General features: G+C 71.0%; 61 protein-coding genes and 3 tRNA genes (1 of these 64 only partly in view). 19 read left to right on the top strand and 45 right to left on the bottom strand.

The window, feature by feature from the left end:
- Positions 1-184: 184 nt before the first annotated feature.
- Entirely contained in the window at positions 185-2,047 is a 1,863-nt protein-coding gene (locus ACFY1P_RS29135; protein ID WP_361524272.1) for an APC family permease, read from the bottom strand.
- A gap of 223 nt (positions 2,048-2,270) precedes the next feature.
- Between ACFY1P_RS29135 and ACFY1P_RS29140 the strand changes: the two genes are divergently transcribed.
- Positions 2,271-2,879 (top strand): hypothetical protein, encoded by a 609-nt coding sequence (locus ACFY1P_RS29140; protein ID WP_361524275.1) that lies wholly within the window; start codon positions 2,271-2,273, stop codon positions 2,877-2,879.
- Between the two features lie 24 nt (positions 2,880-2,903).
- On the opposite strand, the gene ACFY1P_RS29145 is transcribed toward ACFY1P_RS29140, so the two are convergent.
- Positions 2,904-3,809 carry an oxidoreductase gene (locus ACFY1P_RS29145; protein ID WP_361524278.1) on the bottom strand — a complete coding sequence of 302 codons (906 nt, stop codon included), beginning with the start codon at positions 3,807-3,809 and terminating at the stop codon, positions 2,904-2,906.
- 194 nt (positions 3,810-4,003) lie between these two features.
- Between ACFY1P_RS29145 and ACFY1P_RS29150 the strand changes: the two genes are divergently transcribed.
- Positions 4,004-4,780: a TSUP family transporter gene (locus ACFY1P_RS29150; protein WP_361524361.1), complete on the top strand. Its 777-nt coding sequence runs from the start codon at positions 4,004-4,006 to the stop codon at positions 4,778-4,780.
- A gap of 180 nt (positions 4,781-4,960) precedes the next feature.
- Entirely contained in the window at positions 4,961-5,893 is a 933-nt protein-coding gene (locus ACFY1P_RS29155) for a trypsin-like serine peptidase (RefSeq protein WP_390752261.1), read from the top strand.
- Between the two features lie 6 nt (positions 5,894-5,899).
- On the opposite strand, the gene ACFY1P_RS29160 is transcribed toward ACFY1P_RS29155, so the two are convergent.
- Positions 5,900-6,583, bottom strand: a complete 684-nt coding sequence (locus tag ACFY1P_RS29160) for a vancomycin high temperature exclusion protein (RefSeq protein ID WP_390752262.1) — start codon at positions 6,581-6,583, stop codon at positions 5,900-5,902.
- A gap of 141 nt (positions 6,584-6,724) precedes the next feature.
- On the opposite strand from ACFY1P_RS29160, the gene ACFY1P_RS29165 reads away from it, so the two are divergent.
- The 4 genes from ACFY1P_RS29165 to ACFY1P_RS29180 all read left to right on the top strand — a co-directional run bounded on the left by ACFY1P_RS29165 (position 6,725) and on the right by ACFY1P_RS29180 (position 12,923).
- Positions 6,725-8,050 (top strand): deoxyguanosinetriphosphate triphosphohydrolase, encoded by a 1,326-nt coding sequence (locus tag ACFY1P_RS29165; RefSeq protein WP_361524287.1) that lies wholly within the window; start codon positions 6,725-6,727, stop codon positions 8,048-8,050.
- 163 nt (positions 8,051-8,213) lie between these two features.
- The gene (locus tag ACFY1P_RS29170) at positions 8,214-9,479 is read left to right on the top strand and encodes an FAD-dependent oxidoreductase (RefSeq protein WP_361524289.1); all 1,266 of its coding nucleotides are present in this window, start codon (positions 8,214-8,216) and stop codon (positions 9,477-9,479) included.
- A gap of 51 nt (positions 9,480-9,530) precedes the next feature.
- Complete coding sequence (gene dnaG, locus ACFY1P_RS29175) at positions 9,531-11,435, top strand: DNA primase (protein WP_390752263.1); 1,905 nt, start codon at positions 9,531-9,533, stop codon at positions 11,433-11,435.
- A gap of 294 nt (positions 11,436-11,729) precedes the next feature.
- Complete coding sequence (locus ACFY1P_RS29180) at positions 11,730-12,923, top strand: RNA polymerase sigma factor (protein ID WP_361524295.1); 1,194 nt, start codon at positions 11,730-11,732, stop codon at positions 12,921-12,923.
- Positions 12,924-12,955: 32 nt separating this feature from the next.
- Here the strand turns inward: ACFY1P_RS29180 and ACFY1P_RS29185 are convergent, their stop codons facing one another.
- Positions 12,956-14,383 carry an FGGY family carbohydrate kinase gene (locus tag ACFY1P_RS29185; RefSeq protein ID WP_361524298.1) on the bottom strand — a complete coding sequence of 476 codons (1,428 nt, stop codon included), beginning with the start codon at positions 14,381-14,383 and terminating at the stop codon, positions 12,956-12,958.
- Between the two features lie 42 nt (positions 14,384-14,425).
- The gene (locus ACFY1P_RS29190; RefSeq protein ID WP_361524301.1) at positions 14,426-14,725 is read right to left on the bottom strand and encodes a YtxH domain-containing protein; all 300 of its coding nucleotides are present in this window, start codon (positions 14,723-14,725) and stop codon (positions 14,426-14,428) included.
- Positions 14,726-14,934: 209 nt separating this feature from the next.
- Here ACFY1P_RS29190 and ACFY1P_RS29195 point away from each other — a divergent pair.
- The 3 genes from ACFY1P_RS29195 (at position 14,935) to ACFY1P_RS29205 (ending at position 15,338) form a co-directional block, all read left to right on the top strand.
- Positions 14,935-15,007: transfer RNA gene (locus tag ACFY1P_RS29195), tRNA-Asn, on the top strand.
- Between the two features lie 5 nt (positions 15,008-15,012).
- A tRNA-Asn gene (locus tag ACFY1P_RS29200) sits at positions 15,013-15,088 on the top strand.
- Positions 15,089-15,264: 176 nt separating this feature from the next.
- Positions 15,265-15,338 (top strand) — tRNA-Ile (locus tag ACFY1P_RS29205).
- Positions 15,339-15,466: 128 nt separating this feature from the next.
- Here the strand turns inward: ACFY1P_RS29205 and ACFY1P_RS29210 are convergent.
- Positions 15,467-17,050 (bottom strand): tyrosine-type recombinase/integrase, encoded by a 1,584-nt coding sequence (locus ACFY1P_RS29210; protein WP_390752264.1) that lies wholly within the window; start codon positions 17,048-17,050, stop codon positions 15,467-15,469.
- Positions 17,051-17,222: 172 nt separating this feature from the next.
- Between ACFY1P_RS29210 and ACFY1P_RS29215 the strand changes: the two genes are divergently transcribed.
- Positions 17,223-17,411 carry a helix-turn-helix transcriptional regulator gene (locus tag ACFY1P_RS29215; RefSeq protein WP_390752265.1) on the top strand — a complete coding sequence of 63 codons (189 nt, stop codon included), beginning with the start codon at positions 17,223-17,225 and terminating at the stop codon, positions 17,409-17,411.
- Positions 17,412-17,494: 83 nt separating this feature from the next.
- Here ACFY1P_RS29215 and ACFY1P_RS29220 read toward each other — a convergent pair whose 3' ends face one another.
- The 32 genes from ACFY1P_RS29220 to ACFY1P_RS29375 all read right to left on the bottom strand — a co-directional run bounded on the left by ACFY1P_RS29220 (position 17,495) and on the right by ACFY1P_RS29375 (position 43,196).
- Positions 17,495-18,523, bottom strand: coding sequence for a YgjP-like metallopeptidase domain-containing protein (locus ACFY1P_RS29220; RefSeq protein ID WP_390752266.1), 1,029 nt, complete (start codon positions 18,521-18,523; stop codon positions 17,495-17,497).
- Between the two features lie 67 nt (positions 18,524-18,590).
- Positions 18,591-18,938 carry a hypothetical protein gene (locus tag ACFY1P_RS29225; RefSeq protein WP_390752267.1) on the bottom strand — a complete coding sequence of 116 codons (348 nt, stop codon included), beginning with the start codon at positions 18,936-18,938 and terminating at the stop codon, positions 18,591-18,593.
- Positions 18,939-18,990: 52 nt separating this feature from the next.
- Complete coding sequence (locus ACFY1P_RS29230; protein WP_390752268.1) at positions 18,991-19,656, bottom strand: hypothetical protein; 666 nt, start codon at positions 19,654-19,656, stop codon at positions 18,991-18,993.
- 63 nt (positions 19,657-19,719) lie between these two features.
- Entirely contained in the window at positions 19,720-20,076 is a 357-nt protein-coding gene (locus ACFY1P_RS29235; protein ID WP_390752269.1) for a hypothetical protein, read from the bottom strand.
- Between the two features lie 58 nt (positions 20,077-20,134).
- On the bottom strand, positions 20,135-20,923 hold the full coding sequence (locus ACFY1P_RS29240) for a phosphoadenosine phosphosulfate reductase (protein WP_390752270.1): 789 nt from the start codon (positions 20,921-20,923) through the stop codon (positions 20,135-20,137).
- A complete protein-coding gene (locus ACFY1P_RS29245) occupies positions 20,920-21,996 on the bottom strand; it encodes an N-6 DNA methylase (RefSeq protein WP_390752271.1) in 1,077 nt (358 codons plus the stop codon). The genes ACFY1P_RS29240 and ACFY1P_RS29245 overlap by 4 nt, the downstream gene beginning before the upstream one ends.
- Positions 21,997-22,189: 193 nt before the next feature.
- Positions 22,190-22,552: a hypothetical protein gene (locus tag ACFY1P_RS29250; protein ID WP_390752272.1), complete on the bottom strand. Its 363-nt coding sequence runs from the start codon at positions 22,550-22,552 to the stop codon at positions 22,190-22,192.
- A 210-nt stretch (positions 22,553-22,762) separates the two neighbouring features.
- The gene (locus tag ACFY1P_RS29255; protein ID WP_390752273.1) at positions 22,763-23,719 is read right to left on the bottom strand and encodes a hypothetical protein; all 957 of its coding nucleotides are present in this window, start codon (positions 23,717-23,719) and stop codon (positions 22,763-22,765) included.
- Between the two features lie 46 nt (positions 23,720-23,765).
- Complete coding sequence (locus ACFY1P_RS29260; RefSeq protein ID WP_390752274.1) at positions 23,766-24,968, bottom strand: DNA cytosine methyltransferase; 1,203 nt, start codon at positions 24,966-24,968, stop codon at positions 23,766-23,768.
- Positions 24,965-25,309, bottom strand: a complete 345-nt coding sequence (locus tag ACFY1P_RS29265) for a hypothetical protein (protein WP_390752275.1) — start codon at positions 25,307-25,309, stop codon at positions 24,965-24,967. The genes ACFY1P_RS29260 and ACFY1P_RS29265 overlap by 4 nt, the downstream gene beginning before the upstream one ends.
- An 8-nt stretch (positions 25,310-25,317) precedes the next feature.
- Positions 25,318-25,866, bottom strand: coding sequence for a hypothetical protein (locus tag ACFY1P_RS29270; RefSeq protein ID WP_390752276.1), 549 nt, complete (start codon positions 25,864-25,866; stop codon positions 25,318-25,320).
- Between the two features lie 56 nt (positions 25,867-25,922).
- Entirely contained in the window at positions 25,923-26,375 is a 453-nt protein-coding gene (locus ACFY1P_RS29275; RefSeq protein WP_390752277.1) for a hypothetical protein, read from the bottom strand.
- A gap of 158 nt (positions 26,376-26,533) precedes the next feature.
- Positions 26,534-26,848: a hypothetical protein gene (locus ACFY1P_RS29280; protein WP_390752278.1), complete on the bottom strand. Its 315-nt coding sequence runs from the start codon at positions 26,846-26,848 to the stop codon at positions 26,534-26,536.
- Between the two features lie 198 nt (positions 26,849-27,046).
- Positions 27,047-27,667 carry a hypothetical protein gene (locus ACFY1P_RS29285; RefSeq protein WP_390752279.1) on the bottom strand — a complete coding sequence of 207 codons (621 nt, stop codon included), beginning with the start codon at positions 27,665-27,667 and terminating at the stop codon, positions 27,047-27,049.
- Between the two features lie 87 nt (positions 27,668-27,754).
- Positions 27,755-28,093: a hypothetical protein gene (locus ACFY1P_RS29290; RefSeq protein ID WP_390752280.1), complete on the bottom strand. Its 339-nt coding sequence runs from the start codon at positions 28,091-28,093 to the stop codon at positions 27,755-27,757.
- Between the two features lie 66 nt (positions 28,094-28,159).
- Positions 28,160-28,501, bottom strand: coding sequence for a hypothetical protein (locus ACFY1P_RS29295; protein WP_390752281.1), 342 nt, complete (start codon positions 28,499-28,501; stop codon positions 28,160-28,162).
- A 133-nt stretch (positions 28,502-28,634) separates the two neighbouring features.
- Positions 28,635-29,090 carry a hypothetical protein gene (locus ACFY1P_RS29300; protein ID WP_390752282.1) on the bottom strand — a complete coding sequence of 152 codons (456 nt, stop codon included), beginning with the start codon at positions 29,088-29,090 and terminating at the stop codon, positions 28,635-28,637.
- A 27-nt stretch (positions 29,091-29,117) separates the two neighbouring features.
- Positions 29,118-29,633, bottom strand: coding sequence for a hypothetical protein (locus tag ACFY1P_RS29305; RefSeq protein WP_390752283.1), 516 nt, complete (start codon positions 29,631-29,633; stop codon positions 29,118-29,120).
- Positions 29,630-30,229: a hypothetical protein gene (locus ACFY1P_RS29310; protein WP_390752284.1), complete on the bottom strand. Its 600-nt coding sequence runs from the start codon at positions 30,227-30,229 to the stop codon at positions 29,630-29,632. The genes ACFY1P_RS29305 and ACFY1P_RS29310 overlap by 4 nt, the downstream gene beginning before the upstream one ends.
- A gap of 203 nt (positions 30,230-30,432) precedes the next feature.
- Positions 30,433-31,311, bottom strand: coding sequence for a hypothetical protein (locus ACFY1P_RS29315; protein WP_390752285.1), 879 nt, complete (start codon positions 31,309-31,311; stop codon positions 30,433-30,435).
- A 79-nt stretch (positions 31,312-31,390) separates the two neighbouring features.
- A complete protein-coding gene (locus tag ACFY1P_RS29320) occupies positions 31,391-32,542 on the bottom strand; it encodes a hypothetical protein (protein ID WP_390752286.1) in 1,152 nt (383 codons plus the stop codon).
- 66 nt (positions 32,543-32,608) lie between these two features.
- Positions 32,609-33,730, bottom strand: coding sequence for an AAA family ATPase (locus ACFY1P_RS29325; RefSeq protein ID WP_390752287.1), 1,122 nt, complete (start codon positions 33,728-33,730; stop codon positions 32,609-32,611).
- A 39-nt stretch (positions 33,731-33,769) separates the two neighbouring features.
- Positions 33,770-34,120: a hypothetical protein gene (locus ACFY1P_RS29330; RefSeq protein WP_336411745.1), complete on the bottom strand. Its 351-nt coding sequence runs from the start codon at positions 34,118-34,120 to the stop codon at positions 33,770-33,772.
- A 124-nt stretch (positions 34,121-34,244) separates the two neighbouring features.
- Positions 34,245-34,817, bottom strand: coding sequence for a hypothetical protein (locus ACFY1P_RS29335; protein WP_390752288.1), 573 nt, complete (start codon positions 34,815-34,817; stop codon positions 34,245-34,247).
- 328 nt (positions 34,818-35,145) lie between these two features.
- Complete coding sequence (locus ACFY1P_RS29340) at positions 35,146-36,333, bottom strand: NUDIX domain-containing protein (protein ID WP_390752289.1); 1,188 nt, start codon at positions 36,331-36,333, stop codon at positions 35,146-35,148.
- Positions 36,333-36,923, bottom strand: coding sequence for a class I SAM-dependent methyltransferase (locus tag ACFY1P_RS29345; protein WP_390752290.1), 591 nt, complete (start codon positions 36,921-36,923; stop codon positions 36,333-36,335). Before ACFY1P_RS29345 ends, ACFY1P_RS29340 begins: the two co-directional genes overlap by 1 nt.
- Complete coding sequence (locus tag ACFY1P_RS29350) at positions 36,920-38,209, bottom strand: MFS transporter (protein ID WP_390752291.1); 1,290 nt, start codon at positions 38,207-38,209, stop codon at positions 36,920-36,922. The genes ACFY1P_RS29345 and ACFY1P_RS29350 overlap by 4 nt, the downstream gene beginning before the upstream one ends.
- Positions 38,206-40,263: an ABC transporter ATP-binding protein gene (locus tag ACFY1P_RS29355; RefSeq protein ID WP_390752292.1), complete on the bottom strand. Its 2,058-nt coding sequence runs from the start codon at positions 40,261-40,263 to the stop codon at positions 38,206-38,208. Before ACFY1P_RS29355 ends, ACFY1P_RS29350 begins: the two co-directional genes overlap by 4 nt.
- The gene (locus ACFY1P_RS29360) at positions 40,260-40,724 is read right to left on the bottom strand and encodes an NUDIX domain-containing protein (protein ID WP_390752293.1); all 465 of its coding nucleotides are present in this window, start codon (positions 40,722-40,724) and stop codon (positions 40,260-40,262) included. The genes ACFY1P_RS29355 and ACFY1P_RS29360 overlap by 4 nt, the downstream gene beginning before the upstream one ends.
- Before the next feature lie 398 nt (positions 40,725-41,122).
- The gene (locus ACFY1P_RS29365; protein ID WP_390752294.1) at positions 41,123-41,638 is read right to left on the bottom strand and encodes a hypothetical protein; all 516 of its coding nucleotides are present in this window, start codon (positions 41,636-41,638) and stop codon (positions 41,123-41,125) included.
- Complete coding sequence (locus ACFY1P_RS29370; protein WP_390752295.1) at positions 41,629-42,225, bottom strand: hypothetical protein; 597 nt, start codon at positions 42,223-42,225, stop codon at positions 41,629-41,631. Before ACFY1P_RS29370 ends, ACFY1P_RS29365 begins: the two co-directional genes overlap by 10 nt.
- 59 nt (positions 42,226-42,284) lie before the next feature.
- Positions 42,285-43,196: a hydroxymethylbilane synthase gene (locus tag ACFY1P_RS29375; protein WP_390752296.1), complete on the bottom strand. Its 912-nt coding sequence runs from the start codon at positions 43,194-43,196 to the stop codon at positions 42,285-42,287.
- Between the two features lie 105 nt (positions 43,197-43,301).
- On the opposite strand from ACFY1P_RS29375, the gene hemC reads away from it, so the two are divergent.
- Positions 43,302-44,234, top strand: a complete 933-nt coding sequence (gene hemC / locus ACFY1P_RS29380) for a hydroxymethylbilane synthase (RefSeq protein ID WP_390752297.1) — start codon at positions 43,302-43,304, stop codon at positions 44,232-44,234.
- On the opposite strand, the gene ACFY1P_RS29385 is transcribed toward hemC, so the two are convergent.
- From ACFY1P_RS29385 to ACFY1P_RS29410, 6 genes are all read right to left on the bottom strand, one after another.
- Positions 44,224-45,123, bottom strand: a complete 900-nt coding sequence (locus ACFY1P_RS29385) for an endonuclease/exonuclease/phosphatase family protein (protein ID WP_390752298.1) — start codon at positions 45,121-45,123, stop codon at positions 44,224-44,226. The two genes, hemC and ACFY1P_RS29385, sit on opposite strands and share 11 nt — an antisense overlap.
- Before the next feature lie 92 nt (positions 45,124-45,215).
- A complete protein-coding gene (locus ACFY1P_RS29390; protein ID WP_390752299.1) occupies positions 45,216-45,881 on the bottom strand; it encodes a DUF6624 domain-containing protein in 666 nt (221 codons plus the stop codon).
- On the bottom strand, positions 45,874-46,809 hold the full coding sequence (locus ACFY1P_RS29395) for a glycosyltransferase family 2 protein (RefSeq protein ID WP_390752300.1): 936 nt from the start codon (positions 46,807-46,809) through the stop codon (positions 45,874-45,876). Before ACFY1P_RS29395 ends, ACFY1P_RS29390 begins: the two co-directional genes overlap by 8 nt.
- Positions 46,806-47,684: an SAM-dependent methyltransferase gene (locus ACFY1P_RS29400; RefSeq protein ID WP_390752301.1), complete on the bottom strand. Its 879-nt coding sequence runs from the start codon at positions 47,682-47,684 to the stop codon at positions 46,806-46,808. Before ACFY1P_RS29400 ends, ACFY1P_RS29395 begins: the two co-directional genes overlap by 4 nt.
- A gap of 426 nt (positions 47,685-48,110) precedes the next feature.
- Positions 48,111-48,884: a TauD/TfdA family dioxygenase gene (locus ACFY1P_RS29405; RefSeq protein WP_390752302.1), complete on the bottom strand. Its 774-nt coding sequence runs from the start codon at positions 48,882-48,884 to the stop codon at positions 48,111-48,113.
- Positions 48,881-49,696 (bottom strand): ATP-binding protein, encoded by an 816-nt coding sequence (locus ACFY1P_RS29410; RefSeq protein ID WP_390752303.1) that lies wholly within the window; start codon positions 49,694-49,696, stop codon positions 48,881-48,883. Before ACFY1P_RS29410 ends, ACFY1P_RS29405 begins: the two co-directional genes overlap by 4 nt.
- On the opposite strand from ACFY1P_RS29410, the gene ACFY1P_RS29415 reads away from it, so the two are divergent.
- On the top strand, positions 49,655-50,995 hold the full coding sequence (locus tag ACFY1P_RS29415) for a hypothetical protein (protein ID WP_390752304.1): 1,341 nt from the start codon (positions 49,655-49,657) through the stop codon (positions 50,993-50,995). The genes ACFY1P_RS29410 and ACFY1P_RS29415 overlap by 42 nt on opposite strands.
- Positions 50,996-51,019: 24 nt before the next feature.
- Positions 51,020-51,586: a GNAT family N-acetyltransferase gene (locus tag ACFY1P_RS29420; RefSeq protein WP_390752305.1), complete on the top strand. Its 567-nt coding sequence runs from the start codon at positions 51,020-51,022 to the stop codon at positions 51,584-51,586.
- A gap of 98 nt (positions 51,587-51,684) precedes the next feature.
- On the opposite strand, the gene ACFY1P_RS29425 is transcribed toward ACFY1P_RS29420, so the two are convergent.
- The gene (locus ACFY1P_RS29425; RefSeq protein ID WP_390752306.1) at positions 51,685-52,119 is read right to left on the bottom strand and encodes a hypothetical protein; all 435 of its coding nucleotides are present in this window, start codon (positions 52,117-52,119) and stop codon (positions 51,685-51,687) included.
- A 190-nt stretch (positions 52,120-52,309) separates the two neighbouring features.
- Between ACFY1P_RS29425 and ACFY1P_RS29430 the strand changes: the two genes are divergently transcribed.
- The 5 genes from ACFY1P_RS29430 to ACFY1P_RS29450 all read left to right on the top strand — a co-directional run.
- On the top strand, positions 52,310-53,404 hold the full coding sequence (locus ACFY1P_RS29430) for a helix-turn-helix domain-containing protein (protein WP_390752307.1): 1,095 nt from the start codon (positions 52,310-52,312) through the stop codon (positions 53,402-53,404).
- 18 nt (positions 53,405-53,422) lie between these two features.
- Positions 53,423-54,094 (top strand): YdcF family protein, encoded by a 672-nt coding sequence (locus tag ACFY1P_RS29435; RefSeq protein WP_390752308.1) that lies wholly within the window; start codon positions 53,423-53,425, stop codon positions 54,092-54,094.
- Entirely contained in the window at positions 54,036-54,839 is an 804-nt protein-coding gene (locus ACFY1P_RS29440; protein ID WP_390752309.1) for a WbqC family protein, read from the top strand. Before ACFY1P_RS29435 ends, ACFY1P_RS29440 begins: the two co-directional genes overlap by 59 nt.
- A gap of 187 nt (positions 54,840-55,026) precedes the next feature.
- On the top strand, positions 55,027-55,155 hold the full coding sequence (locus tag ACFY1P_RS29445; protein ID WP_390752310.1) for a hypothetical protein: 129 nt from the start codon (positions 55,027-55,029) through the stop codon (positions 55,153-55,155).
- Positions 55,156-55,226: 71 nt separating this feature from the next.
- On the top strand, positions 55,227-55,926 hold the 5' portion of the coding sequence (locus tag ACFY1P_RS29450; RefSeq protein WP_390752311.1) for a methyltransferase domain-containing protein. Its footprint extends 404 nt past the window's final position; the window shows 700 of its 1,104 coding nt (coding positions 1-700); its start codon is at positions 55,227-55,229; its stop codon lies beyond the right edge, outside the window.

Raw genomic sequence — 55,926 nt, forward strand, 5'->3', positions numbered from 1 at the left:
AGGCCCCACCCCCGGCACCCACCACCACCCAAGCCCGGCCGGCGCTTGAGGCCGCCCGCCGCAGGCGCGAACCGACCCGCACAAGACATCGGACCCGCACCCAGAACCGCCCCCGCACCCAGCGGAAAGCGCACCCGCAAGCCGCCCACCGCAGGCGCACACAACCCGCGCCCACCCAGAAACATCACCCAATCCGAAACCGCACCCGACAAATCACCGCATCCGTCCCCCTCCGCACCGCATGCGCCACCACCGCCCCCCGCTGGTTCTGGAGCAGCCGCTGCCACACATGCGCCGGCTCGACCTCCGGGATCAGGACGGTGACGCGGTTGTCGGGATGGCGGTCGGAGAGGTCGCGGACGTACGAGACGATCGGGCCGCCCAGGGCCCGCGTGGGGGCGGGGAGTTCGATCAGGTCGACGCCGGGGTTCCACAGTTCCCAGTCGCGGCGCAGGGACTCCGCGGCCCGGCGGCCCTCCGCGTCGGGCTGGGCGACGGTGACGGCCACCACCTCGTCGCCGAGGGAGACGGCGGCGGTGAGGGCCTTGCTGGTCAGCCGGGAGAGGGAGGAGACGGGCACGACGACCAGGGAGTGGCAGCGGCGCGGCGGCTCCGGCACCCGCCCGAGGCCGAGCCGGTCGCCGATCCGCCCGTACGCGCGGTGGACGGCCTCGAAGACCGCCACCATCAGCGGCAGGGCGAGGACGATCAGCCAGGCGCCCTCCGCGAACTTCGTCGCGGTGACGACGACGGCCGAGACGCCGGTGAGCACGGCGCCGAAGCCGTTGAGCAGCGCCTTGCCGCGCCACCTGGGGGAACGTTCCTGCCGCCAGTGCCGGACCATGCCGATCTGGCAGATCGTGAAGCCGACGAAGACGCCGATGGCGAAGAGCGGCACCAGGGTGTTGACGTCGCCGCCGGAGAAGATGAGCAGCAGGGCGGAGACGGCGGCCAGGGCCAGCACGCCGTGCCGGTGCACCTGGCGGTCGGCCTTGAGGCCGAAGACGTGCGGCAGGTAGTTGTCCCGGGCCAGCAGGGCCATCAGCACGGGCAGCCCGCCGAAGGAGGTGTTCGCGGCCAGCGCCAGCAGCACCACGGTCGCGAACTGCACGACGTAGAAGGCCCAGTTGTGGCCCAGCGAGGCGTCCGCGAGCTGGGCGAGGACGGTGACGCCCTCGACCGGCTGGAGGTGGAAGCGGCCGATGAGCACCGACAGGCCGATCAGCATGACGCCCAGCAGCGCGCCGAGCGCGACCTCCGTGCGCTGCGCCCGCCGGGCGGCCGGGGCGCGGAAGGTCGGCACGGCGTTGGCCACGGCCTCGACGCCGGTCAGCGCGGAGCAGCCCGCGGCGAACGCCTTCAGCAGGAGCAGGGCGCCGACCGTGGTGGCGTTGCCCGCGAGCGCGGACGCGTGCCCGGCGGCGGCCTCGGTGCTCGCGGGGGCGTCCCGCAGCAGCCCCGCCACGATCATCGTCAGGATCGAGCCGATGAAGACGGCGGTCGGCACCGTGAACCACTTGGCCGACTCCACGATGCCGCGCAGGTTCACGCCCGTGACCAGGGCCAGCACGGCCAGGCAGATCCACAGCCGGTCGGCGTAGAGGGAGGGGAAGGCGGAGGTGAGGGCCGCGACGCCGGCGGTCACGGAGACCGCCACGTTCAGGACGTAGTCCAGCACCAGGGAGGCGGCCGTCACCAGGCTGGTGCGCCGGCCCAGGTGCCGCTTGGCGACCGCGTAGGAGCCGCCGCCGTCCGGGAAGGCCGCGATGACCTGACGGTAGGAGGCGACGAGCACGGTCAGCAGCGCCGCGATGGCGAGCGTGACCGGGAGCGTGAAGCCGAGGCCGTACGCCCCCGCCGCCGCGAGCACCAGCACGATCGACTCGGGTCCGTACGCGACGGACGCCATCGCGTCGAGCGACAGGGCGGCCAGGCCCTGGGTGGCGGTCAGCCGGTGCCGGTCCTCCGTGGACGGGTGCGCGGCCCCGGTATCGGGCGGTTCCTCGCCGGCCCCGGCGCGCTCGTCCGTATTGGCCACCATGGACATCTTTTGTCGTACCTCCGTGATGTGGGACGGCCAGCGTGCGCCCGCCGCCGGCCGCCCGCGCGCGGTCTTGGCGGCCTCTTGGCGCCGTCCGGCGGGATCTTCACGCCGTCTTGACGCGCGGTGCCGGGAGGGTGTCAGCGGACCGTCAGGGTTCGGCCGCCGCCCGTCAGCGTGGCATCAATACCTGACGGCCTGTCGGGTCCGCGGTCCTAGCGTCATCACCATGGGACGGCGACAGCCCTTGCGGGTACGAAGCGGTGGACACGCCTCGCGGCAGCGTGGCCCGGGACGCGAGCGGCACCGGCCCCGGACGGCGGTCCCGCCGGGCGGCGCGGTCCTCGCCCACGACCGCCACTGGCGGCGCGAGGCGCGGGCGGCGTGGTGCTCGGGCGCGGCGCTCACCTGCGCCCTCACCCTCATCGACCTCGCCCGCGGCGCGCTCGACGGGCTCCGCGGCGGCTGCTGGGCGGCGCTCGGCGCACTCCTCCTCGTGGTGCTCATGCCGCAGCGGGTCACCGTGGGGGAGGGCTGGCTGGCCACGCGCGGGCTGCTGCGCGAACGGCGCGTACGCACCGACCTGCTCACCCGGGTGCGGCGCTCGGACGGCATCACGCCACGGCTGGTCCTGAGCGACGTGGGCGGCGGCCGCGTCGAGCTCGACCCCGAGGTGCTCGTCGCCAACCCCCTGCTCTGGCACCACCTGGAAGCGGGTGTCCGCCACGCCCGCGCCGACGGGCTGCTCCGCGAGGGGGCGACCGCCTTGGCGTGCGTGGGGCGGCGCGTGGACGAGGAGGTGGCACGGGTGCTGCTGAGAGAGGCGGGGCTGGAGTGAGGGCCCCCGCGCATGACGGGTGTGTCAGCTCCAGGTGTACGTGACGCCCGTCAGCCGCTCCGACGCCTCCCAGAGCCCCGCGCTCGCCCGCGAGTCCCGCGTCCACGGCGCGCGCACCGCATGCCTCGGCAGGCCCGGCCCGAAGAAGTCGTCCGGTCCGACTTCCGGCGCCGTCGCCGCGTAGAGCGTGGGCAGCGCACCGGCCTCCGGGCACTGCGCCATCGTGCGGTTGAGCAGCTCGAACAGCCGCTCAAGCCAGGCCCGCTCCTCCATCCGGGGCCCCTTCGTCTGGAGCTCCGTCGCCGCGTAGCCGGGGTGCGCGGCCGCCGCGACCACCGGCGAGCCCGCGGCCGCCAGCCGCCGGGACAGCTCGTGCACGAAGAGCAGGTTGGCGCTCTTGGAGCGGGCGTAGGCGGTCCAACGGCGGTAGCGGTGCTCCATGTTCGGGTCGCGGGGATCGACCGTCCCCATGAGGTGCATGGCGCTGGACACGCTGACCACCCGCGCCCCGCGCCCGGCCGCCCGCAGCCGGGGCAGCAGCAGGCCGGTCAGCGCGAAGTGGCCGAGATGGTTCGTGCCGAACTGCATCTCGAAGCCGTCGACGGTCTTGCGCTCCGGGAGCGCCATCACCCCGGCGTTGTTGATCAGCAGGTCGAGCCGGGCGTCCGGGAACCCCGCCGCGAAGTCCCGCACCGACGCCAGGTCCGCGAGGTCCAGCGGGGCGAACAGCACGTCCGCCCCGGGCGCCTCGGCCCGGATCAGCTCCTCGGCCGCCTTGGCACGCGTCGCGTCCCGGCAGGCCAGCACCACTCTCGCCCCCCGGCGGGCGAGTTCACGGGCGGTGACGTAGCCGATCCCGCTGTTGGCGCCCGTCACCACGGCCGTGCGGCCGCTCTGGTCGGGGATGTCGCTCGCGCTCCAGCCGTTCACGTGCACCATTCCTACGCGTGAGTGCTCCGGGGGCCACCAGCGTAGGGGACGGTGGCCCGCGCGGCCGGGCCATTCGCCCGGGCGGCGTACGGGCGGTGCGCGGGTGGCCCGGCCGGCGTGACCGCTCAAGGCCCCACCGACCCGGCGCGGCCGGTCAGTTGACCGCCCCGTAGCATCCGCACGTGAGCCCTGACATGTCGCTGACGACGCTGGTCCTCCTCTGTCTCGCCGCGGCCGCGGCCGGCTGGGTCGACGCGGTGGTCGGCGGCGGCGGTCTCATCCAGCTCCCCGCCCTGCTCGTCGGGCTGCCGAACGTCGCCCCCGCGCACGTCCTCGGCACCAACAAGGCCGTCGCCATCTGCGGCACGACCGCGGCCGCCGTCGCCTACACGCGGCGGGCCGCCCTGGACCTGCGCACCGCCTTGCGGATCGGCCTCGCCGCCCTCGGCGGATCGCTCGCGGGCGCCTTCTTCGCCTCCGGCATCAACAGCGCCGTGCTGCGCCCCCTGATCATGGCCATCCTGCTGGCGGTGCTCGCCTTCGTGCTGCTGCGCCCCACCTTCGGCGTGACGGCGCTCGCGACGGGGACCTCGGTGACGCGCCGCCGGATGCTGACCGCGGTCCTCGTGGCCGGCCTGGGCATCGGCTTCTACGACGGGCTGATAGGCCCCGGCACCGGCACCTTCCTGGTCCTCGCGCTGGTCGCGATCCTCCACATGGACCTGGTGACCGCCTCCGGCACGGCGAAGATCGTCAATGTCTGCACCAATGTGGGGGCATTGGTGACGTTCTCGATCCAGGGGTCCGTGATCTGGCAACTGGCCGCCCCCATGGCCCTCTTCAACCTCGCCGGTGGCGCGGTGGGCGCCCGGATGGCACTGAAGCGGGGGAGCGGGTTCGTGCGGGTGGTGCTGGTCGTCGTGGTGGTGTCCCTGGTCTGCAAGCTGGGCTACGACCAGTGGGGCGGATGACGCCAGGCGTTGCCCGGCGCGCCGGGTGGTGCCTCCGAGGGGTTCACACAGGCCCTTCGTACGCTGGCCTTATGCCCGATCGTGTGTCATCCGGCTGTACGAAAATAGATCCGGCACGGGCCGTACCCCGGCAGAAGCGGTTAGCCTGGCGACGACCTTCCTGACGTGGTGGGGGTGCACGTGCGTTTCTCCCGGTGGCGCCGGGCCCGGTGGGGCCGGGCCGTGCTCGCGGGGCTCTATGTCGTCACGCTGGCGGCGGCGGTGCCCAAGGGCGCCGGCGGACACGCCCGCGACGGCAGCTGGTCCAGCGAGGAGGCCCGGCGGTTCTGGGGTCCCGCGCGGATGTCCGCGTCGTCGGAGAGCGGCTCGGACGGCGACTCCGGCCGGGACGCCGACTCCGCGGCCCCGCAGATCAGCGGCAGCGCCCGGCACTTCGACGGGGTCCCGTCGGTGGGCGTGCTGTTCTACGTCGGCGAGGACATGAAGGACCACCACTGCACGGCGAGCGTGGTGCACAGCCCCAAGGGCAACCTCATCATCACCGCAGGACACTGCTCCTTCGGCGACCAGGCCGCCTTCGTGCCGGACTACCGCACGGGCGCGGACAAGCAGCCGTACGGCGTCTGGGCGGTCGACCGCACCTTCACCGACCCGCGGCGCACCGACAGCGGTGACGGCTCCGACCTGGACTTCGCCTTCGCCACCGTCAAACCGGACACGCTGGGCCGGCAGCTGGAACGCGTCACCGGCGCCAACCGGCTCGTGCGTACGCCCGGTTACACCGACCGCGTCACCGTCATCGGCTACCCCGACGCCGACGACGACCCCGCCGACCAGGCGATCCGCTGCACGGCCATGACGAGCCGCCTGGAGAATTACCGGCAGCTGAAGATGCGCTGCGACGGCTTCTACTCCGGCACGTCGGGCAGCCCGTGGCTGATGCACTTCGACGAGAAGAGCAAGACGGGCGACCTGGTCGGCGTGCTCGGCGGCCTCAACGGAGGCGGCCCCGACGGGGACACCAGCTCGCAGATCTCCTACAGCCCGATCAACGACGACGAGATCTTCAAGCTCTACCTCGACGCCATAAACAACCGCGATCCCAGCCGTTAGGCGCGCTCAGCCCTCCTCCCGCAGGGCCCGGGCCAGGCCCGGCTCGCGGGGGCCCAGGAAGCGGGGGCCGGGGCGGATCAGGGCCTCCAGGGCCGCCTTGCCCGAGGCCAGGACCTCGCGGGCACCGCCCGCGTACCAGGTCAGGTCGTGCGCGTCGTCGGCCGCGCCCACGCCGTACGCCTCGATGCCCGCCGCTCCGCACAGCGCGAGCGCCCGCCGGATGTGGAAGCCCTGACTGATCAGCACCGCCTTGCGCACCCCGAAGACCCGCACCGCGCGCGTGCACGAGTCCCAGGTGTCGAAGCCCGCGAAGTCGCTGATCACACGGCTGTCCGGCACGCCCCGCGCCGTCAGATAGGCACGCATCGCATCCGGCTCGTCGTACTCCACGCGGCTGTTGTCACCCGTGACCAGCACCACCTTGACCTTGCCCGCGCGGTACAGCTCGACGGCGGCGTCGAGGCGGTGCGCCAGATACGGGGACGGCTCGCCGTCCCGCAGGCCCGCGCCGAAGACCATGGCCACCGGGGCGTCCGGCACCTCGGCGACGTCCCGCACGCGGGGGGTCGCCGAGGCGTACACCCAGGTGACCGGGGCCAGCGCGAGCAGGCAGCCCGCCATGACCGCCCACAGCGCGCGGCGCCGCCCCGCCGTCGTACGCGGCAGCAGCGGCCGGCCCCTCAGCTTCATGTCGAACATCTTTCCGTCAACTGACTCCGTCGACCTGGAACAACGCCACCGCGGCCCGGCCGGTTCCACGCGGCGGCCGGAACCTCTCCCGCGGGACGGCGCTCCATCGCCGCTGTCACACCCGGCGGTTACCGTCGGGGTATGAACGGCTCAGCACGGATGGCGAAGGAACAGCCCGGCATCGCCGGATACGAGGCGTCGGACCTGGAGCGCTGGGCGCCCGAGCCCGACAAGCGCCCGGGGCGCACCGCCTTCCAGCGCGACCGGGCGCGCGTCCTGCACTCCGCCGCGCTGCGCCGCCTCGCCGGGAAGACCCAGGTCGTCACCCCCGGCGTCAGCGGCCAGGCGTGGGACGCCAGCCCGCGCACGCGCCTGACCCACTCCCTGGAGTGCGCGCAGGTGGGCCGGGAGCTGGGCGCCGCCCTCGGCTGCGACCCCGACCTGGTGGAGGTCGCCTGCCTCGCCCACGACCTCGGCCACCCGCCCTTCGGGCACAACGGCGAGCAGGCGCTCAACGAATTCGCCGGGCCCTGCGGCGGATTCGAGGGCAACGCCCAGTCGCTGCGCCTGCTCACCCGCCTCGAACCCAAGCGCTTCGTCCCCCGCGACGGCGAGCTGTGCAGCGTCGGCCTCAACCTCACCCGCGCCGCCCTCGACGCGGCCACCAAATACCCCTGGCCGCGCGGCGGGCACCCCACGGACCCGGACTCCCGCAAGTTCGGCGTGTATCCGGACGACGTCCCCGTCTTCACCTGGCTGCGGCAGGGCGCCCCGGCGAACAGACAGAGCTTCGAGGCCCAGATCATGGACTGGTCCGACGACGTGGCCTACTCCGTCCACGACGTGGAGGACGGCCTGCACGCCGGCCACCTCGACCCGAACGTGCTCCTCGCAGGGCCCGAGCGCGACGAGGTCTTCGCCGTCGCCGCCGGGCGCTACGCCCCCGGCGCCGCGCCCGAGGAGCTCGCCGAGGCCCTCGACCGGCTGCTCGAACAACAGTGGTGGCCGCACGGCTACGACGGCTCGGCCGTCGCCCAGGCCCGGCTCAAGGACGCCACCAGCCAGCTCATCGGCCGGTTCTGCCTCGCCGCCGAGGCCGCCACCCGCGCTGCCTGGGGGCACCGCCCCGGCGCGCTCACCCGCTACCGCGCCGAGCTCGTCGTCCCCCGCTCCACCCGCCTGGAGTGCGCCGTCCTCAAGGCCGTCGCCGACCGCTTCGTGATGCAGCGCCCCGACCAGGAGAAGCTCCGCGCCGACCAGCGCGTCGTCATCGCCGAGCTCGCCGAGGCGCTCGTCGCCCGCGCGCCCGACGGGCTCGACCCGCAGTTCCGCTCCCTCTTCGCCGCCGCCCACGACGACGCCGGTCGGCTGCGCGCCGTCGTCGACCAGATCGCCGCCCTCACCGACGTCTCCGCGCGCACCCTCCTCGCCCGGCTCACCGTGGCGGGGACTGTGGCAAAAGGGTGACCGAATGTCCACACAATCCGAGCACTTCCCCCGCACCATGCGGGTACTGACCCGTCCGGGGTAGTCCCTCTTCCGGCGGCACACTCCGTGCGGGACCCTCTGCACGGGCTTTCGACCGGGGGCGGTAGCGCAGACGCACTGCGTGGCAGCGAGGAGGAAGCAAGTGGTCGACGCACACCAGACGTTCGTCATCGTCGGAGGGGGCCTGGCCGGCGCGAAGGCCGCCGAGACCCTCCGCTCGGAGGGCTTCACCGGGCGTGTGATCCTCATCTGCGACGAGCGTGACCACCCCTACGAGCGGCCGCCGCTCTCGAAGGGGTATCTCACGGGCCAGGACGACCGCGACAGCGTCTTCGTCCACGAGCCCGCCTGGTACGCCCAGGCCGACATCGAGCTGCACCTCGGCCAGCCGGCCGTCCACCTCGACCGCGCGGAGCGGTGCGTGCGCCTCGGCGACGGCACCCGCATCCACTACGACCGGCTGCTGCTGGCCACCGGTGCCGAGCCCCGCCGCCTGGACATCCCCGGCACCGGCCTCGCCGGCGTCCACCACCTGCGCCGCCTCTCGCACGCCGAGCGGCTGCGCGGCGTCCTCGCCTCCCTCGGCCGCGACAACGGCCACCTCGTCATCGCCGGAGCGGGCTGGATCGGCCTGGAGGTCGCCGCCGCCGCCCGGGGCTACGGTGCCGAGGTGACCGTCGTCGAGCCCGAGCCGACGCCGCTGCACACCGTCCTCGGCCCCGAGCTCGGCCAGCTCTTCACCGACCTGCACAGCGAGCACGGCGTCCGCTTCCACTTCGGCGCCCGCCTCACCGAGATCGCCGGGCACGACGGCATGGTGCTGGCCGCCCGCACCGACGACGGCGAGGAGCACCCCGCCCACGACGTCCTCGCCGCCATCGGCGCCGCCCCGCGCACCGCACTCGCCGAGGCCGCGGGGCTCGCCCTCGTCGACCGCGCCGACGGCGGCGGCATCGCCGTCGACGCTTCCCTGCGCACCTCCGACCCCGACATCTTCGCCGCCGGTGACGTGGCCGCCGCCGAGCACCCGTGGCTGCGCACCCGGCTGCGCGTCGAGCACTGGGCCAACGCCCTCAACAGCGGCCCCGCCGCCGCCCGCGCCATGCTCGGGCAGGAGGTCGTCTACGACCGGGTGCCCTACTTCTTCTCCGACCAGTACGACGTCGGCCTCGAATACTCCGGCTACGCCCCGCCCGGCTCGTACGACCAGGTCGTCTGCCGCGGGGACGTCGGCAAGCGCGAGTTCATCGCCTTCTGGCTGTCCGAGGGGCGGCTGCTCGCGGGCATGAACGTCAATGTGTGGGATGTCACCGAGACCATCCAGGCCCTCATCCGCTCCGGCGCCCGCCTTGACCCGGAGGCCCTGGCCGACCCGTCCGTCCCGCTGGACTCGCTGCGCACCTCGTGAGAGCCGGAGGTCCGGGCAAGGCGGCCCGCGTCCCGGCCGTAGAATTCACGTGTGGCAGGACGGATCAACGATGACGACGTGAAGGCGGTCCGGGACGCGGTCCCGATCGACTCCGTCGTGTCCGAGTACCTCCAGCTCCGCAACGCCGGCGGCGGCAATCTCAAGGGCCTCTGCCCGTTCCACGACGAGAAGTCCCCGTCCTTCCAGGTCAGCCCCGCCAAGGGGCTCTTCTACTGCTTCGGCTGCCAGGAGGGCGGGGACACCGTCGACTTCGTCATGAAGATCGACCACCTCTCCTTCGCCGAGACCATCGAGCGGCTCGCCGGCCTGGCCGGCATCACCCTGCGCTACGAGGAGGGCGGCTACACCCCGGGCCGTCAGCAGGGCGAGCGCATCCGCCTGGTGGAGGCGCACAAGCACGCCGCGAAGTTCTACGCCGACCAGCTCGACAGTCCCGAGGCGGAGATCGGCCGGGCCTTCCTCGCCGGACGCGGCTTCGACCAGGCCGCGGCCCAGCACTTCGGCGTCGGCTACAGCCCGGCGGGCTGGGACCACCTCACCCGCTTCCTGCGCGGCAAGGGCTTCAGCGACAAGGAGCTGATCCTCTCCGGCCTCGCCCAGGACAGCCGCAACGGCCGGCCCATCGACCGCTTCCGCGGCCGCCTGATGTGGCCCATCCGCGACATCACCGGCGAGGTCATCGGCTTCGGCGCCCGCAAGCTCCGCGAGGACGACAACGGCCCGAAGTACCTCAACACCCCCGAGACCCCGCTCTACCGCAAGTCGCACGTCCTCTACGGCATCGACCTCGCCAAGAAGGACATCGCCAAGACCAGCCGCGCCGTCGTCGTCGAGGGCTACACCGACGTCATGGCCTGCCACCTCGCCGGGGTCACCACCGCCATCGCCACCTGCGGCACCGCCTTCGCGGCGGACCACGTCAAGATCCTCCGCAGGCTGCTGATGGACAACTCCCGCTCGAAGGTCATCTTCACCTTCGACGGCGACGCCGCCGGCCAGCGCGCCGCCCTGCGCGCCTTCGAGGACGACCAGAAGTTCGCCGCGGGCACCAACATCGCCGTCAGCCCCGGCGGCATGGACCCCTGCGAGCTCCGCCTCGACCAGGGTGACGAGGCCGTGCGCCGGCTCGTCGAGGACAGCACCCCGCTCTTCGAGTTCGCGATCCGCTCCGTGGTCAAGCGGCACGAGGTCGACACCCCCGAGGGCCAGGCCGCCGCCCTCGAAGAGGCCGCGCCGATCGTCGCGGGCATCAAGGACAGCTCGATCCGCCACCAGTACGCGGTGCGCCTCGCCGGGCTGCTCGGCATCCTCGACACCCAGTTCGTCGTCATGCGCGTGGGCCAGCTCGCGCGCTGGGCCCGCGAGCGCGGCAACCGCCCCGACCAGGGCCGTACGCACCGCGCGGCCCCCGCCGCCGCGGCACCGCAGCCGGCGGCCCCCCGGGGCGCGCGCGGCCCGGCCCTCAACCTCCGCAGCCCCGCCCACCTCACCGAGCGAGAGCTGCTCAAGCTCGCCCTCCAGCGCCCCGACCTCGTCGCCCCCGCCTTCGACGCCTACGGCGAGGACGAGTTCACCGCCGCGCCGTACGTGGCGGTCCGCCGCGCCATCGAGCAGGCCGGCGGCGTCACCGACGCCCCCGGCGACTACCTCACGCGCGTCCGGGACGCGGCACCTGACGACACCGTCCGCGCGCTGGTCACCGAGCTGGCCGTCGAGGCGATCCGGCACAAGAGCGTCGACGAGATCTACGCCGGGATGCAGCTGGTCCAGGTCCGCCTGCGGGCCGTGGAGCGGCGCGTCAAGGAGGTCCAGGGCAGCCTGGTCCGGCTGGGCGCGGACGCCGCGCCGGAGCATCTGGCCGCCGTGCAGAACGAGTTGTGGGTGCTGGAGCAGTACGGGCGGGCGCTCAAGGACCGCGGGGCGGCTGCGCTTTAGCGCTCTGCGGTGCTCTGGGTGCCGGTTCGCTTTTGTCTGCGGCTTCGTGGACGCCTGCGGCGGGCGGCCTCAATCGCCGGCCGGGCTGGGTGTGGCCAATGTGAGTGACCCCCGTAACCCCCGGTCACGAAGCGGACTCAGAAAGTGCCCGCACGCCCCTCGTGGCGGACCTATGTCGTACCCCACACTGGTGGGCGGTACCTGGTCCGGTCGCAGGGACCCGGAAACCTCCGCGAAGTCGCCCTTGAAACCACGGGACGGACGGCGGCCCGGCCGCTGCCGCCCCTTCGTCGCATGCCACCCCCCGAACCGGCAGCGATCACCTTGGAGGTCGCCCCCGTGCAGACCCGGACCCCGACCCGGCCCCAGACGCCGGCCCTGTCTCCGGCCGACCCGGCCCCCGCCGTGCCGCAGCAGGCCGAGCCGCCCGGCTGTGAGAGCCTCTCCGGCGAGGCGTCACCGGCCCCCGGCCCCGAGCCGGGACCACCACCGGCCGCCCGAGCCGCCACCGTGTCCGGCGGTGAGGAGTCCGCCGACGAACCACCGCACGCCGAGGCGGCCCGCGCCGACACCGGTGGCCCGTCCTCCGACCTCTTCCGCCAGTACCTCCGCGAGATCGGCCGGATCCCGCTGCTCTCCGCGGCCGAGGAGGTGGACCTGGCCCGCTGCGTCGAGGCCGGTCTCTTCGCCGAGGAGAAGCTGGGCAACACCCCCGACCTCGACACCCAACTCGCCCTGGACCTCGACCGCTTGGTGGTACTCGGCCGGATGGCCAAGCGCCGCCTGATCGAGGCCAACCTGCGGCTCGTCGTCTCCGTCGCCAAGCGCTACATCGGCCGCGGCCTCACCATGCTCGACCTGGTGCAGGAGGGAAACCTGGGCCTGATCAGGGCAGTTGAGAAATTCGACTACGCGCGTGGCTACAAGTTCTCGACGTACGCGACCTGGTGGATCCGCCAGGCCATGTCCCGGGCGCTCGCCGACCAGGCGCGGACCATCCGCGTCCCGGTCCACGTCGTCGAGCTGATCAACCGCGTCGTCCGCGTCCAGCGCCGCATGCTCCAGGAGCAGGGCTACGAGCCCACCGCCGAGGAGGTCGCCGCCCAGCTCGACCTCACCCAGGAGCGGGTCAGCGAGGTGCTGCGCCTCGCCCAGGAGCCCGTGTCGCTGCACGCGCCCGTCGGCGAGGAGGACGACGTCGCGCTCGGCGACCTCATAGAGGACGGCGACGCGGCCTCACCCGTGGAGTCCGCCGCGTTCCTGCTGCTCCGCGAGCACCTGGAAGCCGTCCTGTCGACGCTCGGCGAGCGCGAGCGCAAGGTCGTGCAGCTGCGGTACGGGCTGGCCGACGGCCGCCCCCGCACCCTGGAGGAGATCGGACGGATCTTCGGCGTCACCCGCGAACGCATCCGCCAGATCGAGTCCAAGACCCTCAACAAGCTCCGTGACCACGCCTTCGCGGACCAGCTCCGCGGCTATCTGGACTGAGCCGCGCGCCGTCCGCCGGCGGACGGGATCGCCTACTGGAACGCCCCGGGGTGGGCCTGTTCGCGCACGGTCACATACTGCTGCCGCACCGCCTGCCCCACCGGCACCTCCTCGCCCGTGGCCTCGAAGACCTGGCTGGCCGCCGCCGGCCACAGCGGAGGCTGCTGCGGCGAGAGCGTGCCGTGCTGGACGCCCAGCGCCCAGGCCGCCTGCCGCGCCGCGCCCAGCGCCGCGTAGTCCGCGGCCTGCGGGACGACGACCTGCGCGCCGAAGAGCGACGGCGCGATCGCCTGCACGGCGGGCAGCTCGGCCGCGGCGCCCAGCAGGAACACCCGGCGCACCTGCACCCCGCGCCTGCGCAGCACGTCGAGGGCGTCCGTGAGTCCGCAGAGCATCCCCTCGAACGCGGCCCGCGCCAGGTGCTCCGCCTTCATGCTCTCCCGGCGCAGCCCGGTCAGGGTCCCCGCCGTGTGCGGCAGGTGCGGGGTGCGCTCACCCTCCAGGTAGGGGAGCAGCACCATGCCGTACGACCCGGGTGAGGAGCGCAGCGCCAGCTCGGACAGGCCGGCGAGGTCCGTGCCCAGCAGCTCGGCGGTGCCGCGCAGCACGCGGACGGCGTTGAGGGTGTGCACGACGGGCAGGTGCATGCCCGTCGCGTCCGCGAAGGAGGTGATGGTTCCCGTGGGGTCGATGAGCGCCTCGTGGTGCACGGCGAAGACCGAGCCGGAGGCGCCCAGGGAGATCACCGCGTCGCCGGTGCCGACGCCGAGCCCGAAGGCGGCGGCCATCGTCTCGCCCGTGCCCGCCGAGATCAGCAGCCCTTCCGGGGTGTGCCCGGCGGGTTCCGCGGGGGCGAGCACGTCCGGCAGCGTCACCGGGTGGCCCAGTGCCAGCTCCACGAGGTCCGGCCGCCAGGAGCCGGTCGCCGCCGACCAGCAGCCCGTGCCTGAGGCGTCACCGCGGTCCGTCGTGCGCCGCAGGGGCCGGCCCAGCAGCTGCCAGACCAGCCAGTCGTGCGGCTGGAGCACGGCGGCCGTGCGCGTCGCCGACTCCGGTTCGTTGCGCGCCAGCCAGCGCAGCTTCGCCAGGATCTGACCGGGCTGGGGCACCGACCCGACGGCCTGCGCCCAGGCGGCACGGCCGCCGAGCGCGTCGGTCAGATCGGCCGCGGCGGGCTGCATCCGTTTGTCGTTGCCGAGCATCGCCGGCCGCACGAGCACGCCGCCCGCGTCCAGCGCGATGAGGCCCTGCTGCTGTGCGGAGACGCCGATCGCCTGCACGCCTTCCAGCAGCCCGCCCGCGGCGGCGTCGCCGAGCGACATCAGCCACGCCTGTGGATCACCTTCGGGGGTGGCGGGGTGCGGTGCGTACCCCTGACGGAGCACGGCTCCGGTCTCCGCGTCGCAGACGACGATCCGTGTGCTCTCGGTGGAACTGTCCAGCCCGGCGACTATGCCCATGCGGTGATGATGCCAAACGGAAGCGGTCCGGACGTCATCCGGTCAGGTGTTGCTGGTGCCCCACTCGTCGTCGTTGCCCTGGCCGCGCTCGCGCAGGGAGCGGACCCGGTCGCCGATCGCGCCGGGCATCCGGTCGCCCATCTTGTCGCCGACCTTGTCGAAGGCCTTGGCCGCCATGGCCCGGCTGTTCTGCGCGGCGGACTCCGCCGTATTGCGGACCGCGGGGTTCTGGGCGACCCGCTGCGCTCCCTTCCGAAGCTGTTCGTACCGCTCGCGGCCGGCCCGTGCGCCGAGCACGTACCCGACGGCTGCCCCGACGATGAACGTCAGCCGGTAGCGCATCCCGCTCCACCCTTCCCTCGAATCCCTCGTGCCCCACGCGTTTCACGGGGGACGCCGGGCTGTGCTCCGCGCCTACCCGCCGGGTGCGAAGGTCACTCCCGAGGTACCGATTGGCGGAGCACCCCCCTGCTTGCGCTAATGTATGTGTCGCAGCGAGCGCACGCCGCCCGGAAGGCCGGACGGCAGAGCATTCGAGGCACACGCAGCAATCCCCTGTAGCTCAATTGGCAGAGCAGCCGGCTGTTAACCGGCAGGTTACTGGTTCGAGTCCAGTCGGGGGAGCGCGATCCCCTGTAGCTCAATTGGCAGAGCAGCCGACTGTTAATCGGCAGGTTACTGGTTCGAGTCCAGTCGGGGGAGCCAGCGGATCAGGACCCCTCCGGGGTCCTTTTTTGCGTCCGGGCGGGAACCAACCCGGCGTGATCGAAGTCCTCATGGTCAGGTCGGTCACGCAAAACGGCCCCACCAGGGCAGCAGATCGTATGAGCGGCTATGCTGCGGCAGACGGCGCGCACAGATGTGCGCGACGCGCCGTGAACGGGGCGGTAGCTCAGCCGGTTAGAGCAGCGGACTCATAATCCGTCGGTCGTGGGTTCGAGTCCCACCCGCCCCACTCACGCTGCGCTTCAGAAGAAACGTTCTGACCTGCACGTTTGTACGAAGAAGGGCCACCGCGAGATCGCGGTGGCCCTTCTTCGTGGTCGTGATCGGGTCGTGCGGGGACGAAGCGGGGACGGAGGGTCAGGCGGCCGCCAGAGCGGGTTCTGCGGGGACGGGCTGCGGGGACGGAGCCGCTTCCGCAGCCTCCTTCGGACCCTTTTTCTGGGCGTCCGGCTTTGTGGCCTTGGCCGCGCGGGGTACAACGGCGACGGTGGCCTCGGCCTCCGCCCGCATCAGCTGCGGAACGACGCTCGTGTACGTGTCCGACGTGATCTGCCGCGAGGAGTGCCCCAGGCGCTCCTGGACCACCTTGATGTCGGCGCCGCCGACGAGGGCCAGGGTGGCCGAGCCATGGCGCAGGTCGTGCAAGCGGACAGGCGGCAGCCCGTGGACCTCGACCAGGCGCTTGAAGCGCCGGCTGAGCCAGTCAGGGTGGAAGCCCTCGCCGTTCTCCTGGGTGAAGACGAATCCGGTCTCGACCCACGCGCCCGCGGCCTCCATGGCGGCCCGTTCGCGTTCCTGCTCGTCGCGCCACTCGCGCAGGACCTCCACGGCCTCCTCGCTGAGCCGGATGGAGCGGACGCTGTCCGCCTTCGGCGTCTCCGCGTACGTGCGGTACGCCACCTCGACGATCTGAGCCGAGACGCGCAGCCAGCCGTTGTCCAGGTCGATCTCCGACCAGGTGAGAGCGCACGCCTCGCCACGGCGGAGGCCCAGGAAGACGAAGATGTGCCAGAGCGGGTAGAGGCGGTCGGGGACCATGAGGTCGAGGAAGCGCCCGGTCTGCTCAGGGGACCAGACCATGACCGGCGAGGGCCGCTCGCCGCTCTGGAGCCACTGCTGTACGCGCTCGTCCGTCCACACCAGGGCCTTGGGGCGCTTTGCTGGCGGCAACTCGACGAAGGCCGCCCAGTTGCGGGTGATGAGCTGGCGTTTGACGGCGTGGCCGAGAGCGGAGGACAGGGTGCGGTTGATCGAGTGCAGGGTGGCCGCGCTGGTGATTTTCCGCAGTCCCTTGCGGACGGCCTTCAGGGCGGCGTTGGCGTCCAGGAAGGCGCGCCGGGCCTTCTGACGGACCTCGGAGCCTGGGCGGGTACTGCGCATGCAGGTCTCCCACGCCTGCTTCTTGGCTGCGGCTTCGAGCCTGGCCTCCTCAACGCGGGCGTGGTGGAGGAGGCGTTCGGCGTTCTCCTTCTGGATGGCGTCGTACATCTTGTCGATGTGGTCGGCGCGCAGGTCCCGGAGGCGGTACCGGCTCAGGTGCGGGACCAGGTAGAGGTCTATGTGTTCCTGGTAGCCCTTGGAGGTGGTGCGGGCGAGGCTCCTCTTGCTCTTGAGCCAGCGGGCCAGGTATTCGCCGACGGTCTCGTTGGAGAGCACGTCGACGCCCTGGTCGGCTTCCTTGATGACCTTGTCCGCGGCGTCCTCGGCGTCGCCCTTCGTGCGGTGGCCGCCTCGGCGCACCCGGCGGCGCTCGCCGCTGGCATCGGGTTCGAGCTCGATGAAGAAGTACCAGGAGCCGTGCTTCTTTTTCGGCAGGTTTGGGCAGCTTGCCCCGAGTTCTTTGAGGTGCGGCTTTCCGTCGGCCTTGAGGACCGGGTTGCCGTCGGCGTCGAGTTTGGGCACTCGGCAGGTGCACCGCTTGTAGTAGCTGATCTCGGGCATGGACTCCCCACGTGTTCCAGGTGTGCCGGGTCCTGCCTGATCCTTCGGTATCGAGCGTGATTTTCCGCCTGTGGCCGTATTCTTTCGGTCAGGTGGCGCGGGGAGATTGGTTTGACCACCTATGAGTACATCTGCCGCTTCTGTGGTTGAGGGCGCCCACGAGGGCGCTGCGATGTCCTGGGAGGAGCTGCGGGAGCTGCCGCCGTTGGTCAGCGTGGTGACCGCCGCACGGGCCTTGGGCATCGGGCGGACCACCGCCTACCGGCTGATCAAAGAGGGCACGTTCCCGGTGCGGACTCTGCCGCTGGGCGGTTCCACGAAGGTGTCGACCGCCTCGCTGTGGGAACTGCTCGGAGCCTGAGCGGTGGCCGGCGGCCGGGAGTGCCGCCGCGTGTGGTGGACCGGTACTTCGCCGCTCCACCACACGGGAATCCGGGCAGCCGGTCAGGCGTCGAGGATCATGCGCTGCTCTGCGGCTGACCACCGGCATTCTCGGTACACGCGGATGTAGTCCGGCTGCGCCTGGGGGTCGTGGGCGTCGCACGGTTCGTACCCGTCGGGCGTCGCGCGGCAGAAGAAGCCGTACTCGATGCACGCGGCGAGGTGCGGGTGCTGGCCGCTCCAGACGGTGTTGCAGGCGGCGTCCGGGTGTCCGCAGTCGCTGCGCTGGCGGCCGGTGCGGGCGCACAGGGCCGAGGAGCAGTTCTCTGCATGGGGGGTATTGACGGCCGCGCTGCATGCCCGGCACGGCTGGGTGGTCGGGGCGAGGGCGCGGTGCGGCTGGAGGTCACCGAGCCACAGGGTACGAAGGGCTCGCTCGTACAGGACGTTGTGGGTGACGCTGTGCAGGCCGAGCGTGCGGTGGATCAGCTCGCGGATGTGCACCGTGGACAGTTGGGCGGTGGCCCAGTGGAGGGTGAGCCCCCGAGTCGGGTGGAGGTAGGCCCACTTCGTGCGCATGCGGGTGGACATCTTCACCGGAAGGTCGGGGGTGGCCGTTTGCTGGGTGATGGAGGGGGCGTGGGCGTCCAGCCACTCCTGGCCGGTGCGCGCGTAGAGGGCAATCAGCTCTTCGCGGGCTGCCTCCGTGCTGCGGGCCGTTGTGCTGCGCATGTGGAGCCACGGCCCTCTCTCGCTCCACCGGTGCTGGACGAGCGGCTGCTCCTGGTCGGCGTCCGCGACGATACGCAGCCGGTGGTTGCGGCCGAGGACGGCGAACCCGGTGCCGCCGATCAGTTCCTTGGCGTGGCTGTCGGGGGCGGTCTCTTTGAAGTGCTTCAGCTGGCGGTAGATCCATTCTCGGCGTCGGTGGACGAGGTCGATGGCTTGCTCGTCGGTGGTGCCGTGGGGGCCGCGGACGACAACGTCTCCGGTGTGGTTGATGGTGATGCCGAGGGTGGCGCGGTTGGTGGTGTGCAGGGTGAAGGTGAAGCTGTTCGCGGCTATGCGGCGTTCTGTTGCAGGCGCGGCCATCTGAGGTCCTTCGAAGTAGGTGTGGAGGGCGGGGCCGCTGGGGGCGGCCCCGCCAGCTCGGAGGCGGTCAGTGCCGGGCGCAGACGAGGATCTTCGGTTCCCCGTCGGTGGCGAGGTCGAGACTGGAATGGGTCTCGGTGCCGCACATGAGGCAGGGCAGGTGGAAGGTCCGTGGCATGCGCAGTGGCCGGACGTCCTCGGTCTCACGGATGCACAGGGGTAGGTCGGAGCCGTCGACGTGGAGGAGTCGGAACCCGTTGAAGCGGCTGTCGGCTCGTGCGCTGAGCACGGTGAGCGGGGTCGGGTCCTCAGGGAAGGCGAAGGTGTCGCCTACATGGAGCTCGCTTGCGGGCAGGGGGTCGGGCAGGGGCATGGTGACGATGAAGGGCGTGGTTGCCGGTTCGCTGTTCTGCACGGTTTCTCCGGATGTGGCAGGACGTGGGTGAAGTGGTCGGATGGCCGTGCGGTCAGCTGCTGCCAGTACTGAAGGGGCTGAGGCGTTCGACTTCGCGGAGGAGTTCGTCGATGACGGTGTCGGCCCACTCCCAGTCGCGGAACTCTGAACCGGCCACGGAGCGGATCTCCGAGATGCGGTCGGCCGTCATGCCGCTGTGCTGGCTCGGCCCGGAGGGGGCGGCCGACGGCGGGCGGAGCCGGGTGTGCTCTTCGGCCAGCTTGAAGAGGAACGCGAGGTCCGTACGGGGCACGGAGACATGCGGCAGCGCGCCGTTGGGGTCGAGGCGGGCCTGGATCTGGGCGAGGACCTGAGCGGGGTGGTCGGGTTCGGCCAGCCAGCGTTCGTGTTGTTCCCGGGTGGCGTACCAGTAGCTGCCGCCGCGCTGGGTGTGGATGCGCAGCTGCGGGTTGAAGCGGAGGCCGAGGATGCGGCGCCATTCAGGGGTGCGCAACAGGACCAGGTCGCCGTCGGCGCGCATGGTGTCCAAGTTGTCGTAGAAAACCCAGGACTTGCCCACGATCTTCGCGTCGTAGAGGTCATCGAGCTCTGGGTGGGCGACGACGGTGGCTGTGCCGGCGGCCCAGACGAGGTGCTGGAGGATGTCGAAGCGAGGCAGCGGGTGCCCGACGATCTCCAGGAGTTCACGGATGGCGTCGCGGCTGTAGTTCACGTTCACGGAGCTGTTCTTTCGGTGGTGCGGCGGGGCGGCGGCCGGCGCCGCCCCGGAGGCTGCGGTGGGTCAGTTGGTTATGCGGGGGCAGACGTTGCGGATGAGGCTGTCGGCGTCAGCCGGGAGGGCGACGAGGTCGCCGCTGTGGCGGTAGCCGGTGAAGACGACCGCGCCCATCGCGTCGTGGAATTCGGTTGAGAGGTCTTCCAGCGCGATCCCGGCGTGGAAGTTCGGAAGTGACCGTGCGCGGTTCAGGCCAGCGATCACCGCGAGGCAGCCCGAGGGACGGTGGACGTACGCGATGACCTCGGGAGCGTCGAGAAGGGCTCGGGCGAGGGCCTTGGCCTGCTGCCCCGGATGCTCGGTGAGGTCGAGTTCGGTCAGGGTGCCGTCGACGGCGATGTGCAGGGCGGTGGTTTTGGGCATGGCGAAGCTGTCCTTCTTGCTGTGGGTGGTGTTGATGGGGTGGTGGTCGGGCGACCGGTCAGGTCATGCACCAGCCGGAGTCGCAGCCGACATCGATGGGGAGTTCGTCCTGGGCGCGGGTGACGGCCTCGCGCAGGGGGCGGCCCGTGCTGGTGAGGAAGACGGGGTCCTTGCGGTCGTGCCGGCGCCGGATGTTGAGCATGTCTTCGAGGTGGCACGCCTTGCGGAACAGCTCCGGGCGGTCGCGGTGCATCTTGGCCCAGGAGTTCCGGGACTTGAAGGGGCAGAAGAAGCACGCGGACTTGTTGGGGACCAGCAGCCCGGCCTTGCGGATGATCTCGATGCAGTCGGTGCGGCGGAGCCCGAGTTCGAGCAGCGGGTAGTGGATGCGCTCGTACGGTTCGCTATGGCGATTGGTGGCCCGCCCGATCTCGTCGAGGCTGATGCCGATGCCGACGTCCGCGGGGTTGTCGGCGCTCGCGCCGTGGAACTTCAGCCACTTCCCGATGACCTGGACCTTGAAGTCTTTCGTGCAACTGCGCTTGCCAGGTTTGCCGTTGCTCATACGTACGGGTATGGGCAGGGCGCGGGAGTCGCGGCGCATCATGCGCCCCCACAGGGTTTCCAGCTCGCCGTAGCGTTTGCGGCGGTCCAGGATGTGCAGGTCGATGCCGCGCGTGGCCGCGTAGCCAGCGGCGATGTGGCGGACGTAGTTCAGGGTGCGGGGGTCCTCACTGTCGTCGCCCGTGTTCGCGAACAGAAACGTGCGGTACGGGATCTCGCGCTGGGCAGCCAGGACGAGGAGGGCAGTGGACTGCACGCCGCCGCCGTAGCTGACGACCCTCACGCTGCCGCCACCACCCGGTCGAAGAGGCGCTGGGCCTTGCGCACTGCGCCGATCACGGCGGCTCGGCCGAAGAGCTGGTCGCGGTGCTCGATGACGGCGCGCGCTTCAGCCATGGCCTCCTCGACGACGTTAGGGCGGGTAAGCGTGTCGGCACAGGCAACGGTTACACGGGGGCCGAGGTCCCAGACGATGGCGTTGACGGCCGTACAGGCGGCGGCGATCGGGTCGATGTCGACGCCCGACCAGCGCATGGACGCCGGATCGATGCCGCGTTCGCGCAGGCTCTGCGCGGCTGCGCGCAGGAGACCGCCGCTGCCGCACGCCGGGTCGTGAATGTGCTCTCCCGGCTTCGGGTCCTTCGCCGCGAAGCCAGCTGCTGCCAAGACGACGTAGCCCATCATCTCGCCCACGGGCGCGGGGGTGTGGAACTCGCCCAGCCCCTTCTGCGCGCCGACAGAGCGGGTGAGAGCCATGACGGGTGACAGCGCGTCGGTCGCGGCGCGGAAGTAGGGGTCGTCGTGGCCGGTCAGGTCGAAGATCCCGTTCCGCAGCGCAGCCTGGGTGACGGCACGGGTGACGTATAGGCGGTGCTTGTCGTGCTCGTCGTCGTTAAGCCACTCGTGGAGGATGCGGGCGCGGTCGATGAGGTCAGGGCGCTGTATCCAGTGACCGGCCCATATCTCGCGGTACATCTTGATCAGCTGGCCGTCGTCCTGGTTGAGGATCTGCCGGGCGAGGTCAGGGCCCTTGGGGTCTTTGGGGCGGATGAGGGCGAGGGCGGCGACGATGCCGATGGGCACCTCGATAGCGGTGCCGCCGTGCTGCGTGTGCCAGGCGGAGGAAACGGCCTCGGCGAGGCGCAGCGCCGCCTCGTGGGGGTTCTTCGGCAGGCGGGGGCGCAGGGTGCGGACTGAAGCGGCGGGCGCCGGAGTGGCAGCGGGCTTGATGGCCGGGGTCGGCGGCGCGGTGGCCGGCTTGGAGCTGGCGAAGGTGGCGGGGATCTTCGCCGCTGCCCTGGGGCGCGACGGCTCGTCGGGGGTTTCGAGGCTGGAGAACAGGTCGAGTTGCGTCATCGTCGAATCACTCCATGTAGTCGGCGGTGGGTGTGCTGAGGGCCGCCCCGACAGAGCGGGGCGGTGGCGGCTCAGGTGGCGTGGAAGGTGTCGGCGCGGGCGGGTGCGCCCTCAAGGGGGTGGGGCGAAGAAGGAAGGCGGCTCGACCCGGGGCGCGGTGGGGGTCACGCCCCGGGCCGGAGCTCCTGGCGCTCTATGCGGCGTCGTCGGTGGGCGCCTCGGTGCCGCACTGGTAGGCGCCGTTGACCGCAGGGCACGGGCCGCATGCTCCCTCGTTACAGCAGGCGGTGTAACCGTCGTCGATCTCGTCGTCGGCGACGGTGTAGCCGCAGTCCGAGCAGTGGGTAACAGCGGGGAAAGCCTGGAAGCAGAGCGCCGTCAGCTCGTCGAGGGAGTAGTGGCGAGACTCGGGGATGAAGGCCCGGTCCCACTGGATGGCCATGCGAAGGCCGGAGTCGTAGGCGATGACGGTGCCGTAGCGGCCATCTGAGGGGCGCAGTACGCGACTTCCCCAGGGCAGGGCGGGGGTGGTGCTGTGTCCGGGGGTGCTGATCACGGGTGCCTTCTGGTAGTTCAGGTGGTCTTGAAGGGGGTTCCCCCTTCCTTCATACCAATATTCTAGTACCTTTACGGGGGGCGTCAACTCTGTGTAATCGCCAACACCCCCTGTAGTGCACCGACTTGATGCGTTCTGGGCGTCGGGTTCCAACTGAATCCCCGACCAGCGCAGCGCCCCCGGCTCGATGACCGTCCCGGGGCCCCGGGCCTACTCCAGCGACGGCACCCGGAAGACCGCGTAGCTGGAACCGCTGTCGAGCTTCGTCCAGCCAGCCGACCCCAACGCCACCGCGTAGCGATGCAGCAGGTCAGCCATGACGCTCCGGCGCACCTGCGACTCATCGAACGTGCAGTCGTCGATCAGGCCCCGCCCGTCGGCGAAGGCGAGCTCGACCAGGACCTGATGCTCCTCCTTGCCGGCGGACGCCTTGAACCCCATGAGGTGATCGATCGGCTCCCACAGGCCCCGGTGCAGCAACTCGGCGCGGGCCTGAACCACCACCCCAGGTACGCCTTCCTGACCGGGCGGAACGGCTACCCACGCGTCGAAGTTCTCCGGGCCATCACTCGTCACCGACCAGCCGGCGGCCGTGAGCACCCCCGGCACCAGGGCGTGCTGCTCGACCATGGCCAGCCCGATGAAGTCGACGTCGACGCTGCCCCACCGGTACACCGACTCCCCGCCGACCGCGAAGCCGTGCTGCTCCACCGCGTATCTGTCCGGCTCCACCTCGACCCCCCACTGCGCAGGGGTGAGCCCGGCGTCGAGGAGGACGCGCAGCGCCGCCCGGGTGATCGGGCCGATGTTGCCCCGCCGAGGGAAGTGACCAACCGTCGGATTGGGGGACTTCGGTGCCCATTCGATTCTGCGCGGCGCCCAGAACGGGCCGCCTTGGTAGTGCACGAGCAGGCCGCGCTTATGTACGGGCTGGCCGTGGGCGAGGACTGTTGCCAGTTCCAGCAGGGCATCCCGGCGGGGCCACGTCCGCAGCGGGGGCTCGGGCTCGTTGACGTTGCTCCACTCGGACTGGACGAAGTGCTGGCCGTCGCCGAGGAGCAGGGCGGCCATCGGCAGCTGCTTGCGGACCCGCAGGGTCGCGGCCTCGGTGGCCGCGCGCAGCGCGGTGTCCTCGGGCTCGGGCGTGTTCGGGGAAAGGATTGTCATCGAAGGTGTCTCCATGAAGAGGGCGGCCGTCGTCCGGCCGGCGGGGTTACAGGACGGCGGCGATCCGCTGGGCGAACCAGCTGCCGACGGCCGGAGGTACGGCATTGCCGACGAGGCGGGTCTGTTCCGTGGCCGTGCCCTGGAAGTAGTGGCTGTCCGGGAAGGTCTGGGCGCGGGCCCGCTCCCGCACGCTGAGCATGCGCACCCGGCAGTCGCCGAGTGAGTCTCCGGGGATCACCAGCATGTGGTGGGTGCCCGCGGCCGTGACCGTGCCGATCGGCTCGTCCAGGGACTGGGCGACGCAGTGATTGCGCAGGATCGCGATAAACGGCTCGCCGCCGAAGCGGGCCCGGCCGAGGTCGACCTTGCGGACGGTCTCAGCGGCGTACGGGCGGAACGCGTTGCCGGGCTTGCCCGCGCTGACCCTGCGGGTCGGAAGGCTCCAGTCGATGCTGTCCCGGATCGGACGCAGGACCGGCTTGACCTCTTGGTGCCCGCACCTGCGGTTCGGGCACACGTAGATGTACGAGGTGCCGTAGGTGCCGACGCGGCGTCGGCTATCCGTCTGCCATCGCTGGACGCCGCGCACGGGGCCGCAGTGTGGGCAGGTGGACACAGGGCGGGGGCGAAGGTCCGGAGCCGGAAGGCCCTTGCGGACGAAGGCGAACAGCAAACGGTGGCGATGCTGCGGGGCTTGGCCAAGGTCCCCGGCGTCCAGGTGCGCGGCGTCGACAGAGGTGAGGAACGGCGTGTAGGCGAGGTCGTTGAACGCCCTGATCCAGGTGTTGAACAGTGGCCATCGCAGTCCGAAGCCCGGCACGTTCTCGCCAGCGATCACGTCGTACGGGCGTCGGGCGGCCACCGCGACTTCGGTAGCGCGCAGAAGATCCCATGCGGTCGCTCGGGTGAGGGGCCAGGCCACGGGGGTCGACTCGCCGTCCTCGGCGGCGTCGTCCAGTGACAACTGCGTCCGCGGGGTCGCTTGGCCGCCATTGGGAGAAGCTTCAAAACAGATCGGCGAGCCCACGAGTGCTCGGGCTTCGGGCAGTTGCCTCATGTCGAGGCTGTGGATGTTCTCCTGACGGGCTCGCACGCCGGGGAAGTTCGCTCGTGCCGTGGCGACGGCCGCCCGGTCATGGTTGGCGCCGAACTGGGGGCGGAAGCCCGCCTTGGCGAAGCCGAGCATGTCGCCACAGCCGCCGTTGAACAGGTGGTTGGAGGGAATCCGGGTGTCGGTCGCGGTGCTCATCGGAGGCTTTCATCGGGGACAGGGAGCAGGTGGGTGAGCTGCAGGGCGCGCTGGTCAGCGGGCATGCGGCAGACGCGGCACATCAGGCGAGGGGCCGAGGGCGGCTCGGCCTTCCACTGCACGGCGCGCCCGCACAGGGCCCACGCGGACATGACGTGCTCGGGCTCGCGGTGTTCGGCCCAGAGGGAGTTGGGGTTGCCGGGCCACAGGGAGTACCGCCAGCCCTCGGCGAGGATGTGCACGATGCGCCCGGAGTGCTCGGAGCGCCCGTATCCGAACGGGGCGTCGGGGGCGGCCGGCGAGTCCTCCGGCCGCTCGTCGGGGTGACGGAAGGTACGCATCGTTCCGGTCAGCCGTTGTCGATCCACAGCACGCCGTACGGCGTGAACCGCCACTCGCTCATCGCCGCCTTCGCGATGTCGGCGAACACGTCGTTCCAGCAGACGACGCCGTCGGACGTGTAGAGGCGCAGGTCCAAGCCGGCCGGGGAGTCGTCGAGGTCCGTGAGGATCTCTTCGCGGGTGCGGCCGTGGCCGATGACGCGGTCACGGTAGGACTGGTGGACGTCTCGGAGTTCGCTGCGCCAGCCGTCGTCGCGCGGCGTGTCTCCGGGGCCCAGAAGATGCCGGGTGTACTGGTCGCGGATCGCGCCGCAGTCGTTGAGCGCGACCCAGGCGGTGGCCCGCTCGCGGCAGAACACGTCCTGCTCGTACCGGACGCTCAGGCAACGCACCGCTTCCCGAGGCAGGGAGGCGAACTCCGGGGTGCTGTTGCTGAGCAGCATGCGCGCCCGCAGTTCAGCGTCGGACCGGCGGAAGGTCACCAGGGTCAGGGGGAACGAATACGTCCAGATGCGGTTGCCGTACTGGAGGGTGACGCGCCAGTGGGAGTCGAACACGGGGTGGGGCCTTTCGGTGGCGCCCCGCCGCCGAGACGGCGGGGCGAGAGGATGGTTCAGGGGTGGGCGACTTCGATTTCGCTGGCTTCCCAGCGGGCGAAGAGGCGAGGGTCGGCGTGGCGCAGCGCGCTGATGTAAAGGGCGGCCCGGGCGGCGGCGTCGACCCGCTCCTCCACCGTGTACGGGACCTCGACGGTCTGACCGTTGACGAGGCGCGGGCCCGTGGAGTCGTTCGCGGCGACCTTCAAGAACCACAAGAGGTTGATGTAGAGGTAGCCGGGGGACTGCCGACCGATCGGGTCGGCCTCCATGTGCTCGATGTGGTCGGAGTCGGCGTAGTAGTCGGCCAGGGGCTCGGCGGCGTCGTCGGGCATCGAGACCCATACGCGCTGGCCGTGGCGCTCGTGCGGTTCGACCTTCTCGACGCGCTGGCCCAGGGCCAGGGCCGTGCCGTGTGTGGCCGACCAGTACAGGACGCTGACGCGGTCGAGCGGCTTGTATGAGGGCATGGCGAAGCTCCGTTCGGTGAAAGAGGGAAAGAAGAGGGGTGGCCGTGGCCGATCGGCGGCGTCGCACGGCCCGCTCGCCGGGCCCGTGGCCGGGCCGGAGGCGGCGTGAGGCGGGGCCCGGTCCGGCGTGAGCGGACCGGGCCCCGGAGGGGAGGCGGCTAGTTCGCGCCGCCCATGTTCCAGTGGATGCCGCGCCGTTCGTCGGCCTCGGCCTTCCGCATCTGCTTCATGCGGGTGTCGCGCTCTTCGGGGGACTCCCGCCAGACCTTGATGTCCGCGATGTTGACGTGCTTGTAGGCGCGCGCCGTGATCTCGGCTGCGACTTCCGCACCGTGCTCCTGCTCGCCGTTGTTGAGGAACGTCGCCTGCGAGTGGCGGCCGTTCTTCGCCCAGTAGCAGCGCGGGTCGCAGGTGCAGTCGTAGGTGTAGCTGATCTTCCAGCGGCGGCGGCTGAGCGTCTGGTCGCGATTCATGAGGGGCCCTTCTTCTTAGTGAGGGCTTTCCCTCAACTCATACCAATATTCTAGTACCTTTCAGGGGGGCGTCAACTCCGTTTCCGCAGGTCAGAGGGGAGGTGTCGGTAGATTCGGAGGTGACGCCGGATGTCCGCACCAGGCACGCCGGGCCGCAGTGCCCGGCGCATGCGGACCCCTGCGGGGTGCCGCCGACCTTCAGCGGCGAGGCCCCCGCCGGTCCGCGGCTTCGGCGCGGATGATCGCGGCAACGTCGCTGGGCAGGCCGTCCCAGGCGTCGCCCCGGCAGAGCGGCCCTACGAAGATCGCGCTGCCATAGACCCGGCGCGCGGCACTGCCCTCCAGCGCGGCCAGGGCCCGCGTGGCGGCCGGATTGAACGACAGGAGCCCCGTGTTCCTCCCGGCCACGCAGAAAGCCCGGTCGCCGGCCGGTATCGGGGAGCGGACCATCGTGCCCGTGATCTTGTAGAAGAGCCGCTGCTGGCCGACGTAGTTGTGCGGCAGGTGCAGCTCCTCCACGGCGCCGTCCATGCCGACGAACAGGCCGACCCTGCGCCGGGCGCGCAGCGGCGCCTGCGTGGCGAGCTTGGGCATCGCCGGTGTCGCCGGGGTGAGCCGATCAGGCGTGTACCAGCCGCCGAACACCTTCTGCAACGTCCGGTTCTTGCTGGCCAGGCGGTACCAGATGGCGCTGCGCGGCACTCTGTCGATCGCGGTGATCCGGAACCGCGCGGGCGCGCCGTCGCCGTCGGCAACAGGCTGGCCATTGGTCTGCCGCAAATGGACGTGGCTGCCGAGGGGGTACTTCGATGAACTCATGGGTCTTCCATGCATGTTGAAGCGAACACTGTCCGTGTGGTGTGCGGAGAAGGTGGGGCTCGCGGCGCTCTCGGGGAGCCTGCGAGGTCAGGCGGCCGCGGCAAGGGGAAGGTCTCCGTTGGGGCGGGTGCCGGCGCTCCGGGCGCCCTCGAGAACCTGTGCGGCCTGCGCCAGGACGTGGGCTTCGTGGCGGCGACCAAGGTGCCCGAGGGCGCACGCCTCGAACATCAGCGGCCAGTGGCACCTCGGGATTCTGTCGGCGAACTCCTCGAAGGACCGGTCCTGTTGGGAGATGGGACGGTGCCGCCATGCACGGTGGACGATGTGCAGGACAGAGGCGGTGGTCTGCCGGACCTGCTGCGGTGTGAGGTCGAGCTCGTTGATGATGTCGGCGACCACCGCGAGCGGCAGATGGCGGGTGAGCACGGCGGTTCCTCGCGTTGAGGGGCGACTCCCGGGACCGCCTCGACGAGGCGGTCCGTGGGTGCGGGGTTAGCGGATGGTGACGCGCGGGCGGCCGGTGGTCACCACGCGCGGTCGGCGGCGCTTGTACTGTCCGTGGCCGGGGCGTCGGCAGGACTCCCGGCACAGCCGAGTCGCCATGTCGACGCTGATCTCCTCCAAGTCCCTGAAATCCTGAGGGCCGAGGTGGAGGCGCCACGTCTCCATTGCCTGTATGTCGTTCCCGTCCTTGCTGTGACGGGCGGCGTATGCGCGCCAGACGATCTGCTCGACCTCGTCATGCATGAGAACCGCATGTTCTGCGACGCGCTCGGGGATTTCGTACGCCATCGCCAGCCAAAAGGTGTTGTCTTCCAGCGTCTTGTGGATCACGGTGAATTGCCTGCGCTCTTTCGGTAGTTGGCTGTGGCTGAGGAGGGGGGAGTCCCTCCCTCTCATAGCAATATTCTAGTACCTTCGCAATGTGGGGTCAAAGCGTTCCCGCAGGTCAGAGGACTGTGCTTCGCTAGGCAGAAGCAAGCTGGCCAGCTGACTCGGGCCGCTTGCGGATATTGGCGCGCCCTGCCTTTCGTGAGCTCGCGCGCATTAGGGAATCTCGGCATTTCCCACACAGCGGCTCACCCAATGCCGCATGCCGACGTCGCCCCGTCACCTCTCCGCAAATCCCGGCCAGCGACGGAAGTGCGGGCACATCGGGGGCCGATTCGGCCTTCGCGATCATCCTGCCGTCGACCCATAGCCGTGCCGCGCAGACACCGTCGAAGCCCTCCCTCGGCCGTACGCGCTCGAAGCACGCCCTCACGTACGGGCAGGAATCCGCGCACGTCTGCATCAACGGCGCGCAGGCGTCCAGCAGTTTTCCCTTCGGGCCCCGCATGAGGGATTCGTCGGGCACGTAGTCGGCGTTGCTGGCGCACGGCGCGTTGTCGGTCCACAAGGCGGACGTGGTTGAGGTGATCACGGGGCTGGCTTTCTTTGGTTCAGGCAGTCAGAAGAGCGCGGGGTGCGGGACGGCGGCGGGGGCGATCGCGTCACGGGCGCATGTGGCGGCGAGCTGAAGTTCGCTGGCCCTTCTGGACCACGGGCGGCAGAAGACCTCAGCCCACACCTCGGCTGTGCGGAACGGCGCGAACGACGGGACGTACGCGCGGTCGTGCTCCTGCACAGCCGTGACGGCCGCGCGCAGTCGCGCATAGCGCACAGGCGTTGCACGGCCGGCCAGGTAGGCGGACACCTCGCCCCATGACACGTCGAGGGCGCGCGGCCGCGGAGCGACGCTGACCTCGTACCTGAAGCCGCCCGAGGTCGCTCTCCACCAGGCCGTGGCCCCCGCGTCCGGCTCGTCGTCCAGCCGCCGGAAGGACAGTTGGCCGTCATGCTGGGCGAACAGCCCTGTACCCCAGCCCGCGAGCCCCTTGGCGCCTTCGCAGTCGAGGGCGTCCAGCAGGGCAGCGGGATCGTCGAAGAGACCGCGCACCGCCATCACGAAGTCGTCGTCCGTCACAGCGCCGCCGCCTCGCACTCTTCGCACCAGGCGTGGCAGAGCATGGCGGCACCGGACTCCTGACCCAAGCCACACGCACGGCAGTTGGCCCACCCGCGGACCGTGAAAGCGACCTGGGGGCTACCGCAGCCCGTGCAGTGCACGCCGTGCGGCAGGGCTGACGACTCGTCGTTGCCTGTGGGCTCCCCAGGATGGTCTTCGGCTTCCGTCGACCGGTGGGGACAGGTCTTGAAGTGGGCGGCAGCGGCGGCGACCACCGCTTCGATCCCCTCGGATCCGGCGCTGTGGCCGGCTGTCACGTCGTCGTGCACGATGCAGCGCCACGGTGTCCCCGGCTCGTCTTCCGCCGTGTGGGCGAGGTGCCACCCGGCCAGCTTGTCGCGGTCCCAAGGAAGGGCGTCCTCGCTCGCGACCGTCAAGAGCGAGCCGTCCGGCGTGAGCGCGCAGATCGCGAGGCCGCCGCGCGTCTCGACGTAGGCGGGGAATCCCGCCCCTTCGAGAGCGTCGATCACGTCTCCGTAGATCTCGACGGCCTGGTGCTCGTCCGGCCCGTACGCGGCGCGGATCGCGGCCACGACGTCAGCAGCATTCAGCATCACATCAACCTCTTTTATAGACAGCTACATATTTAAGTCAAGTTGCGGCAGGCTTGCCGGGTGCTCGCCCGGTGGGGTGGTTGCGCCTTCGGCTTGGGTGATGGCGGCCATGAGGGGAGGGCTGCCCCCCTCTCGCCCATAACGATATTTTAGTACCTCGCGTAAGGGTGGGCAAATCTGCAATGCATGAGGCAGATACATATTTAGCGCCGAGGGGACGAGGATGGCCTGCTGTTGCCGCCCCCAGGTACTTCCAGCCGTTGCTGTCTCACCAGCTCCCTCGCGCGCTCCCACGTCTCCCGCATGCTTTCCGGCATCCTCCCGTCGCGTTGCACCTCGGCCAGGAGCCGCGCATCCGCCTCCTGCTCCCGGGCTCTGCGCCGCTCCTTCTCTGCCTGCCTGTCCTGCTGGGCGCGCGCCCGCGGGCTCGTTCCGCATGCGCGGCAGGACCGGCCCGGGCCATCCCGGTGCGTGCGGCAGGTAGGGACTTCAGCGGCAGAGGTGCCAGCATCGGCAGGCGCCTCGCCCCCCTCACCGTTCGACGGCATCGGTTCGGCATCAGCGGCAGCGGGCTCCCCAGCTGCGTCAGCGGCGGGGGTAGGGGGGATTTTGGTCTGGGTCTTAGTAATCACGCCTGATTTACCGGAGACCGGTTCACCAGCGCCTGGTTCACCGACGCCTGATATTCCGTCTTCGGTGACCTCGTTCTCCTTTTCCTCTTCGATCTGGCGGGCCGCCTTGCGGGTGAGCCGACGCGCCTCCTTCTCGCGGTACTCCTCGGCCACCCATTCCTGAGCCGTGTCGAAAACCTCGGTGTAACAGCGCAATGTGCCGTCCCCCCGGCGGTCGTCCACCACCCGGTAGTAGCCCGTGACCTTCAGCTCCTGGACGGCCTTCCGGACCGCGTCCCGGCCCTCCTTCCCCGCGCGGGCGATGGCCTCGGTGCGGGCCTCCCAGTCGTCCGGCTTGGCGATCAGGAAGGCCAGGATGCCCCGAGCCCGGAAGGACAAGCGGGAGTCCTCCAACGTCGCGGTCGGCAGGACGGCGAAGCCGGAGGAAAGCTGGCGGCGCAGAATGGTCACGGGGTGCGTCTCCAAGAGCGGTGCGCGGAACAGGGAGATGACCCCGCACGGCCCGTGCGGGGTCGAGAAGTTGAGGGCGTCAGGCGACCTTGGGTGCGCGTGTGACGCTGATGGTGCGCGAGGTCTTCTGGCCCGCGGCCTTGCGTAGCGGGACGGCGACGCCGGCCAGCCGGGCCGTCTGCACCATCGCGTCCACGTCCGGGGTCATGGGCACCGGGAGGTCGGCGTTCTCGAACTTGTCGATGAGCGCCTGGACGTCGGTCTCCTCGACCGCGTTGCCGCCCTTCCAGGCAAGCCTGTTCGCCCCGTACACGCCCTCCGGCGAGGCGGCGAGCATCGCGCGCAGCACCTTCTGCCGCTTGTTCGCCGTGCTGGCCCGCTCCCGGGCCTTCACGTACTCCTCAAGCGCGGCTTCGCGGTCCTTGTCGTCGTGCACGAGGATCGTCTGCGCGGGCACGCCAGGGGCGGCTCCGGCCCAGCACTTCGAGGCCCACGGGCAGTAGTCGCACAACGTCTTCGTCTCCAGCCCCGGACCGTCGTGGTCGCGCGTCAGCTCTTCCGGGGAATCGGCCTCCATGACCCGGTCCACCCACCAGCGGGCCTCATCCGCCAGCCACGGGTCGAAGCCGATCTCGTCGACATGCTCTTCGCCGGTGTCCCGGCATATGAACCGGAACCGGATGCGTTTCACGTCGATGGGGCCGATGCGGTGCAGGTACCTCTGCCCGGCGACGTCGGCGAATCCCACGGTCCTCAGCAGGTCCGCGTACAGCAGGACCTGCCGCATCTCGGCGGCCGTCGGACCGTAGCGCAGCACCCGGTCCCACACCCGCAGCGATTTCGTCTTCACGTCCTCGACGGTCAAGACCTCGGCGGGTTCCACCGGCCGGTGCCGCTTCGGCAGCCGGGCGGCGGTCGCCTCGTCGAGCTGTACGACGTCGATGTGGCCGCGGATCTGGCCGTCGCGCACCGCCCGCTCGACCAGCCAGCCGAACTCGGTGCGCGCGGACTCCAGCAGCCCGGCGTGGATGTAGGTGCCCAAGATCGCGGCCCGGGTATCGGGGGTATCGGTGCGCGGCACCTGGTGCACGACGTAGCCGGCACGGCGCTGACACACGGTGTCCGAGGCGCCCAGCTGGGTCTGACGCGAACGGGGCCGCCGCTCATCGACAGCCGTGGCGGCAGTCCAGATCGATCCGGGGGCGCCCGGGGTAAGGGTTGTTGCGGTCACGGAAAGAACTCCAAGAGGTACCGCCGGGCCCGCCCGCGCAGGCGGGCCCGGCGAAGACGGGGCGGGTCAGCTGGCCGACATCCAGTCCGGGTCGTCGTCGAACGGGTCCGGCTCGCTCTGCTGCTCCTGCTGCGCGGCCGCAGCCGCCCGGAGCTTGGCCGCTTCGCTCGTCGGGTCCGCGATGGGGTCGCCCATCTCGCGAGGGTTCTGCAGGTCGGCTGCCGCCCGCTCGATCGCCGACCGGATCACGTTGATCTCATCCCGGGACAGGCCCTTCGCGGCCCCGACCTTCGGCCAGAGCTTCTTCAGACCTTCGACGCCGTCCTCCTTGGCGGTCTTCTCGACCTTCCTGAGCCACGGCTGCGTGAGATCGCCGGCCAGCTCGGGAGCCTGGTGGGGCTGCGTGTGAGGGGTGCAGCCCAGCAGGTCGAAGACCAGGTGCTCGATCGAGAAGTTCGCCACGGGCTTCGGCTTGCCCTCGCGCGGGACCTGGAAGCGCAGCGACCGGGCGCCGACCACGTAGGCGCGGTCGTCGCCGCGCAGCATCCGCACCCACACGCTCGCGTCGAAGGCAAGGTGCTTGTGGCCTTCGACCCGCCAGGTCTTCGTCTTCGGGATCGGGTCACCGTTGCCGTCCACGGCGGTGACCTCCTTGCCGCGGGCCAGCAGTACGACGATCGCGGGCATCGTGCGGACCAGGTACAGCGCCCGATTCCACCGCTCGACCGCGTCGTTCCAGAGGTTCATGCCGGGCTTGATCTCGGCGTCAGGGTCGAACCGGAGCTTGTTCTGCCCCGAATTGCTGCGGCGCCCGCGCTCCTGGGTCCAGTTCACCAGCATCCGCCACAGCAGCGAGATGGAGTCGATGACCAACACGACCGGCGGTTCCTTGGCGGCGGCGGCCCGCTTGGCCTCGGCGTGCACGGCTTCCAGCTGTTCGAGGATGTCGCGGTAGGTCCCGTTGTGCTCGATGATCACGTAATCGGCGCCGGGGACGTTCGCGTACTCGTCGGCGGTGTCCTCGCCGAGCTCCAGCCAGTACGCCTGGCCGGTCTTCTCGCAGCCGGTGAAGCGGGCCGCCTCGAACGACTTGCCCGCCTTCTCCTCCCCTTCCAGGAGGATCACCGGCCAGGGGATGATCCCGGTCGGTTTGCGGGTGCGCAGCTTCGGGGTGGACGTGGGGCTCACAAAGATCTCCAAGAGGTATTCGATAGACAGATACCTATTTCAGGGCCGGTGTAGGCGCCTGGTCTCGAACACGGTCGCCCACTCGGGGTGGCGTTCGAGCAGGAGGCGTACGTAGCGCGAGCGGAAGTCGTTGTTGAGCCGCCAGGGCTCTTGTCCCGCTGTCGCGCGCCCGTACTGCCAGCGCAGCACCTCGAAGAGCATCCCGATGCCCACGCGCTTGCTGCCGTGCTGGATGCAGTCGGCCGTCAGGGCCTCCAGCTGGTCGCATATCCACGGGTTGAGCTCGTGGAACGCCTCGAATCGTTCCTGGATGCTGACCTCGCTCCCCACCGGGTCGGGGTGGCGCAGTGGCGTGATGGGCAGCTCGAGCTGCAACGACTCCATCATCATCTCTCCCCTCCTGAGAAACAGGTACATATTTTGCTACACGAGGATGGGCGGCCGTCGGCCGCCCTCCCGTTACCAATATTCTAGTACCTCTGGTGGTGGGGTCAAATCAGCTCCCCACGAGGAATCAGTCGGCCTTGGCTGCGTACTTGCCGCGCGCCACAATCGCCGAACCCGGCCCGTCGTACGTACCCGACCGCAGGGCCTCGGCCACGTCCTCGCACATCGACCACCGTCCCGTACGCGACGCGGCGGCCGCCGCCGGGGCGTACGCGAGAACCGTGTCCACGAACCAGACCGGCGAGCTGGACACGTAGTAGTCCGGCTTCACCACCAGCGGCGAATTCGCCTTCACGTACCCCGCGACCCGAGAGTGCGGGGTGCCGTACAGCTCCGCGTACTCGTGCGTGCCCATCAACTTCGGCAGCTCGGCCTTCGTCTCCGGCATCCAGGTCGCGCCCTGCTCCTTCATCAGCTCGGCCAGCGCCGCCTTGTCCAGCTGCCGGCCGTTCGCACCCTCCGGCAGAGCGAACCCCACGGCGACGCCCCCAGGGAACACGTACTTCCCGGAGACGATGACGGCAGCGTCATACGAGAGCAGCCCCCGCGGGACCCACCTCACGTTCAGCGCGTTCTCCGTCACGTTGTACAGCCGCGCGAACTCCTGCCGCCCCGCCAGCAGGGGCTTCTTCCTCTCCACCGGATACTCCTAGCCATCTGAAAGAGGTACCAGGATATAGACCTCCAGCTGAGAGGCCTGGTGAGCGCAAATCGCCCATCGGGCGCCTTGCGCGTAGCCGCTGCTCCAGCGTCTCACCGGCAGGAACGCCCGATCCAGGGCCAGGGGGCTGGCGTGCCACTCACGGGCGGAGAGCGCGCGGCGTAAGCCGCCGCGTCGCGACTGTTACGCTGAAAGCACCTTCCAAGAGGTACGCCAAGGCCCCCACGCGCATGGGGGCCTTCGCTGTAGCTACTGCGTCTCTCCGCTGATCCGCACCGAACCCGGGGCGACGCTGGCCGACCGCTGACTATGCGGTCGCCGAAGTGATCCGGTAGACGTGAGCGGGCGGATGGTCGACGGGCAGCTCCGGCCGCCAGGCGCGCAGGGCCTGAGCGGACGGAGTGAAGAGCGGGCCCGGCAGCGCGGCCGTCGGCGCCCACTCCCACCGGCTCACCAGCTCCGGCTCCGCCGCCACCGGGGCGCCCTCGTACACGGTGACCACAACGACGGCGGTCGCCCGGTTCGTGCCGCCGACCTCGTCCAGCAGCAATGCGATCACCTCCACGTCCTCCGCGCGCGCGGACAGCGACGTCTCCTCGCGCAGCTCACGGACCGCAGTCTCCTCGATCGACTCGCCGGGGCTGATCTTCCCGCCAGGACACTCCCAGACCCCGGACCGGTGCAGACCCAGCAGAACCCGCCCTTCAACGTCGACGACGATCACGCACACCCCCAGAGCGGCCTGGGCGACGGGCGGGTTCGCGCTGCGCGGCCGGCTGGCCACCCGGGCCCGAGGAACGGTCTGCTGTCGGCGGTGCGCGGTGATCAGCTGGCAGACAACCGGGTCGTCGTCCTTCGGCGACGGCAGAAGGTCGATGGTCTTGACGAGGAACCCCGACTCGACGAGCAGGTCCTCCCACAGGGCGGGGGTCAGGACCCACATCGGGGTGGTCAGCATGCCCTCGTTGGCCAGGCGCACGCCCTCGTCGCGCGGGCTGACCGTCGTGGACGGGCCGAGACCGTCCCGGTTGGTGTGCAGGACGGAGAAGACGAGCCGTCCGCCGGGACGGACACGGGGCGCGAGAGCCGGGAGGAGCTGGTGCGGGTCGATGAAGCCGAGGGAATGCATCGCGTACACGACGTCGTACAGGTCACCCTCTTGGCGAAGGTGCTCGAGGGCGTCGGCCAGGACGAAGCGCACGCCCGCCTCTCCGTGCTCGCCGTAGCGGCCGATCGCCCGCTGGTGCTGGGTGGGCGAGCCGTCGACCGCGTCGATCACCACACCGTACGCGCGGGCCAGGTGCACGGCGTAGCGGCCGGTGCCGCTGCCGATGTCGAGGACCCGGCGGCCGGCGAGGTCGCCGAGGACTTCGTCGCCGGGCCCGTCGCCGTAGAACCCCCAGTCGATGCGCTCGGGTTCGGGCGGGTTGCTTCCGCGGTCGAGGTGGAAGCGCCCGAAGTCCGTCCACACCTGGCGGTCAGCCGTGTCGTTCATCAACAACCCCTCTTCTCGATACTGGCGTCACCCCAGGCCCGCAGGGCGTAGCAGCGCAGGCTGCCCACGTCGATGGAGCGGGCATGGGCCCACAGACGAGTCAGCAACTCCTCCTCCGCGCTGGTGATTCCGGTCGAGGCCCGGTCGGGAGGAAGCCGTTCGGCCATGGGCGTGACCACCCAGAAGACGCCGCCGAAGTCCAGGAGGCTGCGCACGCGGTCGAGGAAGGCCGGTTTGTCCTTGATGAACGCGAAGACGAGTCGTGCGGTGACCAGGGCGAAAGCCCGCTGCGGAAGGGGCAGCGGCTCCGCGGCCTCGATATCCACGCAGCGGTACTGCACGGGCCCGTCGTTCGGCTCGGCGAGGGCGGGGGCGGCCGGGGTGCAGTCCAGACCGGTGACCTGGTAACCGAGTTCGGCGAGATGGCGGGCCAGTGCGCCGTCGCCGCATCCGATGTCGAGCGCGAGGCGTCCTCGGCCCGGGCCAGCATGCTGGTTGAGGAGCGCGGTCTCGGGCTCGGTGAGCGGGCTGTACCGACGGCCCGCCGTCCACAGCCCTCCCCAGTAGTCGGCCGGGTTCTCGATGGTCACGCCGGTTCTCCTTCAGGACGAGGCGGCCGAGAGGCAGAGGGAGGGCTGGGAATGTGGTGCATGGTGCGGATCGAGGAAGCGAGGAGCACCAGGAACGGGATGGCGAGCGCGGCGGTGCCCAGGGCGAGGGTGGTCCACAGGCCGAGCCACGTGCCGGCCGCCCCGGCGAGGAGCGCGGCGAGCGGACGCGTGCCGTAGGTGATCCACTGGCCGGTGGCGAGCATGCGGCCCTGCATGCCGGGCTTGCACACGGCCTGGCGGATGCTGCGCTGGGTAGAGCCCTGCACGGTGGCGCACGCCAGCTGGACGAACAGCCCCGCAGCAATGGCGACCTGCCCGGTCCGGCCGGGCGCGGCGAACAACAGCGGCACTTCGGTGAACGGGGTGATGGCCAAGGCGGTGAGCATGACGCGGGCAGGCCCGTACCGGTCCACGAGCCGCTCGACGGCGACGGCGCCGGCGACTCCGCCGAGGGCCGCCACACTGAGGAGAGTGCCCAAGATGGCGGCGGTGTAGTGCAGTTCACGCAGCAGGTACACGTCCCACAAGGTGGTGACGACGGCGAACACGCCGGTGTAGACGGTGCCGGTCAGCAGCAGCGGCCGGATCGTCGGATGCCCCCACACGTACTTCACGCCGTCCGCGATCTCGGCACGCATCGAGCCCTTCCGGGCGGACGGGTCGGGCGCCGGTTCGGGGGCGCGGATGCTGCCGAGGAGGAGCGCGCAGGCCACATAGGAGCCGACGTCACACCAGACGGCGCGCGCGGCCCCGAGGAGGGTGACGATGGCGCCGCCGAGCTGCGCCCCGGCGCTGTCGGCCAGGGAGGAGACCACGCCGATCTTCGCGTTCGCCTCCAGTAACCGCTCGCCGGCCAGCAGCGACGGCAAGTAGCTGATCCGCGGGGTGGAGCCGACGAGGCTGGCTGCGGAGGTCACCAGCGCCACCGCGTACAGCAGCTCCAGCGACAGGTGACCGAAGGCGTCCGTGAGCGGGACGGCGGTGAACGCGACGGCGCACACGAGGACCGCGCCGATCATCAAGGGGCGTTTGCGGTGCCGGTCGGCGAGCGCCCCGGCGGGCAGAGCCACCAGCAGGGGAGGCAGCCGCTCGGCGAACGACAGCAGCGACACCTCCCACACGGTGGCGTGCAGGGAGACCACCGCGATCAGCGGCAGCGCCACCCCAGTGACGCCGCTGCCCGCGATGTCGACCGCGCACGCCGACCAGTAGCGCACGAAGTCCCCATGCCGCCACAGACTCCGCCCCGCCGGGGCCGTACTCACTGGGCGTTGCTCCCTTCTTCCACGTCGGCTGGCCGACGCGGTCCCGGCACGGGGGCGTCCTGGTACTGGCGGGCCTGCATCTCGTACAGCTCGCGGAACACCCCGGCCGCCTTCGGGGACAGCAGCTCCTCGAAGGTGCCGGACTCGCGCAGCTCGCCCTTGTCCAGGACGTGGATGAGGTCGGCGTAGCGGACGGAGGCGAGGCGGTGGGTGATCAGCACGACCGTCTGACCGGTGTCGGCGAGCCGGTGGATCTGCTCGAAGACGTCCTGCTCCGCCTTCGCGTCGAGGGCGGAGGTGGGTTCGTCGACGATGAGGATCTCGGCGTCGCGGTAGCGGGCGCGGGCGATGCCCAGCTTCTGCCACTGGCCGCCGGAGATCTGATGCCCGCCCCGGTAGCCCTTGTTCAGCAGGGTGTCCCAGCCGCGGGGCAGTTCGTCCACCACCGAGTCCGCCCCCGCGTAGACGGCCGCGCGCTCCAGCGCCGACTGGTCCGTGGGGCGGTCGGGACGGCCGATCGCGACGTTCATCCGACAGGTGAACGGCCAGCGGTGGAAGTCCTGGCCCACGACGGCGAACTGGGCGAAGAGCTGCGCCCGGTCGAGTTCGCCGGCCGGGACGCCGTCCCACAGGATGCGCCCGCTGTCCGGCTGGTAGAGCCCGGCCAGCAGCTTGGAGACGGTGGTCTTGCCCGAGCCGTTCTCACCCACGAGCGCGATGATCTTCCCGACCGGGATGTCCAGACTCACCCCCTTCAGCGCGGGCCGCTCCACCTCCGGCTCGTCCTCCGCCGCTCCCTCCGGCCCCTGCTCCGGCTCGTCGTCGTTGTCGGTCGGGTAGGTGAAGGTGACGTTGTCGAAGCGGATCAGCGACAGCCCGCGGGGGACCGGCCGGCCGCCCTTGGGGATCGCCCACTTCTCCGCGTCGACGAACAGCCGCTCCAGGTCCTGGACGTAACAGGCTTCCTCGTAGAGGTTGTTGACCTGGAGGACGAGCGTGGACAGGCTCTGCCCGCCGGTGCGAACGGCCAGGACGGCGGTGCCCGCCACCGACAGGGCCATCACCCCGGTGACGAGCAGCCCGGCGAGTGCCGCGTAGGTCAGGAGCGCGGCGAGGCCGGTGAGCGCGGCGGCGATCAGCCGGACCCGCGCGGCGTCGGCCGCGAGGCGGGCCTGCTCGGTCTCGGAGGCCTGCGACATCTGCCGGAAGTGCTCCAGGATGAAAGGGCCGACACCGTGCACGCGGATCTCCGGCGCCGGGCCGGTGCGCACCAGGGTCTGGCTCAGCAGCCGCCCGGCCCGCGAGTGTTCCATCCACCGCAGGTAGGAGCTGTATTTCGCGCGGGAGTTCTGCAGGGAGGCCCAGGAGCGGGGCACGGTCATGAGCAGCAGCAGGGGCAGCAGCGCGGGGTGGAGGACGGTGAGAACCCCGGCGGCGGAGACGAAGGAGATCAGGGAGCCGACCACTCCGGTGCAGGCGCTGACCATGCGGCGGGATGCCTGGGCGCCGTACTGCGCGGAGTCCATCAGCCGCTGGAAGGCGGCGTCCTCGACGGCCGCGAGCTCCACCTTGATCACGTGCGTCAGGTACATCTCGGTGGCGACCCGCTCGACCTTCGGCTCCAGCCGCCCCGAGCCCGAGGTGGCCGCGGCGTTGGCCAGGGCGCCGAGGATGCCGGTGGCGGCCGCGCCGATCATGGCGGGGATCGCGGACTGCACGCGGTGCCCGATCTCCCCGGTGGCGAGCACGGCGGCCAGGATCGCGTTGACCGTGATCAGGCTGATGGCCTGGCTGATCCCGCGGGCGAGCGTCCCGACGCCGGTCGTCCACAGGGCACGGCGGTCAGCTCGCCATGCCAGCCGCGTGGTGAAGGCCACCAGCCGAGGGAGGCGCAGGGCCATGGCCCACAGCGACATCTCGAAGTAGGCGTTGCGGTAGTTCGCCCACTTCGCCGCGTAGACCAGCGGCCCGCCGAACAGCAGTTGCTCCGACGGTGACCCCTTGGCTTCCTCGCCCGGCTCGGTAGTCGCCCGCTGCCGTTTCGTCGCTTTCACGCTGCCCCTCCCGTCGGCCAGCCGTGCTCGGACAACAGATCCCCGCCGCAGAACTGCTTCAGGACGGCGGCGGTGTACGGCACGCAGTCCGCCGGCGGCCGCACGGGATCCGCCCACACCAGCGCGGAGCACTTCTCCGGTTCGCGGATCGACGGCGTTCCCGTCCACTGCTGCGCGGTGAAGACCACACCGAGCCGCCCTTCACCTTCGGGGCTGCGGTGGTGGATGAGGTGGCAGAACTGAAGGTCGCGGGGTGCGATCGCGACCCCGACCTCCTCGGCGACCTCGCGCAGGGCGCCGGCGGTGACGGTCTCGTCTTCCTCCAGGTGTCCGCCGGGCGGGCACAGCAGCCCGGAGGCGTACACCGTGCCCGCCCGGCGGAGGAGCAGGACCCGCCCGTCATCGCGGACCATCAGCACCATCACGTCGACCACGAGCCGGTAGCGCGGCACTTGTGTCACGCCTGCCTCCCCGTGGCCGTTCCAGCGCGGCGGCCAGGCTTCTGGCCGTGTTCGAATCGCAAACGCACCCCCGTAGCATTTGTGAATTGGCCCTGGTGGTGATGCACTACTCCTCCTCGTTGACGAGCGGGTCGGACGAGTGATCGGAAAAACGGCCCCCGGACGGGTGTGGTCACGGCTTATCGGGGGCGTTTCGTCGTTCAGGAATTCGAGTAGTCGTCAATCGGCCCGTGATCGCTGGGCGGGCGGCCCGCGGGGCTGTGTGCGATTCACTCGGGCGTGGCAGCTCACCCGATCCGGGTCTTGCGTTGCTGCCGGAAACGACCGACCGCCACCCTGATTCAGGTGTCGACGGGGTCTGGGTGGCGGCCGCTTTGCAGACGACCGGGTGACGCCCCTCACGACGCGGAACCCGCCTTCCTCGCAGTGGACTTCTTCGCCGGAGGCCGCTTCCTCGGGGGCGGGGCCGGCCGCCGCGCGGGCGGAGGGTCTACTTCTCCACCGAGAGCGCGGTAGAGCTTGTCGGGGTCGGTCCAGCCTCCGGGCGGCACGACCCACCGCACATCGCGGGTCTGTGTGCACGTGGCGGTCAGCGGAAGCTCGATCACGGTGTTCCGGCGCAGCAGTCGGGCGCCCCGTCCCCGCAGGTCCCACCGGTCGGCCCACCCGCAGTCGATCAGGAACGTCCACTGGCCGGCGTACCCGCTGGCCAGGACCGGGCCGATGCTGGACCCGAGCGTCTTCAGCGTCCGTTCGCCGAGCCAGGGCGGGACCCTGACCGCGTCCCACTCCACCCCGCACCGGGCGTGGATCACCCCGGGTATCGACCTCACAGGATCGCCCCGGAACCGGGCAACCTCCCGCTGCTCCTTGTGGTCCGTGTAGGGGTTGAGGAAGTTGACCATCAGCCCCACGGCGTCTTCCTGGCCGCGGCCTCCGGGGTGGCCGGGGAGTTCTCGCGTGTGTAGATCCTGAGCTCCCAGGCGCGCCGGACGCCGTGGGCCGCGGTGCGCGCTGCGAGCTTGCCGAGCAGGTTCCTGTTGACCGGCGTCAGGTGATGAGTCGGCCAGCGGCGGGACTCGGCCAGCCGCCGCAGGGTGACGCCGGTGGCGTACGCGTCGAGCACCGCGCGCTCGATCTCGTCAAGGACCAGGGGTTGTTCTTCCGGCTCCGTGCCGCGTGGCAGCGGCAGAGGGTAGTCGGGGTGCCGGTAGGCGGCGTGCAGCAGAGCGGGCGTGCGCCCGCCCGACTTCAGCTTCTGGTCGGCGTAGTTCAGGGCTTGTGTCACGGCGTGCAGTCGTCCGCCCAGGAGCGTCGCCGTGCCACGATGGGTGTGCCCGAGGGAGATCAGGGTGAGCACGGTGCGCTGGAGGGGGTTGAGTATCGGGCAGGTGCGCAGCTCCCCCAACTCGGCGTCGGCCACCTGGCCTTGGAGGGGCGCGAAGACGTCGTCGACGGCCTCGGTGCCGTCGGCGCGGGGCGAAATAGTGTGCGTGGACACGATGGGCTCTCTCGTACGGGTGGGTCTACAGGGGCAGAAAGGGTGGCGCGGGTCGGCCGTTACTGCTGGGCCGCGCTGGCGGCGATGAGGTGGTGGCCCCTGCTGGAGAGCAGGTCGAAGCCCACGGCCGTGCCGAGGTCCATCGGATCGGTACCGCGCTGGTGGGAGACGACGAACCGGCCGCCGTCCGGCTGGAAGAGGACGCCGCGCAGGGACAGCTGACCATCCGGCAGGGTGATGCAGAATCCGGCCGCTGGCGCGTGCCCGCCGGCGAGCAGGACGCACCGCAGCATGCGTTCGGCGTCGATCTCCCGCCGGGTGCGCGTGTCGTCGAGCCGTCCGACGACCGCGACGGTGTCTTCGTCGTCGTTGCGGCATTGGAGGGCGGTCGCGGCAGCCCCCAGGGGCGGGCACAGGCGCTCCACGGGAAGCCAGTCGCTGGCCCGGTACCGCTGGCCGAGCAGGTCCAGGGCGTGGGAAGCGACGACCAGGGCGCCGACCTCGCCGGCCTCCAGGGCCTTCAGGCGTTGGTCGACGGTCCCCAGGACCGGCATCACTTTCAGGTGCGGGTGGCTGCGGGCCAGGTACGCGGCGCGCCGTACCGAGGTCGTGCCGATGGTCGTGCCCCGGGCGAGCCGGTCGAGGGGCAGCCCGCCGGGATGCACGAGAGCGTCGCGGACATCGCCGCGCTGCGGGTAGGCGGCGACCACGGTCCCCGGGCGGACCAGGGGGACGGCCGGGATGTCCTTCACGTGCCGCACCGCGACATCGCAGCGACCGTCTAAGAGCGCCTGTTCGACAGGGCTGGGGGACGTGCTCGTCCCGGAGACGTGGGCAGGACCGGGCATGGGGATGACGCTGACCTCGACGGGCGGCCGCAGTTTCTCCAGGCTGGCCCTGGCCTGCTCGGCCTTGGCCAAGGCCAGGGGCGCATCGTGCACCCCGATACGAATGTGCTTGCGCTTGCGCACGCGTGATCTCCAGACGTTCAAGGCCGACAAAGCGTCGGAAAGCGGTGTGTTCTGGGGCAGCTACGATGCGCCCAACCATGCCGTTGGCGCGAGGAGTTGATGGTCATGACCGTGGTCACGGTCGGGTCCCGGGCGAGCCACCTGGCGCGCGCCCAAGTCGCCGAGTACCTGGCGCCGCTGCGCCGCCGCTTCCCCCACATCGACTTCCGGCACCGGGTGGTGGCCGAGAGCGCCGACAAGGATCGGCGCACCGCCTTGGTTGAGGTCTCCCGCGCAGCGAACGGCGCCGCGTTCGCAGGCGCGCAGGAAACCGCGCTCCTGGCCAAGGAGGTGGACCTGGTCGTGCACTCGTTCAAGGACCTGCCCGCCACCCCCACGCCGGGCTTGGTGCTGCTGCCACCGCCCGGCCGCGAGGACGCGCGCGACGCTCTGTGCGGCAGCACCCTCGACGCCCTCCCGAAGGGCGCCCGGGTGGGCACGAGCGCGCCGCGCCGCATCGCCCAGCTCCTCGCGGCCCGGCCCGACCTGAGCCTGGTACCCATCCGCGGCAACGTCCCTCCGCGCCTGGCCAAGGCCAGGGCGGGCGGGCTCGATGCCGTGGTCCTGGCCGCCGCCGGCCTGCGCCGCCTGGGTCGCGCCGAGGACATCAGCGAACTGCTGCCGTTCGACCCCTTCACACCTTCGCCCGCCCAGGGCGCGCTCGGCATCCAGATCCGCGAGGACGACGCCATGCTCCGCGACCTCCTCGCCGACCTCGGCGACCCGGAGGCCGACGCCCAGGTGCGCGCGGAGCGGGCCCTGCTCACCGCCCTGCGCTCCGGCTGCGACCTGCCGGTCGGCGCGTACGCCCGCATCCGCAGCGACGGCAGCCTGTCCCTGACGGCCCGCGTCACCGCGCTGGACGGCACGCGCGAGGTCGCCGTCACCGCCACCGGCCCGGCCACCGACCCGGAGGCCCTCGGGCGCACCGTTGCCGAAGACCTCCTGCGCCACGGGGCGGGGCCCCTGCTGGAGGCGGCCCGCGCGGTCACCGGCTGACCGGCCGTGTGCTCAGGCGGACCTCGACCGGAAGGTGGTCCGACAGCCTTCGCGTCAGGGGCGTGTCATGCACGACGGCCCCGGCAACGTGCCCGGTGAGGTGCTGGTTGACCAGCACGAAGTCCGAGCGGTGATCCAGCAGTTCGACCTCGGACCAGTAGCCCGCGGTGCGGTGCGGCTCCCGGCCATGCAGCTCGAACGGGTCACGCCAGCCCGCTTCGTGCAGCAGCTGGATCGCGCGCCGGTCGGTGACCCCGAACTTCCCGCTCGGCGTGAGCTGGCAGTGCCGCGAGCGCAAGTTCGCCGGAATCCGGCCCCAGTCCGGCTCCGCGTCCTGGAGCCCGATGGTGTTCAGGTCACCCAGCAGCACCACGCGCTGCGCCTCGCCCTCGTAGGTGTCGCCGTAGCCGGTCAGCCACCGGGCCTCGGCCAGGCGTTCGTCACCGCCGAGGAAGCACAGGTGGGTGAACAGCGCGGTGATCTCCAGCTCGTCGCGCAGCAGCAGCCGGACCCGGCCCAGTCCGTGGTAGAAGCTCCTGCGGCTGGCGTCAACGTCGTGACCCTGCACACGGACGGTCTCCGGCCGCACCAGCAGCGCCAGATGGTTCCCGCGACCACTGCGCGACAGCACCGGCGGCAACGGCACCATCCCGACGGCGTTCGCCAGCTCCCACAGGCGCCGCCAGTCACCCTGCTCCCAGCCGCGCAGCTCCTGCAACGCGAGCACGTCGGGCGCCAGAGCCGACAGGAACTCGATCTGGGCCTTCCGGCGGCTCTCGTCGCCCTCGCCGTCGATGCCGCCGGTGCGGATGTTGAACGTCACCAGGTGAACGCCGTCATCGAGCCGGGGCACGGCCTGCGGCAGGGCGCCGCAGGCGTCCGTGAGCAACTGGGCCTCCAGGCTGTCGCTCGTCGTTCCTCCGCCCGCCGTTCCTTCAGGGGCGGTAGACGGCGTGGGCCGTAAATTCACAACAGGAGCATTCACGTCAAATGTCCTTCGCAGGTGGGGCGTACATAGGGCGGGGGTTCGAGTCGGGGGCGCCGGGTGAGGGAGAGCAGCCGCACGTCGCTGTCCGTGCCGGCCTCCGGCAGGCCGACCGTGCGGCGCCGCTCGGCCAAGGCGGACGGGTCGGCGACCGGGTAGAGGCTGATCGAGCCGTCGTCGTGCAGCACCCACTGGGTGCCGTGGGTCTGCAGCTCGCCGTCGTGCATCGACAGCCGGTCGCCGAGATAGGCCGTGTGCCGGGCCGGGGCGTCACCGGCTTCGACGGCCTCGTGCAGAAGGCCGAGCGCGTCACGCTGGAACGGGGTATGCCGGTCGCACATCATCGCGACCCACCACGCCGCCTCGGCACCGACCTCGCCCACCAGGCGCACCCCGGGCCAGCCGTGTGCGTCGAAGTACTGGCGGAGCTCCCGTGTACTGCGCTGCTCCCAGCGCAGCAGGTCCTGCATCGTGTCGTGCGTGGGAACGGGGCCGGTGAACGTGCGGGCGGCGAGTCCTTCGCTGTGGAGGCGGAACAGCGTCGCCAGCACGTCGAGGCGCGGGCAGGGCCATGAACGCGGTGGTACGACGGCGGCTCCGTCGTCGCCGGCCGCGCGGGGCCGGGGAGGACCGAGGCGCGCGTCGGACTTGGGGTCAGCCACGGGCGGCCACCGCCGTCCGGCGCATCGGGCGGGGCGCCGTCTTCAGGCGAAGGCGCTCAATCTGGCGGCCCGTGGTGCTGGCCAGGCATGCCGCCCCCGCCAGGCGCCCGCCGCGCGTGAACAGCCAGCGCACCGGTCCGCCGCCCGGCAGCCGGCACGGGCGGCCGGGAACGCGGGTGTTGGGCAGTTCGTGGGCGATCCGTGCGAGCACTGCGCCCCGCCACCAGGCCCGCGCGCACACCGCCCGCCAGGTGAGGTCGTCGGGCGCGACGTCGAGGTGAACGACCGCGTCCGGCACGGCTTGTACGAAGCCGCCCGTCGCCCGCAGCCGGGTGGCGAGCGCCGCCGCCCCACACCGACGGTGGCCCCGGTCAGCGCCGGTGTGCTCGTCGTCGAACTGGAGAGGGGCAACGCCGTTGCGGAACCCGAGGTTGCAGCCCGAGACCTCCCACGGTCGCTCCAACTCGCCGGGCACCGTCGGCCAGCGCGCCGAGCCAACCAGATCGAGCACAGCCCTCGGCAGCCGAGGCCCCGGCGGGTCGGTGACCGTCACCGACACCTGGCCGCACACCAGGTCCGCACCCCCGTACGTCAGCGCGGCGACCATCGCGCGCACCCACCCCGGGTCCGGCCGGGCGGCCGGGTCGGTGATCAGGACAACTTCCCCGGTGGCCACGCGGATGCCGGTGTTGCGGGCCCGGGAGAGCCCGGCATCCGGCTCGTGCAGCACGTAGACCGGCAGTCGTGAGCCGGGGAGGCCGGGCCGCTCCGGCACCGGTTCCGTGCAGGTGTCGACCGCGATCAGCTCGATCGGCCCCAGGTAGTCCTGCTTCAGCAGGGCCATGAGCAGGCGCGGCAGGCGGGAGGCGTTGTCCCGCACGGCGACGACGACGCTGACCAGCGGAGGCACGGTCTTCTCCTCGTTCACGGCTTGATGGCGAGGACGGCGTACGCGGCGGAGGACGCGCCGCCGCCCGGGGCGGTCCTGCTGTCGCGGCCCCAGCGCGCCGTCGGCTGCACGCCGTTCTTGGCCAGGCGCCAGCCCGCGCAGAACGCCTCCACCTCATCCCGGGTGCGCAGGTACGTGGGCATCCCGGCCACCGTGGCCGCCTCGGCGGCGGCCACATGACGAGGGTGAAGATCGCCGGTGGAGTGCGTGATCGACAGGGCGCTGCCACTGGCCAGCATGTTCTTGAGCTGGGTGACCAGGTCGTAGGGGTCCGGCATCACGTGCAGGACGTGATGCAGCAGCACCGCGACCGGCCTGGTGAAGTCCAGGACCTCGCGGGCCTGGACGCCGGCCAAGGTGGCGGGCTGGGCCAAGTCCGCGAGCACGAACCCGGTGTGGGCCGGCGGGAGGGCGTTCATGACGGAGCGGGCGCGCGCGAGCGCCACGGGATCCGAGTCCGCGTACACGACCCGGGCCGTGCCGTACCGGCCGACGACCCGATGCACGTACGGCCGGAGCGGGTAGCCGCAGCCGACGACGAGCACCTGCCGGATCCGGCGCTCGACGGCCAGATAGTTCAGGGCCAGCTCGCGGTGCCGGTGGGCGATCCGCGCCGCCAGGCGGGCCTGCGGGTCCGCGGCCAGCAGAACGGCGGCCATCTCCCGGTCGCTGGAGGAGTGGTCGTGCCCGCGCAGCAGGAAGTTGTGGACGCGAGCCGGGCGCGGCCTGTCGAAGTAGTCGCCGTCGAGGACCAGGCTCGGCGAGGGCGGCAGCTCCCACCGCCCCGCCTCCAAGGCGGGGGAGTCCTCGAGCGCGGAAGCGCCGGGCGGTGTGGCGGTCAGATGGTCAGTCACGGTGGTGTTCTCCGGATCAGGCCGGGCAGGGAGGAAGGAGCCGCGCCGGTGGTTCGGGCCCCGCGCCCGGCGGCGGGACTTGGGTCTTCCGGCGGTGGAGACGGGCGACGAAGTGGACTCGCCGCCCGGTGTGGGCGTGGAGGATCTAGCGCACGAGCGGCGGAATCAGGGGAACGGCGCAGGCGGCGGGCACCACCACGAGCAGCACGGCGTTCCGTTTCCGGAGGAGCCGCCCGGGCCCGGGGTCGCGCCGCCGACGATGCCGGGCCCGCGCGTGCCGCCTCGGCCGCACGGCCGGGGTCTCGCCCACGGGCGGCCGCCCAACCGGGTGGGCCTGCGGGGAGAACACGGTCGGCGGGGCGGGCATCAAGTTCTCGGTCGGAAGGTCCGCGTACCGGAAAGGCCCGGCGTTGTGCTCCGTCCCGGTCATCTCGGCACCGCCCCCGAGACGAAGCCCGCGGCCATACGGAACCGGGCAGTGCCCTCGGCCCGCAGGAACACCCGGGGGCCGGTGAACGCCAACCGGCCCGTAGCCCACCGAGCGTTGTCGACAAGAAGCCCTTGGCCGTACCCGAGGGCGAGGACCTGCTGGTGCCGCTGCAAGGCGGTGCGCAGGACCGGCAGGTACGGCTGGGTGGCCGCGCTCCAGCGCACCACCCCGTCCTGCCGCAGCCGTAACGCGTATCGGCGGCGCCCGAGGTCTTCGAAGACGGGGGCCGAGACGGTACGCCCGAAGGCAGCCGCCCGCTCATGCAGGAACGCGTCGGCGGTGTCGGGACGGCGCCGGCACAGGTCGCCGAGGAGGACCTTCCCGTCGACCAGCACGGTCTCCCCGCCCTCGTGCCCCGGGTGGAGGCAGGCCAAGAGCACCAACCGGGGCGGGACGACAAGATCAGGACGGCATGTGTGCACGTCGACCGCCGCGCGAGTCAGCTCGGCGTGCCCGACGAGGTGCGCGTGCCCGCCGGTGTCTAAGACCTCGTGCAGACCCAACGGCCCCTCGCCCGGGTACACGCCCCGAAGCATCACCCTGTCCGCGAACCGGGCCACGGCCTCCGGCGACGTGAGCCCGCTGACGGCCACCAGGCCCGTGTGCCGCATCTTGGCGGAGATCAGATCAACGACCCGCGGCTGTCGGATGTCGACCTCGTACTGGGCGAACTGCCCGCTCAAGGAGGTGATGGTGGGGGAGGTGGTCATCGTGACACCTCGTTGAGCCAGGGGAGGACGGCCCAGGTGCCTCGGCCTCCGTCGGGCAAGGGGCGCCAGGACCAGCTCTTTGCCACGGCCTCGACGATCGTCATGCCACGGCCGGATTCGGCGTCCTCGTTCACCACCTGTCGCACGGCGGGCTTGGACTCCGGGTTCCCGCCGTCCTCGACCTCGATGATCAGGGAACCGCCGCCCTCGGCTGCGGTCAGCGCCAGTTCGCTGCGGGGCGCGTGACGGAGCGCGTTGGTGAGGAGTTCACTGGCCACGAGTTCGGCGTCGGGGACCCGTTCCTCGGCCTCGGCCCCCCACGCGATGAGCGTGTTCCGGAGCATACGGCGGGCTTTCCCGACGGACCGCTCGTGCGGCGCGACAGCGAACGCCACTTGATGCCGGACGGGAAGGCGGGGCCGTTCCAAGGGGGACGCGGCCGAGACGGTGACCTGTCTGGTCTCGCAGTTCCCCAGGCAGGGCGACACTGCTGACGATGCCACTGGTAGCTCCCTGCTCTCGCGACAGTATCCGGACGGGCAACCCCCGCAACGGGTAGGTAAAGATCCTGGCCATGGCGGGTAGCCGTCTCCACCCCCGTTTCCCCCTCGGGTTTTTCCTGAGTTCCGAGGGGCAGCCTCGGATTCCCCTCGGAACCCCCTCGGGGGCGCTAAACACCCACCGGGCCGGGCAGGTTGATGAGCGAACCGCTCCACCGCCACAGGGGCGGACACGTCGAATATGAGGGGTGAAGGGGTGTAATGCGCACCTTGTTCAGGCGTCTGCTCGAAGAGCAGGAAGCGACGGACCACGGTGCCTTCCTGGGGCGCTTCAAAGCGGCCGCCGGTGAGCTGGCAGAGCTTGAAGACGACCCGGGTCTGAAGAACTTGGAGCCCGCGCTGAGCACGTTCCAGGCGTGGCTCTACAACGGTCGGCACCCGCAACCGGACGCCCGTCGGGTGCTCCGTCACTGGCTCGGCTACAGCATCGAGCAGCTGTGGGGCCCGGCACCGGACGGACCTCTGCCTGGTCCGGACCCCCTGTTCGGCACGACTCCCACCACCAGCCGCCCGAATTCCGGTGCGGTGCTGCATGAGATGAGAAGGACGGCGAACATGGCCGCAAAACGTGCGAGGGACTTCGCCATGGGAGCGGAGCAAGGCCACATCGGCCCGGAAACCCTCGGATTCCTCCGGGACCGGGTAGAGGCGATCGTCACCCAGTACCCGCGCGTACCCCTGCCCGCCATCTGGGACGAGATCGCGGAAGCCCAGGACGACTGCTTCCGCCTCATCGAAAGCGGCCGGGCACGACCGTCGCAGACCCGCGAACTGCACATCCTGGCCACGCTCTTGTCGTTCCACATGGCCAAGGGCAGCCACGACATGGGCGACCCGCAGAACGCCATGATCCAGGCCCGCGCCGCAGGCGTGTGCGCCCAGCAAGCGGAACACCCCGGCCTGGTCGCCCTGACGTTCGGGCTGAAATCGCTGATCACCTACTGGTCCAGCAAGGGAACCCAGGCCCTGCACTACGCCCGCCAAGGGGCGGCCGAATGCCCCGACCTGCACGGCACGGTCGCCGTGTGGCTGGCCGGCCTGGAGGCCCGCGCCGCCGCCCTCCTGGGCGACGAAGAGGCCGCCCGGGCCGCGATCCAGCGTGCGCAGGAACTCCGGGAACAGGTGCAGTACGACGACCTCGACCACCTTGGCGGGCTGCTCACCTTCCCCGAGAGCAAGCACCTCTACTACTCCGTCGAGTCCGAGGTCCTGCTCGGCAACGGCAACGCCCGAATAGCAGCCCTCGCCGAGGAAGCCGTCCAACGATTCAGCGACCCCGAAGCCCCCGACTGGGCCTTCGGCGACCTGGCCGGCGCCCAGTGCAACCTCGCCCTCACCCGCCTGTACAGCGGCGAAGTCGACGGAGCAGCCGAAGCAGTCCGGCCCGTCCTCGACCTCGCACCCGCACACCGCAACCGGGGCATCGTCGTCTCCGCCGACCGCGTAGGAGCCGCCCTTCTCCGCGGCCCCGCCCGCAACGCAGCCGCAGCCCGGGACCTGCGAGCCGAAATCGAGGCATACAGTCCCAACCGACTGGCCCTGCCGCGCTGATCCGCGCCGGTAGAGTCCGGTGGCATGCACCCGGTCAGCCGTCGCAGTCAGCGCCTGGAGCTCCGCGAGCTCACCATCGACGACGTGGACGCGGTCTTCGCGATCTACGGCAACCCCGAGGCCACCGAACACCTGAGCTTCGAACCCCGCTCCCGCCAGGACGTGGGGCACATCGTCGCCCGGTCGATAGCCTCGGCAACCGTCGCACCGCGCGCGGAATACTGCCTCGCCATCGTCGAACGCGACAGCAGCGACCTGATCGGGTACGGCCGACTGGCCACCGACCCCCACCAGCAGCGAGCAGCCACCCTCGGGTTCGCCCTGCGCCCGGACGCCTGGGGCGTCGGCTACGGCGTCGAAACCATCCAGCTCCTGCTCGACCTGGCCTTCGAGGGCCTGGACCTTCACCGCGTCTGGGGCGCACGTTCGCCGTTGAACGAGGCCTCGGCGCGCGCCATGCTGAAGGCCGGGATGGTCGAGGAGGGCCGCATCCGCGGGCACATCCTCAAGAACGATCAATGGCGTGACTCCGTAGTCCACGCCATCCTTGCCGACGAATGGCCTGGTCACGGTAGCCGCGAGGACCTGTAGCCGAGCCCGCCATGGCGACAGCGCGCTCTCGCCCGTGATGCACAGGGAACCGACTCCCGCGCCTGCCCCCGCGAGCGAGAGCGTGGGCGTCCCGGCGCTCACGACTCGGCCTCCAGGGTCGGCACGGGTCCGTGCCCGCGCTGTCGGCCCGGGGAGCCGCCCGAACCGGAGCGCCTGCGGCGGGCCGGGCTCGGAGCGTCCCGGCGGACCAGCAACAGGCGGGCTCCGGTCTCCGCGATGCGTTTGCCCCTAACGACGGCTATCGCCTTGGGGCCCAGGTGGGAGGCGGAGGGCAGCACGAGCCCGTAGGTGCCGGGGACTTCCAGCGTGTCCAGCAGCCCGGTGAACGCGGCCGAGTTGACCTCGGTGCCGCGTTCGGTGAACACCCCGGACAGGGTCAGCTCGTGCTGGCGGCAGTACTCGGCCAGCGACTGCTCCAGGGCTGTCTCGCGGGCCGCGGGGACGTTGACCAGCCGCAGGAAGCCGTAGACGGCCGGGCCGCTGACACGGCGGTGCTCGGTGAGAGGTTCCATGGAGGTGACCGTCCAGGCTCAGGAAGAACGACATGGGCAGGCTGCCGCCAAATAAGGGCTGTGACCTGCGTGTTGAAGCGTCCTCCCAGTCGGGCGGCGACGAAATGACGCGGTGTTGCACTTGCGTTGCACTTCCGTCCCCCCGCATGCGTGGTCCGTGCTTGCATGAGCTCTCGGAAGGGAGCGACACGTGGCGACCGTGCACCACTGGACCGGCCTGGAGGCCAGGGCCCTGCGGCTTGCTCTGCGGATGAGCGTCCGCGCGTTCGCTCAGCACCTCGGCGTTGCCGTGAGAACCGTGTCCAACTGGGACAAGCACCTGTCCGCGACCGAGCCCCGACCGGACACTCAGGCCATCTTGGACACTGCCCTCGCCCGCGCGGACGCGGCGGTGCATCTGCGGTTCGAGACGTTCCTCTCCGAGGCTGGCGGACCGCCCCAGGCCACCCGTCGCGTCACCTCCGCAGGGCCTCGGGCCTGGGCGTACGAATCGTGGACCGACGACCTGGAACGGGTCGTCGTCGCCTTAAGCCGCCAGAACTTCGCGTTCGCCGACAACCTGCTGGGCCGGTGGCTGAACCGCTTCCAGCCACCCGAGCTGGACGACAAGGGCCTGTATCTCCTCGCCCGCTCCACTGCCCTCATGGGCGACCTCAAGCGCGACCAGGGGGCCGTAGTCGGGCCGCTGTCCGCCCAGCATGCGTACACCGGAGCCCGCTCGATCTTCACCCAGCTCGACATTCCCCGCCGCGTCGCCCAGCTCGACCTCTCCCTCGCCGTCGTCGCCGAGATGTCCGGCAGCCTGGAGACGGCCGCCCGCCACTACGAACACCTGGCCGTGGACGACCGGCTCGCCCGCCGCGACCGCGCACGGGCCCGCCTATGGGTCGGAACCGCGCTCAGCAAGGAAGGCGAGCACGACTACGCGGCCCGCGTCATGCTCGCCGCGACCCGCGACTTCGAAGACCTCGGCGAGCCCGACGACTGGTCCGTCGCCCACCAAAAGCTCGCCCTCGCCCACCGAGGCACGGGCGACCTGAACAAGGCCCTGCACTTCATCGGCATCGCCCGCAGGACCGGGGGCACCGACTCGCCGATGCAGCGCGTACGGCTGGACACCGCGCACGGGCACATCCTGCTATCCGACCCCGCAACCCGGGATGATGGCCTGACGGCCCTCGACCAGGCCGCGAAGCTGGCCGCTCAGTACGGGATGAGCCACCAGCTGGCCAGCATCGAGAGCATCCGGAAGACCGCGGGGGCGAACAGCTCCTGGCGGCGGTGATCAGGGAGAGAGACGCTAGTGACGACGGACATCCAGCGAGGCATCACCGACGACCAGCGCCAGCGGGCCAAGCTGATCTGGGACTACCACCAGATGGGCCACGAGCTCCGGCCGGCCGACGCCGCGATCGGCCTCGGGAGTCACGACCTGGGCGTCCCCGTCTTCTGCGCCGAGCTGTACCGGGCCGGACTCTTCCCCACCCTCGTCTTCTCCGGCGGACCCAACCCCACCCACCCCGGCCGATTCCCCCGGGGCGAGGCCGTCCACTTCCGCGAGCACGCACTCGCCCTCGGGGTCCCCGACGAAGCCGTCCTGCTGGAGCCCCAAGCCCGCAACACCGGCCAGAACATCACCTTCTCCCGCGACGTCCTGGCCGCCGCCGGCATCGCCGTGAAGACCGTGCTGCTGGTCTCCATGCCCTACATGGAACGACGCGCCTTCGCCACCGCCCGCAAAGTCTGGCCCGAGACGGAGATCATCTGTGCTTCGGCGCCACTGGAGTTCGACGACTACCTGAAAACCATCGGCGACGAGAAGCTCGTCGTCGACCAGCTCGTCGGCGATCTGCAACGGGTGATCGAATACCCGAGGCTCGGCTTCGCCATCGAGCAGGACGTCCCGGAGGACGTACATGCCGCCTACCAGTCCCTCCTCGAAGACGGCTTCGACAGCCGCCTCCTTAACACCTGAACCGCCGCCAGGCGGGCTCTGCGCTATCCACCAGCCCAACCTGTTCCCCCGGCTCTCGACACTGGCCAAGCTGTTCGCGGCGGACTGCTGGATCGTCCTGGACGACGTCCAGTTCGCCCGCCGCGACTACCAGCACCGCACCCGCCTCGCCGCCCTGAACGACCCCGGTCACCGCTGGTGGCTGTCCATTCCGTCCCACCTCCCCAAAGGCCGCCACACCACAGTCGGCGAGGTCGTAATGGCCGAACCCGCCCAGTCCCGGCAACGGACTGTGCGAACGCTCCAGCAGCACTACGGGGCCAGCCCCCACTGGCCCGCGTTCCAGCAAGCCCTGGCCACCGTCCTCGACACCTTCACCACCAGCGACCGGACCGCGGCGGTCGCCGAGGCATCCGCACGCGCCCTGCTGAACCTTCTCGGCTGGCAGGGCCGCATCCTCCGCAGCAGCAGCCTCCCGGCCCGGCCGGGACGCTCGCAGCGACTCGCCGACCTCGCCGCCGCCGTCGGCGCCCACACCTATCTGTGCGGCTCCGGCGGCATGAGCTACCTCGACGCGGCCCCCTTCACCGCCAACGACATCACCGTCACCCCGTTCGCCGTCCCCGCGACCGGCGCGTGGAATACCGCCCGCGACATCAGCAGCATCTGGGCCCTGATGCGCATCGGCCCCCGCCACCTGGTCGGCGACCTGCAAACCATCAGATCAGGCCAGAGCCCGGACCGACAGTCTTGCCTGGCTGAATGAGCAAGCCGGCGGCAGTACGGGGAGCAGCGAGGCATCCTCTGACCAGGGCTGATGTACTGGGGGCTGTCGCCGGATTGGGCTCGTCGTCGTCCCCCGGCCAATGTGAGCAAACATCGCCTGCAAACGCACCGCCCCGCACTACCGTCCTTCCATCACTGCTCCGACCCGTACGAGGAGGCGCACCCACGTGGGCAAGCGGAACAAGGATGACGACGACAAGGACGACATGCTGCCCGGGCAGAAGTTCGAGCCGCCCAAGGAGCCGCCGACCCCGGACGGGGCGCCTCCCGAGGGAGACGGGAAGCACCGCAAGTGAGCCGTGAGCACTCCGAGGGCGGGCGGTCTGGCTGGAAGGAGCTAGGCCGCCAGCTCCTCGCGAAGGGATCGATGACACCCGACTGGGAGGACACGTTCGCGCACACGCCACGGACACAGTTCCTCCCCTCGGTGATGTGGCCGTACGACCAGGGGAGCGGGGAAAGCCTGACGGTGGACCGCACCACGGACCCGGACGGCTGGAACCGGTACGCCTGCTCGGACATGGCGATCATCACGCAGTGGGACGACGGCACCCGTACCACCCCGGGGGCGGACATGACCTCCTCGTCGTCCATGCCGTCCCTGGTGCTGTCCATGCTCGCCGACCTCCAGGTGCAGCCTGGGCACAAGGTGCTGGAAGTGGGCACCGGCACGGGCTGGAATGCCGCTCTCCTCGCCCACCGCGCTGGCCGCGGACACGTGACCACGATCGAGGTGGACCCGACGGTCGCCGAGACCGCGCGGCGCTCCCTGCAACAGGCCGGCGCCTCCGTCACCGTGATTCACGGCGACGGACTCGTCGGGTATCCGGCCGCAGCTCCCTACGATCGGCTCGTCGCCACGTGCGGACTGCGCACGGTCCCGTACACCTGGGTGGAGCAGATGCGCCCGGGCGGCGTCCTCCTCATCCCCTGGGGCACCCACTTCACCTCAACGGAGGCCACCGCACGCCTCGTTGTCGCCAGCAACGGCGGCTCCGCGAGCGGCCCGTTCACACAATATGTGACGTTCATGCGCGCCCGCGCCCAGCGACTCACCGTCGACGGCT

The organism is Streptomyces sp. NPDC001407 (assembly GCF_042895325.1).
Classification (GTDB): Bacteria; Actinomycetota; Actinomycetes; order Streptomycetales; family Streptomycetaceae; genus Streptomyces.

Bases quoted from the DNA above. Each gene is read 5' to 3' on its own strand.
- ACFY1P_RS29220 (WP_390752266.1), bottom strand. From the start codon at position 18,523: ATGGCCGCGCCTGCAACAGAACGCCGCATAGCCGCGAACAGCTTCACC.
- ACFY1P_RS29285 (WP_390752279.1), bottom strand. From the start codon at position 27,667: ATGAGTTCATCGAAGTACCCCCTCGGCAGCCACGTCCATTTGCGGCAG.
- ACFY1P_RS29340 (WP_390752289.1), bottom strand. From the start codon at position 36,333: ATGAACGACACGGCTGACCGCCAGGTGTGGACGGACTTCGGGCGCTTC.
- ACFY1P_RS29190 (WP_361524301.1), bottom strand. From the start codon at position 14,725: ATGCGCTACCGGCTGACGTTCATCGTCGGGGCAGCCGTCGGGTACGTG.
- ACFY1P_RS29330 (WP_336411745.1), bottom strand. From the start codon at position 34,120: ATGATGATGGAGTCGTTGCAGCTCGAGCTGCCCATCACGCCACTGCGC.
- ACFY1P_RS29180 (WP_361524295.1), top strand. From the start codon at position 11,730: ATGCCACCCCCCGAACCGGCAGCGATCACCTTGGAGGTCGCCCCCGTG.
- ACFY1P_RS29255 (WP_390752273.1), bottom strand. From the start codon at position 23,719: ATGACAATCCTTTCCCCGAACACGCCCGAGCCCGAGGACACCGCGCTG.
- ACFY1P_RS29135 (WP_361524272.1), bottom strand. From the start codon at position 2,047: ATGTCCATGGTGGCCAATACGGACGAGCGCGCCGGGGCCGGCGAGGAA.
- ACFY1P_RS29165 (WP_361524287.1), top strand. From the start codon at position 6,725: ATGAACGGCTCAGCACGGATGGCGAAGGAACAGCCCGGCATCGCCGGA.
- ACFY1P_RS29160 (WP_390752262.1), bottom strand. From the start codon at position 6,583: ATGAAGCTGAGGGGCCGGCCGCTGCTGCCGCGTACGACGGCGGGGCGG.
- ACFY1P_RS29440 (WP_390752309.1), top strand. From the start codon at position 54,036: ATGCCGCCTACCAGTCCCTCCTCGAAGACGGCTTCGACAGCCGCCTCC.
- hemC (WP_390752297.1), top strand. From the start codon at position 43,302: ATGACCGTGGTCACGGTCGGGTCCCGGGCGAGCCACCTGGCGCGCGCC.
- ACFY1P_RS29405 (WP_390752302.1), bottom strand. From the start codon at position 48,884: ATGACCACCTCCCCCACCATCACCTCCTTGAGCGGGCAGTTCGCCCAG.
- ACFY1P_RS29425 (WP_390752306.1), bottom strand. From the start codon at position 52,119: ATGGAACCTCTCACCGAGCACCGCCGTGTCAGCGGCCCGGCCGTCTAC.
- ACFY1P_RS29150 (WP_361524361.1), top strand. From the start codon at position 4,004: ATGTCGCTGACGACGCTGGTCCTCCTCTGTCTCGCCGCGGCCGCGGCC.
- ACFY1P_RS29280 (WP_390752278.1), bottom strand. From the start codon at position 26,848: ATGAATCGCGACCAGACGCTCAGCCGCCGCCGCTGGAAGATCAGCTAC.
- ACFY1P_RS29245 (WP_390752271.1), bottom strand. From the start codon at position 21,996: ATGACGCAACTCGACCTGTTCTCCAGCCTCGAAACCCCCGACGAGCCG.
- ACFY1P_RS29185 (WP_361524298.1), bottom strand. From the start codon at position 14,383: ATGGGCATAGTCGCCGGGCTGGACAGTTCCACCGAGAGCACACGGATC.
- ACFY1P_RS29210 (WP_390752264.1), bottom strand. From the start codon at position 17,050: ATGCCCGAGATCAGCTACTACAAGCGGTGCACCTGCCGAGTGCCCAAA.
- ACFY1P_RS29310 (WP_390752284.1), bottom strand. From the start codon at position 30,229: ATGCTGAATGCTGCTGACGTCGTGGCCGCGATCCGCGCCGCGTACGGG.
- ACFY1P_RS29215 (WP_390752265.1), top strand. From the start codon at position 17,223: ATGTCCTGGGAGGAGCTGCGGGAGCTGCCGCCGTTGGTCAGCGTGGTG.
- ACFY1P_RS29235 (WP_390752269.1), bottom strand. From the start codon at position 20,076: ATGCCCAAAACCACCGCCCTGCACATCGCCGTCGACGGCACCCTGACC.
- ACFY1P_RS29275 (WP_390752277.1), bottom strand. From the start codon at position 26,375: ATGCCCTCATACAAGCCGCTCGACCGCGTCAGCGTCCTGTACTGGTCG.
- ACFY1P_RS29265 (WP_390752275.1), bottom strand. From the start codon at position 25,309: ATGCGTACCTTCCGTCACCCCGACGAGCGGCCGGAGGACTCGCCGGCC.
- ACFY1P_RS29260 (WP_390752274.1), bottom strand. From the start codon at position 24,968: ATGAGCACCGCGACCGACACCCGGATTCCCTCCAACCACCTGTTCAAC.
- ACFY1P_RS29140 (WP_361524275.1), top strand. From the start codon at position 2,271: ATGGGACGGCGACAGCCCTTGCGGGTACGAAGCGGTGGACACGCCTCG.
- ACFY1P_RS29420 (WP_390752305.1), top strand. From the start codon at position 51,020: ATGCACCCGGTCAGCCGTCGCAGTCAGCGCCTGGAGCTCCGCGAGCTC.